General features: G+C 40.4%; 53 protein-coding genes, 2 pseudogenes and 4 riboswitches (2 of these 59 cut by a window edge). Of the genes and pseudogenes, 17 read left to right on the top strand and 38 right to left on the bottom strand.

Going from position 1 to position 57,671, the window contains the following annotated elements:
• From istA to AC04NP_RS19215, 16 genes and pseudogenes are all read right to left on the bottom strand, one after another.
• Window positions 1-462 carry the beginning of an IS21 family transposase gene (gene istA, locus AC04NP_RS19290; protein WP_482861567.1) on the bottom strand. The gene continues 1,104 nt to the left of window position 1, outside the view, so 462 of the gene's 1,566 nt are visible here — the first part of the coding sequence; it begins with the start codon at window positions 460-462; the stop codon falls past the left edge of the window.
• A 637-nt stretch (window positions 463-1,099) separates the two neighbouring features.
• Window positions 1,100-1,972 (bottom strand): annotated as a pseudogene (locus AC04NP_RS19285) (cysteine--tRNA ligase); the annotation flags it as partial.
• Window positions 1,973-2,045: 73 nt separating this feature from the next.
• Entirely contained in the window at window positions 2,046-3,269 is a 1,224-nt protein-coding gene (locus AC04NP_RS19280) for a GTP-binding protein (RefSeq protein WP_482861566.1), read from the bottom strand.
• 94 nt (window positions 3,270-3,363) lie between these two features.
• Window positions 3,364-3,786 carry a phosphoribosyl-AMP cyclohydrolase gene (locus tag AC04NP_RS19275; RefSeq protein ID WP_482861565.1) on the bottom strand — a complete coding sequence of 141 codons (423 nt, stop codon included), beginning with the start codon at window positions 3,784-3,786 and terminating at the stop codon, window positions 3,364-3,366.
• Window positions 3,770-3,862 (bottom strand): hypothetical protein, encoded by a 93-nt coding sequence (locus AC04NP_RS19270; protein ID WP_482861564.1) that lies wholly within the window; start codon window positions 3,860-3,862, stop codon window positions 3,770-3,772. Before AC04NP_RS19270 ends, AC04NP_RS19275 begins: the two co-directional genes overlap by 17 nt.
• A 76-nt stretch (window positions 3,863-3,938) precedes the next feature.
• Window positions 3,939-4,022: pseudogene (locus AC04NP_RS19265) on the bottom strand (hypothetical protein); the annotation flags it as partial.
• Window positions 4,019-4,396 (bottom strand): SaoD/DsrE family protein, encoded by a 378-nt coding sequence (locus AC04NP_RS19260; RefSeq protein WP_482861563.1) that lies wholly within the window; start codon window positions 4,394-4,396, stop codon window positions 4,019-4,021. The gene AC04NP_RS19260 and the pseudogene AC04NP_RS19265, both read right to left, overlap by 4 nt.
• Before the next feature lie 66 nt (window positions 4,397-4,462).
• On the bottom strand, window positions 4,463-4,840 hold the full coding sequence (locus AC04NP_RS19255; protein WP_482861562.1) for a MerC domain-containing protein: 378 nt from the start codon (window positions 4,838-4,840) through the stop codon (window positions 4,463-4,465).
• Window positions 4,841-5,715: 875 nt separating this feature from the next.
• On the bottom strand, window positions 5,716-7,110 hold the full coding sequence (locus AC04NP_RS19250; protein WP_482861561.1) for an aldehyde dehydrogenase: 1,395 nt from the start codon (window positions 7,108-7,110) through the stop codon (window positions 5,716-5,718).
• 32 nt (window positions 7,111-7,142) lie between these two features.
• Window positions 7,143-7,925: an SDR family NAD(P)-dependent oxidoreductase gene (locus AC04NP_RS19245; protein WP_482861560.1), complete on the bottom strand. Its 783-nt coding sequence runs from the start codon at window positions 7,923-7,925 to the stop codon at window positions 7,143-7,145.
• Window positions 7,926-7,990: 65 nt separating this feature from the next.
• A complete protein-coding gene (locus AC04NP_RS19240) occupies window positions 7,991-8,374 on the bottom strand; it encodes a hypothetical protein (protein WP_482861559.1) in 384 nt (127 codons plus the stop codon).
• A gap of 12 nt (window positions 8,375-8,386) precedes the next feature.
• The gene (locus tag AC04NP_RS19235; protein ID WP_482861558.1) at window positions 8,387-8,839 is read right to left on the bottom strand and encodes a hypothetical protein; all 453 of its coding nucleotides are present in this window, start codon (window positions 8,837-8,839) and stop codon (window positions 8,387-8,389) included.
• A gap of 94 nt (window positions 8,840-8,933) precedes the next feature.
• Complete coding sequence (locus tag AC04NP_RS19230; protein ID WP_482861557.1) at window positions 8,934-9,500, bottom strand: Crp/Fnr family transcriptional regulator; 567 nt, start codon at window positions 9,498-9,500, stop codon at window positions 8,934-8,936.
• 462 nt (window positions 9,501-9,962) lie between these two features.
• Window positions 9,963-10,982, bottom strand: a complete 1,020-nt coding sequence (locus AC04NP_RS19225) for an alpha-2-macroglobulin family protein (RefSeq protein WP_482861556.1) — start codon at window positions 10,980-10,982, stop codon at window positions 9,963-9,965.
• An 87-nt stretch (window positions 10,983-11,069) separates the two neighbouring features.
• The gene (locus AC04NP_RS19220) at window positions 11,070-15,854 is read right to left on the bottom strand and encodes a carboxypeptidase-like regulatory domain-containing protein (RefSeq protein ID WP_482861555.1); all 4,785 of its coding nucleotides are present in this window, start codon (window positions 15,852-15,854) and stop codon (window positions 11,070-11,072) included.
• A 656-nt stretch (window positions 15,855-16,510) separates the two neighbouring features.
• Window positions 16,511-18,409, bottom strand: coding sequence for a TonB-dependent receptor plug domain-containing protein (locus tag AC04NP_RS19215; protein ID WP_482861554.1), 1,899 nt, complete (start codon window positions 18,407-18,409; stop codon window positions 16,511-16,513).
• Between the two features lie 89 nt (window positions 18,410-18,498).
• A riboswitch (cobalamin riboswitch) is annotated at window positions 18,499-18,703 on the bottom strand.
• 117 nt (window positions 18,704-18,820) lie between these two features.
• Window positions 18,821-19,027: riboswitch (cobalamin riboswitch) on the top strand.
• Between the two features lie 110 nt (window positions 19,028-19,137).
• On the opposite strand from AC04NP_RS19215, the gene AC04NP_RS19210 reads away from it, so the two are divergent.
• From AC04NP_RS19210 to AC04NP_RS19200, 3 genes are read left to right on the top strand one after another with little or no spacing between them, the layout of a single operon-like run.
• Window positions 19,138-20,295 carry an ABC transporter substrate-binding protein gene (locus tag AC04NP_RS19210; RefSeq protein ID WP_482861553.1) on the top strand — a complete coding sequence of 386 codons (1,158 nt, stop codon included), beginning with the start codon at window positions 19,138-19,140 and terminating at the stop codon, window positions 20,293-20,295.
• Window positions 20,296-20,331: 36 nt separating this feature from the next.
• Window positions 20,332-21,360 (top strand): iron chelate uptake ABC transporter family permease subunit, encoded by a 1,029-nt coding sequence (locus AC04NP_RS19205; RefSeq protein ID WP_482861552.1) that lies wholly within the window; start codon window positions 20,332-20,334, stop codon window positions 21,358-21,360.
• A complete protein-coding gene (locus AC04NP_RS19200; RefSeq protein WP_482861551.1) occupies window positions 21,360-22,406 on the top strand; it encodes an ABC transporter ATP-binding protein in 1,047 nt (348 codons plus the stop codon). The genes AC04NP_RS19205 and AC04NP_RS19200 overlap by 1 nt, the downstream gene beginning before the upstream one ends.
• Window positions 22,407-22,421: 15 nt before the next feature.
• Here the strand turns inward: AC04NP_RS19200 and AC04NP_RS19195 are convergent, their stop codons facing one another.
• From AC04NP_RS19195 to AC04NP_RS19175, 5 genes are read right to left on the bottom strand one after another with little or no spacing between them, the layout of a single operon-like run.
• A complete protein-coding gene (locus tag AC04NP_RS19195; protein WP_482861550.1) occupies window positions 22,422-23,003 on the bottom strand; it encodes a cob(I)yrinic acid a,c-diamide adenosyltransferase in 582 nt (193 codons plus the stop codon).
• A 54-nt stretch (window positions 23,004-23,057) separates the two neighbouring features.
• Window positions 23,058-23,591 (bottom strand): AAA family ATPase, encoded by a 534-nt coding sequence (locus AC04NP_RS19190; RefSeq protein WP_482861549.1) that lies wholly within the window; start codon window positions 23,589-23,591, stop codon window positions 23,058-23,060.
• Window positions 23,575-24,519, bottom strand: coding sequence for an adenosylcobinamide-phosphate synthase CbiB (cbiB, locus tag AC04NP_RS19185; RefSeq protein WP_482861548.1), 945 nt, complete (start codon window positions 24,517-24,519; stop codon window positions 23,575-23,577). Before cbiB ends, AC04NP_RS19190 begins: the two co-directional genes overlap by 17 nt.
• Window positions 24,510-25,517 (bottom strand): pyridoxal phosphate-dependent aminotransferase, encoded by a 1,008-nt coding sequence (locus tag AC04NP_RS19180; RefSeq protein ID WP_482861547.1) that lies wholly within the window; start codon window positions 25,515-25,517, stop codon window positions 24,510-24,512. Before AC04NP_RS19180 ends, cbiB begins: the two co-directional genes overlap by 10 nt.
• Window positions 25,510-26,988: a cobyric acid synthase gene (locus AC04NP_RS19175; protein ID WP_482861546.1), complete on the bottom strand. Its 1,479-nt coding sequence runs from the start codon at window positions 26,986-26,988 to the stop codon at window positions 25,510-25,512. Before AC04NP_RS19175 ends, AC04NP_RS19180 begins: the two co-directional genes overlap by 8 nt.
• Window positions 26,989-27,050: 62 nt before the next feature.
• Window positions 27,051-27,263, top strand: a riboswitch (cobalamin riboswitch).
• A 132-nt stretch (window positions 27,264-27,395) separates the two neighbouring features.
• On the opposite strand from AC04NP_RS19175, the gene AC04NP_RS19170 reads away from it, so the two are divergent.
• From AC04NP_RS19170 to AC04NP_RS19150, 5 genes are all read left to right on the top strand, one after another.
• A complete protein-coding gene (locus tag AC04NP_RS19170) occupies window positions 27,396-27,998 on the top strand; it encodes a hypothetical protein (protein ID WP_482861545.1) in 603 nt (200 codons plus the stop codon).
• A 5-nt stretch (window positions 27,999-28,003) separates the two neighbouring features.
• Entirely contained in the window at window positions 28,004-28,582 is a 579-nt protein-coding gene (locus AC04NP_RS19165; RefSeq protein ID WP_482861544.1) for a MotA/TolQ/ExbB proton channel family protein, read from the top strand.
• Window positions 28,583-28,594: 12 nt separating this feature from the next.
• Window positions 28,595-28,936 carry a DUF2149 domain-containing protein gene (locus AC04NP_RS19160; RefSeq protein ID WP_482861543.1) on the top strand — a complete coding sequence of 114 codons (342 nt, stop codon included), beginning with the start codon at window positions 28,595-28,597 and terminating at the stop codon, window positions 28,934-28,936.
• 10 nt (window positions 28,937-28,946) lie between these two features.
• The gene (locus AC04NP_RS19155; RefSeq protein WP_482861542.1) at window positions 28,947-32,867 is read left to right on the top strand and encodes a cobaltochelatase subunit CobN; all 3,921 of its coding nucleotides are present in this window, start codon (window positions 28,947-28,949) and stop codon (window positions 32,865-32,867) included.
• 355 nt (window positions 32,868-33,222) lie between these two features.
• Window positions 33,223-33,591: a hypothetical protein gene (locus tag AC04NP_RS19150; RefSeq protein WP_482861541.1), complete on the top strand. Its 369-nt coding sequence runs from the start codon at window positions 33,223-33,225 to the stop codon at window positions 33,589-33,591.
• A gap of 142 nt (window positions 33,592-33,733) precedes the next feature.
• Here AC04NP_RS19150 and thiL read toward each other — a convergent pair whose 3' ends face one another.
• Complete coding sequence (thiL, locus tag AC04NP_RS19145) at window positions 33,734-34,768, bottom strand: thiamine-phosphate kinase (protein WP_482861540.1); 1,035 nt, start codon at window positions 34,766-34,768, stop codon at window positions 33,734-33,736.
• A gap of 342 nt (window positions 34,769-35,110) precedes the next feature.
• Window positions 35,111-35,515, bottom strand: a complete 405-nt coding sequence (gene mce, locus AC04NP_RS19140) for a methylmalonyl-CoA epimerase (protein ID WP_482861539.1) — start codon at window positions 35,513-35,515, stop codon at window positions 35,111-35,113.
• Window positions 35,516-35,651: 136 nt separating this feature from the next.
• On the opposite strand from mce, the gene AC04NP_RS19135 reads away from it, so the two are divergent.
• On the top strand, window positions 35,652-36,062 hold the full coding sequence (locus AC04NP_RS19135) for a hypothetical protein (protein WP_482861538.1): 411 nt from the start codon (window positions 35,652-35,654) through the stop codon (window positions 36,060-36,062).
• A gap of 14 nt (window positions 36,063-36,076) precedes the next feature.
• On the top strand, window positions 36,077-36,403 hold the full coding sequence (locus tag AC04NP_RS19130; RefSeq protein ID WP_482861537.1) for a HesB/IscA family protein: 327 nt from the start codon (window positions 36,077-36,079) through the stop codon (window positions 36,401-36,403).
• Window positions 36,404-36,481: 78 nt separating this feature from the next.
• Here AC04NP_RS19130 and AC04NP_RS19125 read toward each other — a convergent pair whose 3' ends face one another.
• Window positions 36,482-38,365, bottom strand: a complete 1,884-nt coding sequence (locus tag AC04NP_RS19125) for an amidophosphoribosyltransferase (protein ID WP_482861536.1) — start codon at window positions 38,363-38,365, stop codon at window positions 36,482-36,484.
• A 405-nt stretch (window positions 38,366-38,770) separates the two neighbouring features.
• On the opposite strand from AC04NP_RS19125, the gene AC04NP_RS19120 reads away from it, so the two are divergent.
• Window positions 38,771-39,010 (top strand): YodC family protein, encoded by a 240-nt coding sequence (locus tag AC04NP_RS19120; protein WP_482861535.1) that lies wholly within the window; start codon window positions 38,771-38,773, stop codon window positions 39,008-39,010.
• 14 nt (window positions 39,011-39,024) lie between these two features.
• Here the strand turns inward: AC04NP_RS19120 and AC04NP_RS19115 are convergent, their stop codons facing one another.
• The 7 genes from AC04NP_RS19115 to AC04NP_RS19085 all read right to left on the bottom strand — a co-directional run bounded on the left by AC04NP_RS19115 (window position 39,025) and on the right by AC04NP_RS19085 (window position 44,831).
• Window positions 39,025-39,579, bottom strand: a complete 555-nt coding sequence (locus AC04NP_RS19115) for a thioredoxin family protein (protein ID WP_482861534.1) — start codon at window positions 39,577-39,579, stop codon at window positions 39,025-39,027.
• A gap of 73 nt (window positions 39,580-39,652) precedes the next feature.
• A complete protein-coding gene (locus AC04NP_RS19110; protein WP_482861533.1) occupies window positions 39,653-40,510 on the bottom strand; it encodes a hypothetical protein in 858 nt (285 codons plus the stop codon).
• 139 nt (window positions 40,511-40,649) lie between these two features.
• Window positions 40,650-41,834 (bottom strand): DUF4407 domain-containing protein, encoded by a 1,185-nt coding sequence (locus AC04NP_RS19105; RefSeq protein WP_482861532.1) that lies wholly within the window; start codon window positions 41,832-41,834, stop codon window positions 40,650-40,652.
• Window positions 41,835-41,960: 126 nt separating this feature from the next.
• A complete protein-coding gene (locus AC04NP_RS19100; protein ID WP_482861531.1) occupies window positions 41,961-42,395 on the bottom strand; it encodes a hypothetical protein in 435 nt (144 codons plus the stop codon).
• A gap of 265 nt (window positions 42,396-42,660) precedes the next feature.
• The gene (gene lepB, locus AC04NP_RS19095; RefSeq protein ID WP_482861530.1) at window positions 42,661-43,794 is read right to left on the bottom strand and encodes a signal peptidase I; all 1,134 of its coding nucleotides are present in this window, start codon (window positions 43,792-43,794) and stop codon (window positions 42,661-42,663) included.
• Between the two features lie 18 nt (window positions 43,795-43,812).
• Window positions 43,813-44,493: a M23 family metallopeptidase gene (locus AC04NP_RS19090; protein ID WP_482861529.1), complete on the bottom strand. Its 681-nt coding sequence runs from the start codon at window positions 44,491-44,493 to the stop codon at window positions 43,813-43,815.
• A complete protein-coding gene (locus tag AC04NP_RS19085; protein ID WP_482861584.1) occupies window positions 44,490-44,831 on the bottom strand; it encodes a PadR family transcriptional regulator in 342 nt (113 codons plus the stop codon). The genes AC04NP_RS19090 and AC04NP_RS19085 overlap by 4 nt, the downstream gene beginning before the upstream one ends.
• A 125-nt stretch (window positions 44,832-44,956) precedes the next feature.
• On the opposite strand from AC04NP_RS19085, the gene sucD reads away from it, so the two are divergent.
• Entirely contained in the window at window positions 44,957-45,847 is an 891-nt protein-coding gene (gene sucD / locus AC04NP_RS19080) for a succinate--CoA ligase subunit alpha (protein ID WP_482861528.1), read from the top strand.
• Window positions 45,848-45,926: 79 nt separating this feature from the next.
• On the opposite strand, the gene rny is transcribed toward sucD, so the two are convergent.
• The 7 genes from rny to rpsT all read right to left on the bottom strand — a co-directional run bounded on the left by rny (window position 45,927) and on the right by rpsT (window position 52,482).
• Window positions 45,927-47,492 carry a ribonuclease Y gene (gene rny, locus AC04NP_RS19075; protein WP_482861527.1) on the bottom strand — a complete coding sequence of 522 codons (1,566 nt, stop codon included), beginning with the start codon at window positions 47,490-47,492 and terminating at the stop codon, window positions 45,927-45,929.
• Window positions 47,493-47,590: 98 nt separating this feature from the next.
• Window positions 47,591-47,875 carry a cell division protein ZapA gene (locus tag AC04NP_RS19070; RefSeq protein ID WP_482861526.1) on the bottom strand — a complete coding sequence of 95 codons (285 nt, stop codon included), beginning with the start codon at window positions 47,873-47,875 and terminating at the stop codon, window positions 47,591-47,593.
• 10 nt (window positions 47,876-47,885) lie between these two features.
• The gene (locus AC04NP_RS19065) at window positions 47,886-48,182 is read right to left on the bottom strand and encodes a hypothetical protein (RefSeq protein ID WP_482861525.1); all 297 of its coding nucleotides are present in this window, start codon (window positions 48,180-48,182) and stop codon (window positions 47,886-47,888) included.
• Window positions 48,183-50,597: a phenylalanine--tRNA ligase subunit beta gene (gene pheT / locus AC04NP_RS19060; RefSeq protein WP_482861524.1), complete on the bottom strand. Its 2,415-nt coding sequence runs from the start codon at window positions 50,595-50,597 to the stop codon at window positions 48,183-48,185.
• Between the two features lie 122 nt (window positions 50,598-50,719).
• A complete protein-coding gene (locus AC04NP_RS19055; RefSeq protein WP_482861523.1) occupies window positions 50,720-51,337 on the bottom strand; it encodes a DUF1684 domain-containing protein in 618 nt (205 codons plus the stop codon).
• A gap of 69 nt (window positions 51,338-51,406) precedes the next feature.
• Window positions 51,407-52,117: a RadC family protein gene (gene radC / locus AC04NP_RS19050; protein WP_482861522.1), complete on the bottom strand. Its 711-nt coding sequence runs from the start codon at window positions 52,115-52,117 to the stop codon at window positions 51,407-51,409.
• 113 nt (window positions 52,118-52,230) lie between these two features.
• Window positions 52,231-52,482: a 30S ribosomal protein S20 gene (rpsT, locus tag AC04NP_RS19045; protein ID WP_482861521.1), complete on the bottom strand. Its 252-nt coding sequence runs from the start codon at window positions 52,480-52,482 to the stop codon at window positions 52,231-52,233.
• Between the two features lie 313 nt (window positions 52,483-52,795).
• On the opposite strand from rpsT, the gene AC04NP_RS19040 reads away from it, so the two are divergent.
• From AC04NP_RS19040 to AC04NP_RS19020, 5 genes are all read left to right on the top strand, one after another.
• Window positions 52,796-53,644: a zinc dependent phospholipase C family protein gene (locus AC04NP_RS19040; RefSeq protein ID WP_482861520.1), complete on the top strand. Its 849-nt coding sequence runs from the start codon at window positions 52,796-52,798 to the stop codon at window positions 53,642-53,644.
• A complete protein-coding gene (locus AC04NP_RS19035; protein WP_482861519.1) occupies window positions 53,602-54,513 on the top strand; it encodes a pirin family protein in 912 nt (303 codons plus the stop codon). Before AC04NP_RS19040 ends, AC04NP_RS19035 begins: the two co-directional genes overlap by 43 nt.
• Before the next feature lie 99 nt (window positions 54,514-54,612).
• A riboswitch (SAM riboswitch) is annotated at window positions 54,613-54,730 on the top strand.
• Between the two features lie 257 nt (window positions 54,731-54,987).
• Window positions 54,988-55,335: a 4Fe-4S binding protein gene (locus AC04NP_RS19030; RefSeq protein WP_482861518.1), complete on the top strand. Its 348-nt coding sequence runs from the start codon at window positions 54,988-54,990 to the stop codon at window positions 55,333-55,335.
• Window positions 55,336-55,363: 28 nt separating this feature from the next.
• On the top strand, window positions 55,364-56,542 hold the full coding sequence (locus tag AC04NP_RS19025) for a trans-sulfuration enzyme family protein (RefSeq protein ID WP_482861517.1): 1,179 nt from the start codon (window positions 55,364-55,366) through the stop codon (window positions 56,540-56,542).
• Window positions 56,543-56,747: 205 nt separating this feature from the next.
• Window positions 56,748-57,671, top strand: the 5' portion of a protein-coding gene (locus tag AC04NP_RS19020) for a nitrite reductase (RefSeq protein WP_482861516.1). Its footprint extends 1,236 nt past the window's final position; only the first 924 of its 2,160 coding nucleotides appear in the window; its start codon is at window positions 56,748-56,750; the stop codon falls past the right edge of the window.

Here is a 57,671-nt window from a genome sequence, read left to right as displayed (position 1 = left end):
ACCGCCCGATGTAAGCCGCATGTTATATTGTCCAAAGTCTACCTGGGCCTGATGGCCAAACGGCAGCTCTTCTACAGGAAAATAGTCTCTCTGAGAAGGTACTACCGGCAGGTTATACTTGCCACGAACATACATGACAAAATTGTATACAGTGCGTGTGCTGACTTTTGGCAGGTCAGTATAGCGCTCTTTTAACCAGTCAAACATTTGAGCGGTTGAAGTATCTGTAAAGGCTTCCAATTTTGACTTTACAAAAGCTTCATAAGGGGAAAGCTTCTTAGCACGATCCTGACTACTTGACAGAAATCGCTCATATTCCTGTTCGTCCATGGCCAGTCTTTTTTCTACGGTTCTTCTATCGATCCCCAGATATCTGCCAATTCTGGCCGCTTTGAAGCCTAATCGTGATAGACGCTTGATTTCATAATACATCATCCAGTTATTTAAGTCCCTATTTGTCATTCCTGCAATATTTTAAATGTTAAAAATTGCAGAGATAATCAAAATTGAGGTTCAGGAAGTGGGCTTTGGCCCATGGGTCAAAGCCCACTTCCTGTCACTGGAAATGTACATTTGTATTTTCCGAAATCAATACATTACTAATTGCCGATTACTGTACAAAGTTATTTGCTGATGACACAAGGTTCAGAATCTTATCTGCTTGTCTCCCATTAAAAACAATCTTAGCATTTTTTTCCATTCATTTCCGATCTTTTAAAAAACTGGGAACCATTTCCCATCTTTTTCCTATTTGAAATGAGAAAAAACTGAGAAATGAACATGCTTTTGTCCGATCTTTGTCCACACAGGACAGTGAATAGTTAAAAAAAGGCCTATACAGGCTTAGGAGACAACTTTTTAAGCCAAAACAAACATATCATACAGAATGCTTGGTTCTCTTAGAATTGAAATCGGAATTTCGAGACAAAAAATAATAGGGATACTGATTTTGCCCTCACTTTTGTTATTAATATCGTATAATATAGACAGGTTGCCCTCGAACCACATGCCTTTCTCTCTTATATTTAATCAATAGCTCTCAAATTCTTATTGATATTTTAATAGTCCCTATGAACGCCTCAACCACTAATCAATCATCAGACTTTGCCATTTTTTGTCCTTCCAGGGTCATCATATTGTTGTGCATCCAATAATTGACCGGTGAGCAGCCGAAAGCGGCATAACTCTGGGCGATCTCTGCCTCATGATGTGGGAATTTAAGCTCCATACCACCTCCATGAATATCAAAAGGTAAGCCTAAATACTTGCTGCTCATGGCTGTACACTCTATATGCCAGCCGGGGAAACCCTTTCCCCAGGGTGATGGCCATTGCATGATATGTGTGGCTTCCGCTTTTTTCCACAAGGCAAAATCAGCCGGATGCTTTTTTTCTTTTTGTCCTTCCAGTGAACGGCTTCCAGCCAGCAACTCTTCCAACACCCTGCCGGATAGTTCACCATAATGGTATTTTTCAGCATATGATATGACATCAAGATAAACTGACCCTTCAGTTTCATAGGCCATACCATTTGAAATAATCTGTTTAATCACCTCTATCTGCTCCATAATGTGTCCGGAGGCTATTGGTTCTATGGAAGGTGATAATACGTTGAGCATGGCCATCATATCACGATATAAATTGGTGTATCGTTGGGCCACTTCCATGGGTTCAAGTTGCTCCAATCGGGCTTTCCTGGCAACCTTGTCTTCACCTTCTCCACTTAGTTCATCTTCAAGATGGCCCACATCGGTGATGTTTCGCACGTATCGTACTTTATATCCAAGGTACGTTAAGTACCGATATACTACATCAAAGGTAATTGCAGAACGGGCATGCCCCAGATGAGGTTCACCATAGACAGTAGGGCCACACAAATACATGCCTACCTTACCTTGTACAATAGGAGAGAATAGCTCTTTTTTGCCTGTAAGTGGAATTTTTACGACTATTAACTCTAAATTGGACCCCATTCATGTCTTGTAGTTAAAATAATTAATTCAATAAAATACGTGTAAACTTGAAGATTCAGATAATAGTAAGTATTTAGCTCACCTCAAAGAATCTTTGGACTGGCCAGTGGTCCTTATACCCATCCACCCAGAGATTAGTTGCCAACTCGTCTTCTGTACTTAGGCAACTATCCAAATCGGATTTAATCAATTCTTCATCCATATCCTGACCAATAAAGACGATTTCGTTTTTCCTATCCCCAAATTTTTTATCCCACCCAGATTCAATGAGTTGTCGATTTTCCATAAAGCCTGCATACCTTATGCGCTCCTCAAAAGGCATACCGCTCCACCATACACCCGCACTATCAGCCCTTAGTGATCCACCTGCTTGTCCCCAGACCAAAGCTTGTTCGGGTCGCGATGCAATCCAAAATAGCCCTTTACTTCGTATTACAGTGCTGGGAAATTTTTCTTGCACATAGCTCCAAAACCTTACCGGATCAAATGGCTTCCGACTTCTATAAACAAATGAATTTATTCCGTACTCTTCTGTCTCAGGAGTATGTTCTTCTTTATTTAACTCTTCTAGCCAACCTGCGCTCTGCTCCGCTTCTTCAAAATCAAAAAGGCCAGTATTCAAAATTTCTTTAGGATTCACTTTGCTAAATGAAGACTCAATAATTTTAGCAGCAGGGTTAAGCTTTTTTATGGTTGATCGAAGAACACCTATTGTTTCTTTGGTTACTATATCTGCCTTGTTCAGTATAATCACATTGGCAAACTCTACCTGATCGGTTAAAAGGTTCACGATTGTACGATCATCACCTTCCATATCTGTTAGTTCTCTGTCCATTAACCTCTCAGGACTTCCGAAATCTTTAAAAAAATTAAAAGCATCAACCACCGTTACCATGGTGTCGATGTAGCTGAATTTGGAAAGGTCAATTCCGTTTTCTTCATCTACAAAGCTGAATGTTTGTGCTACCGGCACAGGTTCACTTATTCCAGTACTTTCAATTAATAGGTAGTCGAACCTGTCTTCATTCGCTAACCGCTCTACTTCGACCATCAAGTCTTCCCTTAAAGTGCAGCATATACAACCGTTACTCATCTCCACTAGCTTTTCTTCTGTTCTGGAGAGCGTGTTTTCGCTTTTTACCAGGTCTGCATCTACATTTACTTCGCTCATGTCATTTACAATGACTGCTACTTTCAGCCCTTCTTTATTGTGTAGAACGTGATTTAAAAGAGTGGTCTTTCCAGCCCCTAGGAATCCACTAAGAACTGTTACAGGTAATTTTTTTGTCTTAAGCATTTTTGTTTTAAAAATTTATTCTGATACAATCAATTTGGAAACATCGTCAATATCTGTTTTGCATTTCCAATTCAATAGCGGACGCACACCTTTATTATTGCAAGCCTTTAATGAACTGAAGGTTGTTTTTTTCCAAATTTAGTTCTCGGTAAAAACAGGCCTTTCGGCGGTTACCTTGCTGGTCAAAAGTGTGGCAAACCCCATTACCTAGCAATGTTACTTGATACACAAGTGCATCTTGATCACAGTCTATCAATATGTTTTCTACCTTGAGAACATCTCCAGAAGTTTCTCCTTTTGTCCAAAGTTGATTGCGGGATGTGCTCCGGAAGGTAGCCAGACCAGTTTTTATGGTCTCATGCAGTGCTTCTTCATTTATGGAGGCCAGCATCAGAATTTGTCCAGTGTCTATTTCCTGTACCGCCACTGGCAGGAGCCCTCCGCGTTTATCAAACCGGGGCGTAAACTGAAGTCCTTCTTCAAGTTCTATGGCTGCATAATTATTTATCTTGTCCATTTTTTTCTTTTTTTGGAACAGGGTCGTATCCATGTGTACCCCAAAGGTGGCACTTGCAAAGGCGTATCAAGCCCATATACACCCCTGTGGCTACACCCACCCCATTCTTGGATGGCTTCCTCCATGTACCCGGAGCAACTGGGCACATGCCTACATGAAGGTGGAAGGTATGGGGAAATACATAGCTTATAGAAGCGTATGACAACAAAAACCGTATATTCAAATACTTTTTTCAAAGTGTAATTACCAAGTCTGGCATATTGCCACTTAATGCACTATACAACTGAGGAAAACAACCTACCTGCCCCACTTCAATCATGTTTTTAGGTTGTACACTTCCGGTACCGCATTGATCAAATTTCCCCTTAGCCAAATCGCGTCTTAGAGCACATTGGTCACAGGCCATGACCAGCATTCCACTTTCCTTGGCTATCTTGTTAAGTCGCTCTCCGGTTTCATTTCCCTGTCTCAGCACATGTGTGTTTTCGTCAAAAAAGAACATACCCACTACTTCCACTCCATGTATTTTTTGCTCCAATTGAGGCAGAATCATGGTTGCTAGCTGAAAAGTAGAAGCCATGTTAGTCTTAAAAATATAAGCTACTTTCATAATGGTATTAGTTTTGGTTCACTGCAATGCAATTTTTTCTTGATGCAATCATTAAGGAGTCCCTATCTACGATCCCTTTACTTGTTTCCAGTTGACCAAATGAGCGATTGCTATGATGGTGCCTCCACTAGAAGTTAGTAAAGCCTCCCTCCATTCGGGTTCTAATACCTGACCTAAACCAATCAGGACAAATCCTATTACAGCGATAGTTAATGCCAGCAGCTTATGATGATGCTTGCGATAGCCATGTATAAGTGCATTAGAGGCAATAAAAAAGCTTAGCAGGATAATGACATATTCTATCCATGGATTAGCTAGAAATTGAAGCCCTGCTAATGGTGCCATGCTAAGCAAAATAGGTAAGGCCGCACAATGCAAGGCGCAGAGCAGGGAGGTAATGAATCCAATAAAATCCAGGTGCAATCCTACAAATTGATTCTTCATACTAATAGATTTAATAAATGCAACATTGTTGCAAAAATAACACTAAAAAGAATAAATGCAATACTGTTGCATTTATAAAATGTGCTCTTAGTGACGTTAACTGTCATGACAGAACCCATGCTAACCACCATGCTCACTTTGTTTGTGAGGAATGTCATAAAACCTACTGTCTTGAAGAAATAGCAGTGCCAGAGGTAGAGATCTCTTATGAGTTCTCAGTTGTTAGTGTTGATTACACGCTTAGGGGTATTTGTAAGGAATGTAAAATTTGATTATTGATGTAGTTTCAAATACTTTAATGAAGTTCAATAATTACTCGATTTGTAAAACACCTCGAGTTTTAATAAACAATAGAATTACAATTCCCAACCTTTTTCCTAACTTCTTAAAAGTTGAGAAGCATTTCCCATCTTTTCCTCAACTCGGATAGGAAAAAACTGAGAAATGAACACGCTTTTGTCCGTTCTTTGTCCGAGCGAAAGCTTTAATCATCAAGAAAGCCCTATACATGCACTAAAGTACATTTTTAAGCCAAACAAACCTGTCACGCAGAATGCGTGGCATTGCTGGAGTTGAGAAATTAAATAAGAACCCAGTTGGGAAATTGATGAGAAAAAGTTGGGCAAATTCCTTGTAATGTAGCTTTTGATCTATTTTTCTTTCTCATCTCTTCGCACGCTTTCCAATCGTTCCTAGTCTTTCTTAACTAAAAAAACCGTTTCCCAACATATTTTTGTCTGAATACCATGAGACTGTGAATGATGGAAAGGTCCAGCTTTACAAACCCACGAAATCTATTCTGTCATTAAAATGAATTGAATATTCAGCCGCTCAACATCACATTAAGCGGCTGATACTACCATTTTTCATATTTCCTAGCTCAACTTTTTGATCAACTTCATTTGTCTGTCTGAATGACCATAATATTTGAGATCCGATTCGAAGAAATTCGACTTGTCAAGTACGGCCTTGAAGTGTGAAAAGCATTCAAAACTATACTTCCCGTGGTAACGTCCCATACCACTATTTCCAACACCACCAAAAGGAAGGTTTGAGTTGTTGTTTTGCATAACCGCATCATTGATTCCCCCACTACCAAAAGGGATTTCACTCAAAAATCTATCTTTAATTTTATTATTATTAGAGAATAAGTAAGCTGCAAGCGGCTTCTCAAAACTTTTGATGATTTCGAACGCTTCATCGATGGTCTCATACTCCACTACCGGAAGGATCGGACCAAAAATCTCATCTTGCATTACATCATCTCCGAGTGTCACATTGTTGAGTACTGTAGGCTCAATAGTTCGCTCTGCTCTGTTTGTCTTCCCTCCGAAGTGAATTTTTTCCGGATCGATCAATGAGACTACTCTATCAAAATTTCTTTCGTTGATGATTCTAACGAAGTTTTGATTTTCGACGGAATAGTTATGCTTTTTGATTTCATGCACAATTCTCTCAAGGACTTTGCTCTTTATGCTTTTATGAACCAAAACATAATCAGGAGCAAGGCATAATTGACCTGAATTCAGGAATTTTGCCCAGACCATTCGCTTCACACCAACATCAATTGAAGCATCTTTTGTAAATAAGGCAGGGTTCTTACCTCCCAGCTCCAATGTCACGCTTGTAAGGTTAGGAGCTGCTGCTTTGTTTACAATTTTACCAACCTGCGGACTTCCCGTGAAGAAAATCTTATCGAAGCGCTGATCTAACAGAGCGGTGGTCTCAGGAATTCCTCCTTCTACTACATGCAGGTAGCTGGCATCAAAATTCTCATTGATGAGCTTTGCCATTGCCCGACTGGTTACTGCTGATAACTCACTTGTTTTTAGGATAGTAGTATTTCCTGCCACCATAGAGCCTACCACTGGAATTAATGAAAGGTTGTAGGGGAAGTTCCATGCACCTATCACCAAAGACACACCCAAAGGCTCAGGTACCAAATAGCTCTTGGCAGGCTGATTCATCAGGTTAGTTTTGACTTTACGATGTTTTACCCATCTTCTAACATTTTTGATAGCGATATCCAATTCTTCATAAAGAGGAAAAATTTCCGTCAATTGGTTGTCGTATTTAGACTTCCCAAAGTCCTTGTAAATCGCTTCATGCAAGTCATCTTCATGTGCCTTGATCAGGTTCCTGAATTTCTTCAGTTGCTCAAGTCTAAACTCCACTGAGCGCGTGACATTACTATTGAAATACTTTCTTTGATCTTCAACTAATTGCTGAACTTCCTGCTCAGTAGTTGTCTTCTTTATCAATGTATTCATGATCTTTTGCTTTTAATATTTTTAAAGTGAGATTAGTCTTTAACCTCTTGTTCTTTTCGGATTTTTTTGATGAGTTTTTTCTTAGGCATCAATGGAGCGAAAGAAAGTTCCAGTCGCTGTGAAAAGGGGATTCCGGAAATGATCTCCAACTCACCTTTCATCATAGCGTTATAACCGTCTTTTGCAACATCTGCTGCGTTGGCCGGCTTTTTGTAAATGGCTGTTTTCGCCATGCCTGAGTGTGCCCCGAATCCTGTCTGTGTTGCACCAGGTAACAAAGCAGTTACAGTAACATTCGATTTATCGAGTTCACCGGAAAGCGCATTACTGAAAGAGGTAACGAATGCTTTTGTGGCAAAATATACTGCTTGCAATGGTCCGGGAACCAAGCTGACAGTTGATGAAACGTTTAGAATTTTACCAGCATTTCTTTCAACAAAGTCAGGCAAGAAGTGACGGGTTAAGGCCGTTAGTGCAATAATATTGACCTGAATCATCGCCAAATCCTGAGACCATTCCCTTTCGTGAAATTTTCCTACTCCACCAAAACCAGCGTTATTGATCAAATAGTCAATTTCGATGTCATGACGCTTTACCTCGTCATAGATCTCCTGAGTGGAAGACGCTTGAGCGAGGTTTTTGACGATAGTATAGACTTCCACGCCATACTTTTCCTCCAATGCTTGCTTCAGGGCTTTCAGGCCTTCTGCATTTAAATCGACAGCGACAATGTCGCCTCCTGTTTGAGCGTGAATATTGGCAAACTCCTTACCGATTCCACCTGCTGCTCCTGTGATTAAAGCTGTGTTTTTCATTTTTGTGTTTGTTAGAATGATTAATGATTTGATTTCTTACTCGCCATATACTTTACATCATTTAGTTAATCCATAAAGAGAGGTGCTGTTCTCTCCTCTCCCGGTGGTGGTAGGACTTCTCCACCTTCCCATACCCAGTTGGAATGGACTCCTAAGAATTGCCGCCCTATTTTAGTAGCCGGTTCTTGCAATGTGTTTGCCATGGCCATGATGAGTCCATGTTCCAGTCGATCAATAATTTCCTGGGTTCGGTTGCCTCCGGTTCTGATATTTCCCAAAAGCATCGCTTTTTTCCCTTGTTTCAAGCGATAGCCGGACAAGAACAGAACGGTGACAAAATTTGAAGGGGCACCTGTGGTAGCGCAGTGAGTATCGGTCACCTCCTTCACCAGTTTTTCTTTTTCTTCCTTTGAGAGTTTTGCTTTAGATAATATGAAATAAACAGGCATGAGTCGTTGATTTTAAAATGATGAATTGAAAGTGTAATACCCTTTGAGAGTTCGTGATGAGAGCAGGTCAGCGCCCAACCTTAGAAAGTATTTTACTTTTCCCGGAATGGTTAGATGTTTGCTATTCCTTTGGAGTAGCGTATTAAATACCGGGGTATCCAACACACTGATGATAAGCTGGTCTATCCTTTGTCCGGTTATTTGCAGCCAGTCTCTTGCACAGGCTTCAAACATTACCACCCTTTGGTGTTGCTCAACATTTTCATTGGATTCTATCGCCAGAATAGAAGGCTGCTCATTCTTATAATCATGGAAGATGTTTTCTGCCGGAACCTGATTCCAAATGATCAAAAGGGAATCTGCACTTATATGGGTCTTATAGTTTTGCCTGATTAGTGACTCCAGGCTCTTTGTTTGTCTTTTGGAGAATTGCCCCTTGCTAACGATAATTAATATTTTTTTCATGCTTCTTTGTTCTATTTTGCAGTGCTTGCTGCCTTGTTGAGAACAAAGTTGGGAGGATTTGAAGAGGAAAAATTTACCCTATGGTAAAAAACGATTAATGGACTAATTTTTTTCTGATCCTACTCAGGCTTTGCTGTGTGATGCCCAGGTAAGAGGAGATATGGGCAAGCTTGGCTTTTTGAAAAATAAGCGGGTGTTCTTCGAGAAGTTTCAGATAGCGGTATTCGGCAGATTCGGTGTGAATACTCATGACTCTCCGGCTTAATCTCATGGCAAATTCCACAAATAAACTTTGAAAGGCTTTGTTAGCCTGGTCTATTTGATCACTTAGCAGGTTTAATTGATCTTTAGTGATAAGAATAAGCTCAGTATCTTCAAGCGCCTGAAAATTCAAAATGTTCGTCTCCTCTTTAAAAAAGCTAAAAGGAGAGGTTATCATCATATTTTCTGCTGAAAACCAATGGGTCATCTCCTGTCCATCAAGATCCAGGTAGTAGAGTCTGATAAAACCTTTCGAAAAGTAATAGAAATAGTGACACCTCTGTTTATGCTTCAAAAACACTTCACCTTTTTTTGCACTTTGAGTTTTGAATTCAAAGCCTAATTTCTCACTCCATTTTTGCAAATGCTCTTTAGCTATGAATTGATCTGACCGGAACATATAAAATTAAGATAACCAATCTCTTGGGAAATTCCTTATTATAACCCCGTTAATGTGCGGCTATTCATTTTTTCTTAAACCAGTAGCTGATTTTCCATAATCTGATCATTATCTACTATACAAGCAGGCACTAAACCGGATTGGAGATAAATTCTCGTTTATGAATATTCAAAACAGGTTCATTTTGCTATTCTGTTGAGGTCATTTACCTCAGTGTTTCAATGTCAAATCATTTTTCTCATTTATTTCCTAACTTTTAAAAAGTTGGGGAAAATACTGTTAAAGTGCCTTTTTATCTATTTTTCTTTCTCACCCATTCCCAACTGAAGCACGCTATTTCTCATCATATTTTTGCCTGTTTTTTGTCCGTAGAAAAGAATGGACAAACATATCCATAGGACAAGTATTTCGAAAGTATTTTTCCCAAAGAACCACTGTCTCTCTTCAAACCAAATTTGAAAGCTATTCTATCCTGATCATTTTAATTCCTTCTCTTCCATACCTGGTAGGGAAATACATCAGCTCAGCCCTGGCAGGGTTTAATGAATACGCACCTGTGTAGCGAGGCATTAAGGGTATATTCGCTTTATATTCTCCCATCTTCAGCACTTCATAAAATACGGCAACTCTGTCTCTGTAATATTCCCTATGCACTTCCGGCCATCTCGCTTTAGGCTTATCTGTAAAACTGCAACCCGCTGGGATTGGAATTTCCACCATGACAAATTCAGCATCTTTTTTTACCGAAAAATCTACTGTAAGATTGACTTCTTTACCTTTTTGTAGTGTATTTTTTGCTGAACCCAAACTGCTGTTAACCACAAAATTACCTTCTACTTTTTTAGGGTTCTCATTAAAGCTTTTCTGATAAACAGTGAGGTAAACAGGACCGGGCCCCTCTTTTTTAAACTGAATTTCATTGGATAAAGTAGCTATAGATTCATATGGGAATTGATTAACCTCATCGCTATGGTCTCCAGTTATCTTTAATGATGCAGGCACATAATTTTCTTCCTTACTAAGTATGAGAGGCAGAATGGACTTAACAATTCTGGATGCTTCAAGGGTATTTCGCCAATAACCTTGTTTCCGTTCTCCAAGTAGATAATTTATGATAGCCTGTTTCTCAGTAGCATGGCCTTCTTCGTGTTTTAATATTTCCAATGCCAAAAGGGTGAGCAGATTAGAGTCCCTGTATACCCAAATACCATCAGATTTCCAGAATATACCTCCTAACATGGTTTCCTGTTGGTATGCCCAAAGACTGTCCAATGTGTAGTTTGTTAGCTCAAGTTTCTGTTTTAGGCGGATTAATTTGAATTGATCTTCCAGATCAAGGGATGTACTGTCCAATGGTTCAAGATGGGAAGGGTAATCGATTTTGGCATCCAGAAGGTAAAGTAGCTCAATAATGTCCAGTTTGTTTTGGCCTTGCATGCCTAGTTGAGCTACAAGCTCGTCGATGATAAAATCATATTTCAAAGGAACCTCAAAGCCTATCCGCTTTGCGTCAAGTAAAGCCTGAAGAACATGTCTGGTTATCCAGTTAACCGTATTACCTTTCGGCCACTAGCCCCATAACCCTTGTTTATTTGTGGAATTAACCAGACGTTTGATATGTCGTTTGATCTGGTCATCGTGTTTAAATGACTCTCCTAAAAATCCTTTGATCTCACGCTCACAGAGAAGTGCTTTGACCTTGGATGCTGTTTGCTCATTACAGGCGTGAGGGTAGTTCTTGATGGCTTCTATTTCTTCGAGTAAAACAGGCAGTTCATTTCCATCGGCTCGGATCGTGACTTCTCCTTTTATGGAATCTGTGCCCAATCGGTAACGTTGTGGTTTATCTATTACCTTGAATACACCCTTAGTTTCTATTACTCCTTTTCGATAAACCGGAAGCCTTCTAAGTTCTCCATCCTTGTAACCTTTTTCTGTCTGAATAAAATATTTCAGTTTAAGGCTATCCAAAGTTGAAGGGCTTATCATGGTTGAATCAAGATGAGCTTTCGGTACGGTTACTTGATTTTCAATGGCCTTTTCATTGATCTCGAAGGTTGTTGTTAGACTAAGTGTATCTGGTGAATAATTCAGGGCACGACCCAGGATTTGTGTTGAGTCACCAATGACGAGGAACCTTGGTAATGAAAGTGTTCCCATTACTGGTTCGAATGACCTAACTTCTATTTGAGTTTGTCCGGTTCTTTTGTTCCCTTGAGCCGCTAAAAAATACGTATTCCAAGAGGTGACATCATCAGGGAACGTCATTTTGAAAGTGGCAACTCCTTTCCTATTGGTTGTAAGTGAGGGTTGCCAAAAAGCATAGTCGGAAAAATTTCTTCTGATAGGATTTGCTTGGCTTATATCTGGAAAGCTTGTCAGATCAAAATATTGTAACTCAACCATCTTTTTTGCTTGAGAGTCGTCTTTAAGGTTTACTATGACAACACCATTTGCAGCTCTTGAACCATAAATCGCTGTAGCTTGATCGCCCATTAAGAATTCCAATCTTTCAATGTCATCAGGGGTCAAATCCAAATCGGCTCCATCATAAAGCACTCCGTCTATCAAGAAAAGTGGTGAATTATCAGCTCTGACACTTGACATTCCTCTTATTCTTATGCCTGCTGAGCTTCCTGGGGTTCCTGAAATTACCACACCAGCAATTTTTCCACTTAGTGCATCATGTGCTTCTACAGTCACGGTTGATGCCGTCAGAGGTTTCTTTGTATGCACCCCGTACCCAACAATAACGACTTCCTCTAATTGTTGAATACCCGGTGTAAGTCCTACATCTATATAAGAGCGAAACCCAACGTTAATCTCCTGAGTATTATAACCTACAAATGAATAAACTAATACCGCACTTCCCGGTACGGAAATCTGATACCTGCCCTCCAAATCAGTCACAGTTCCAATGGTGGTCCCCTTCACCAAAACACTTACTCCCGGTATCCCAAGCCCAGTCTCGTCGGTAATAATTCCAGACACGATGTCCCCAGATGGTATTGGCTGTCTTCTCGTCATATTATAGATTGACTTCAGCCTATTGAAATCTCGAAAGGCGGAATAATAGCCTTCGCCAACGGACTTGACATTCCTGCTAATAATGTCATTGAAATAAAGGCTTACGGAATCTGATTGCTGGATACACGCAACGTCCAGTTTAAGGTAAAGGGTAGTATTGGGCCGGGCTTCAACACTTCTCTTTTCTAGATAATCGTTATCATCAAGCAAAACGTAAGTGTCATAGATTCCTGGCTCCAAGTCATGAAAAACTGGTGTGCTGCCTCCATAGACACGAATGAACGAAGGGTCTGCGCTTTTGAAAATGACATAGTTCTTGGGCTTGAGCTTTCTAGGGTAGGGATTCCACAAGGCAAGCGTTCCTTTTCCGTCAGTCGTTTCCTTTGGATATTCAAGATATTTGTAGTTTGCCTGTTTGTTATTCTCTACTGATTGAATAAACTCATAGATATCCTTTTCTGTAAGAATATAATCATTTAAAGACGGAGTTCGTTCATTGGGATTTATATACAATCTCTGTAAATCTGAGGATTTCATTTTTACTAGTTTTTCAGAGAACTCATATTTAAATCCGGATTCGAATTTGAAATCAATCTCATAGGAATCCATGACCTTATAGGTAGCATCTGCATAAGGGTTGAGTGGTCCCACTTGTATAGTATACTTGTTTTGAGGACTCCAATATACCCGGTCATCCTGCTTTATATAAGACTTTAAACCAAGATGGTGTACTTGTGTCAAATACCTATTGGCAAGACGCTTTTCCTGGATCGTTAGTTGGGAAGGTTTCGCTACAGTTTCTATTTGATCAGCATCTAGAGAAACTACGTTCCTATGACCTTTTACGAAGTGCACTGAATCAAATTCAATTTCGAGATTGGCCGTTCTTATTTTGAGATGATGATAGCCCTCTTTAGATGCAAAAGAGTATTTTCGTTCATGCTCTGCCATACTGAAATAAATGGGCATTTCATCCAGATAAACTATGTGAACAGGAAGTATTGCTCCATCCTGAACGACATACGGAGCAAACTGAGTAATAGAGTCCGTAGCAGGAAAGGCTTGGTTGTAAATGCCATTTTCGGGGTAGATGAACTGGTAATAGCTAATCGAATCCAGAATCATTTTTGCATTCCATACCTGCCAGTTCAGATTTTTACGTTCAATGTCTTTATCCAGCGCAGTGTTTTTTAGATTAAAATTGTTGATAAGTTTTCTGTCAGCATAGGTCTTTTCAAATTTTAGTAGTTCAGGAGGGGTATATCCTTCAAATTGACTTTTTAATCCAAAAGCCGTTACGTCCACGCCTTCCATTGCTTTTCCTTTGGAATTGGTCACCGATACCCTGACTTCCTGATTCTTACCAGGATAAACAAGAGCTGGCATATTGGATTCAACTTCCAAATTGGACTTCTCTAGTGAGATTCTATAATTTCTATCATAGGCCTTTCCTGCCCACACGTAATTAACGGATATAAAATAGTCTTTTTGCGTAGTCGTTTTTAACTGAAGGTTCCAGTCTTTACCTAATCCCCTTTCGACTTCTCTATTTTTTCGATACAGGAAATACCTGACGTCAACCCCTCTGGGATTGGCTAAACGAATGCTCAAAGAATCTGTATCCCTTTTGGCGAATATGTCGACCTGACTTGATTCATTCCTTATCGAAATGGTATCAGTAAGTGATGTTGTTTTCACAATATATTCGGTTCTTAATGGATTGAGCTTAATATGACCGGGAAGGTTAAGCGTCTGGACATCAGTTGTGCTTTGCTTATTATCAAGTCCGGTTATTAAGGCCTTTTCAGGCATCAGCGAATCGCCCCGCCAAATGCTCAAATTCAATGTATCACCCAATAGTTCGTATTTTAATTCCTTCCTTTTAAGAACATACCGGAAGCTTTTAACTTCCTGATGTACTTCAAAATCCGCTGTAATGAACTTTGCAACCAACTTATATTCTATGTCTGCTTCGGGAAAAATGTTGGATGATAAGATAATGTCTGTTTCACCAGTTGCAGCCAGTTTTGTGGAAGTCTGCCAAATTGTGTTTTTAAGATAAAGTGAATCTGAGACCAGTTCATTCAGTACCACTGGATATACTGATATTTCAGCCGAGGCATCCAGAAGATTAAGACCGTTGGTATCCGTTCCTTTAAGAAATGCAGTTATGGAGTCTCCCTGTGAAATTTCATCTGATGAGAGCCTAAGTTCAAAATTTGCCTGATCTAATTCGTAGTCTTCATAAGATATCGACTCATTGAGTAAGCATTCTCCATTTCGTACTAAATGAATTCTTATTTCGGAATCCAGTTTCAACTTTAGGCTGTCATGAAGAATAAATTCCGTTTCATAGAAGCCAGGTCGGTAGGGCGAGAGCGTTTCGATTCTTTTGGAATTTTTTCTATTGAACCTCCAGCCCGATCCTATCCATACCTCCAGTTCCTTCTGTACCAGTTTATCCCGATGGGTGAGTAAATAGGTTTTGAGTCTTACGGTGTCTCCGGGTCTATATCTCGGTTTATTTAGTGCTATGAATCCTTTATGATCCTTGCCATTTTTACAGTGGTAGTCATCAAAAATACAGGCAATTGGACGGATAAAACCCTGTGGCTCTCCCCAACTAATAGATCTTACCACATCGGCAAATGGCTTATAGACGTAGTAGAAAAGTCCCTTTGGTCGTCGTGTTTTCAAACTTCGGTAAAGATCATAAGGTGACTTAATGATGAGTGTAACCGGAATCGTAATGAACTTCAGCGGAACACTATAGAAGATTGCATTAATGGTTCTTCTGAATTTAGAATAGTCGATTTCTCTATCCATGCCAAAATGTGAGGTGATACCATTGTAGTTGACAGTAATAATCCCCTTTGAATTGTTCTTCTTTATACGGTAGGAATTTGTTTTAGCATCATATTTCAGACGCTTTGAACCCAATCTAATGACGGCATCTTTAATCTCAACACCATCGGCATCAAAGACTAGTATATTAAGATCAGAACCATTATTTAGTATTTTGATTTCAACGTTTGAAATCGTTACCAAGTCAAGCTCAAGCTGGTTTTGGACGGCTCTTACCTTAAGGTAGTTTCCAAAGGGTAAATCGGCTTGTGGCAGACTATCTGTCGGATATTCGGTAGCCAAATTGGTAAAATAGCTTTCGTCGACCTCGTTGATACCCTTCTTTACGATTTGCTCAGTTTGAGAAGTAGAAATCTGATACAAGTATGTTAGATAACTCGATTGCCTACTATCCCCGGGTGAAACCTGTGCTTTGGAAATAAAACTTAACAGAAATAGAAAAAGAAAACCAACTCTTCTCATACCAATATTCAATAATTAAATGGGTATAAATTTTATTCAAAGGCTAAAATAGCAGCTTTAATTAAATGATGCCCGATCCCCGCATATTCCATAAATAGTTCGCAATTATGTTTTTTAAAAGAGAAAGGCCTAACGAGCTAAAATTGATTGCATTAATCTTTTCATGATAATTGAATTACGACAGTCTAAATCGAAATTTCTCATCTTTTTCCTGGTTTTTTAAAAGATGGGAAGGATTTCCCAACATTTTCCCAACTTATATGAGAAAAAACTGAGAAATGAACACGCTTTTGTCCGTATTTTGTCCGCGCAGGGCAAAGAACCTTTAAAAAATGGCCCATAAATGCAATAGGGGATGATTTCCAGCCAAACAAACTTATCATACCGAGGACATGGTTTTGCTGTAACTTAGCAAGTAGATGGAAAACCTGGTGAAAATTGTAAAAATCCGATATAAATAACTTCTAAGAAGATTTTTCTTATTTCTTCTCGACCTTTCTAATCTATCCTTATTCCCAGAGACATCAAAATGATCATAAATCAAGTCCTGGGAACAAAACAAGTACCAGGACCGACATCTTAACATAGAGCAACATTTGTTATCAAAAAAGCCTTCTCAAGATTGTGAGAAGGCTTTTTAAATAGATAGCTCTGAGTTAGAAGTTGTATCTGAATCCAATACTATAATTTCTTTCGGCTGTAGCCCATCCATAACGATCTACAAAGTCTTCATTAAAGATGTTATTGATGCTCCCTGAAATTGTTAATTTTTTAAATGTATAAGACACAAAACCATCAACAAGATTATAGGAGTCTAGAATTATGTCTTCGTTTTCAGGAGTTTCTCCAACATACAAATGGGTCAATTTTACAAGCATATGCTCTACCGGTATAGCAGATAATGTAAACCCAAATTTGTTCTCGGGTACTCTCCTCAAGATTATTCCATTTGTGAGTGATCTGGTGTAAGTATATTGCCCTGAAACAGTTAGCTGCGGTAAGAACGAATAGCTGGCATTAAGCTCCACGCCATCCGTCTCGGTTTCATCATCCAGATTTATGTAACCGCCATCCGTAGATGTATCGCCGTCCGTAGATGTATCATTGAAGACAAAATCTATCAAGCTCTTATCTTTTCTATAAAAATAGACAGCTCCCAGTTGAAATTTTCCATCTGAAATCAATTCGAGCCCACCTTCGGCAGATTCGGATTCTTGTGGCTCAAGGTCTGGATTTCCCGCATCAGAGGCTAGAAAGCCAAAGTCACCGGCATACAAATGATTCAGAGATGGGGTGAGGAAAGCAGTCGCGTAAGATCCAAGAACTTTAAGCTTACCAAAACCCAGATCGATGAGGTAGCTTGGATTGATGTTCCAAACAAAGTTAGATCCGTATTCACTATGTTGATTCAAGCGCCCTCCAAGTTGGATATTGAAATTCTTTGTATCATAAATTAGCGAAGCATACGGATCAATCATTGTAAAGCTCTTACTATCTGAATCTTCCGGCTTCCAGACAGGTCGCTGCAGATTGACTCCCCCGATCAATTTAACTTCATCTGTCAGGTTCTGATCCAATAATACATCTGCCTGAAAAGTATTTCCGTTAAACTCACTGACACTTCTAATACTTGGGTCACTGAAGCTGGGCGAATCGAAGATTCGTTCATTGGTATGATAGGAAAGATTACCTTTTATACTTCCACCTGTCCATTTATAGGCAGAAGAAAATCCGAACTTTAATAACTTAAGGTCTAATTCCGAGTCATTATCTCTGAATGCACCACGGTCAAAATCGCTTTCAACATCATCATAGGCTGCCATTAAGTCGATAGAAAATCGATCCGAAAATTGGTAGCCCAATTTCCCAAGAAAGTTCATACTTTTAATTCCGTCATTATCAAAACCTTCTGTCCCCAATGTATCATGGGCAGCCGAAAACCCTTTGGAACCCCTAAAAGAGCCACTGACCAAATAGCTAAGCTTATCATCAAATGTACCCGAAACATTTGCATTAGCGGTAAGTGTATTAAAACTACCATATTCGACATTTACAACGCCTGAAGCAGCTTCTTTTGATGCTTTTTTGAGCGTTATGTTAATTACCCCTGCGGCTGCTCCGGTACCATATAGGGAGCTAAGGCCTCCTTTCAGCACTTCTATGGATTCTACCTGATCCAGGTCCAACATTCGAAGATCAAAAGTTTGAGTGAGACCCGATGGATCATTAAAAGGTATTCCATCAATAAGTATCAATGTTTGTTCGCTTTGAGCTCCTCTAATTCGATAGCTGATATTAGTTCCCGGGGTGGCAAAGTTCCCATCAATTTGCACGCCGGGTATTTCATTGAGCAAATCGGTAACATCTTTACCTCTGTTGGCTTCTATTTGCTTTCTGTCAAGTTTATAGATTGTTTTACCGGATTTTTCAAGCGTTGTTTCTGTCTTGTTCCCTGTCACAACTACATCATCCAGTTGGACAATTCTTAGGGAGTCTTGCGCTTTTGCTGTTAAACCTAAGCAGACGCATACTGCTAATAAACAGGTTTTTTTCATTCTTTGTTTCATAGATTTAATAAAACGAGCTTAACTGCTGTGTGGAGCACGTGGTGGACTTCACTTCAACTTTCACCCGAAGTTTAGTTCGAAAATAATTTTCTTCGGCAGGTCTCCTGACTTGTTCAACTGAGGCTTCCTTCCCATCCCGACAGGTCGGGACAGTGGAATTCGATTTGGCCCAAGCTTACTGAACTTACAGTTGCGGGGACAGTTCTTGATTTTCACAAGATTCCCTTTTAATCCCATGTTTTAAAGGTTAAAAACATGGAAACCGAATTGGCCACAAATTTATACTTATTCACGAACTAAAAGAGAAAAGAGCATAATTAAGTTTTTTAATGGATGAAGTTGAAATTTCAAAAACGGATTTAATTAGGTTAATTAAAATAAAATCATGAGAGAAGCTTACCTTTACACCTGAAATAAGGTGCATAAGCATAAAAGGGAATCCGGTGATATCTTCAAATGGATAAATTCCGGAGCTGCCCCCGCAGCTGTAAGCCAAACTCAGACTTTCTGAGGGGTTTTAAAACTAAGGCCACTATCCCGACCTGTCGGGATGGGAAGGCATAAAACTTGGCAAGCCAGAAGACCTACCTATTTCAAAACCAACAATTCGACGCTTAGGGGATGAAGTTATCGAATGCAACAACATACAGGGACAACTACGTTCCATGCATTTATCGCCTTTTTGTGAATTGAAACAATGGATTAATGATGAATGAATGAAAACGTATCTAATAGGCACCACGCTACTCATTTTACTAGTTGCTTGCCAGCAAACTCAAAATCAATCAGCAAAAAGTGAAGCCTCCGACTCGGTTAAGGCGGTCACCTCATTTACACCTGAAATAACCTATGCCAAACACTTCACGATAGCGGTTCACGAAAATTTTAAGTCCGTTATTGTCAAAAACCCTTGGGTGGAAGATGATACGTTGGTTTCTTATGTTCTGTATTCAAAAGAGGCAGCAGCACCTTTCTCCGTCGACTGGGCAGAGTTTGTGATTCCGGTACCAATTGATGAGGTGGTTACCACATCCAGCCCCCACATTGGTTTGATTGGATTGCTGGACGAACTGGACAAAATCACAGGAGTATCGAATGACAGGTATGTGTATAACCCCCATATCTACAAAAAAATCAGCGAGGGTCAAATACGACAAGTAGGCTCTCTTAAGGAAAGCAACCTGGAAATTTTATTGGATTTATCCCCTGACTTAGTCATGAAAACAGGTGTTGATAATGTAAGAAATGAAGATGAACGTTTGACAGAGGCCGGTGTACCGATTTCTTATAACGTTGAATGGATGGAGAAGAATATGCTGGCGAGGGCAGAATGGATTAAGTTTGTCGGGGCTTTTTTCAATAAAGATGAAAAGGCAGATTCTATCTTCAGGCGTATCGAAAAGGAATACCTGAAAGCAAGAGCGATTACGGCAGACATTGATTTCCGGCCTGCTATTATGACGGGGAATAATTTTAAAGGAACCTGGTATATGCCAGGTTCAAATAGTTATCTAACCAAGCTTATCCAAGATGCGGGTGGAGATTATTATTATAAAAATGAGAAATCAACAGGTAGCCTCCCACTTAGTTTTGAAGTGGTTCTCGATAACTTAATTGAGTCCGATTTTTGGATTGGCCCGAGGGCTGAGTCGCTAAAAGAACTGGAAATGATGGATGAGAGATATACCCTTTTTAAAGCTTTCAGGGATGGGAACGTATATACCTTCAATAAAAGAATGAGTGAAAATGGGGGCAATGACTATTGGGAAAGTGGTATGGCCCGGCCCGACCTCATCTTAAAAGATGTCATTAAAATCTTCCACCCTGAGCTTCTACCCAATCATCAACTTTACTATTACAAAAAACTACAATAAAAGCGTTAGAAGTTGACCGCTGACAATGAACATATATTGAAACCCTGGCTGGTCGTACTCATTGGCATTGGGTTGATTATTAGTTTATTTTTGCTCGATCTTAGTTTGGGAAGTGTGAAGATATCCGTAAAAGATTTATTCCATATCATCTTTGGAGAGGCGCCTAAGAAATCATGGGAATATATTTTTTTTAACTTCAGGCTCCCTAAAGCCGTAACGGCTATCTTAACCGGAGCCGGTATTTCGGTAGCCGGCTTGCAGATGCAAACGCTCTTTAAAAACCCTCTGGCAGGCCCTTCGGTATTAGGTATCAGTCACGGCGCAAGCTTGGGTGTAGCTGTCTTTGTGCTTTCTTCTACAGCTATCTTCGGGATAAGTACCAATTTTCAGGAGACCTTGGGAAGTTGGGGGTTGGTGTTTTTCGCTATTGGGGGTTCGTTTTTAGTGCTTTTCAGCGTATTGTTTGCTTCTGCGCGATTATCGGACAATGTGACCGTGTTGATTGTTGGGATGATGTTTGGATTTATTACAGGAGCTGTGGTGAATATCCTGCAATACTTCAGTGATCCCGAATTGATCCAAAACTTTCTTGTATGGACATTCGGAAGCCTTTCCGGGGTTACCTGGTCGCAATTATATATGATGGGGCCAATTATTGTTCTTATGCTCTTGCTTTCCCTTATATATTCCAAGCAGATGAACGCATTACTGCTGGGAGAGAACTATGCTACCGGTGTTGGTGTCAACGTTTCTCGAACAAGGATGAAACTTATTTTGATTACCAGTGTGACGGCTGGAACGATTACTGCGTTTACCGGCCCCATCGCTTTTATTGGTGTGGCAGTGCCTCACTTAGCTCGTTTACTTTTCCGTACTTCAAATCATAAGGTGTTGATTCCAGCTACTATGATGTGTGGCACGATGATTATGCTCATTTGCGATATAGTTTCGCAATTGCCAGGTTTGCAAACTACACTTCCGCTCAATTCCATCACAGCATTGTTCGGTGCTCCTGTCATCTTAGCAATTATTATTAAAAACAAGAAAATGAAAGGCGCATTTTGATGGAAATTAAAGCGTTAACAAACAGAAATTCTGCGTACTTCACTGTCCCGATTCTATATACCAGTGGATTGACAATAGGCTACAAAACAAGGCGCAGTACACTCACCCTCGAAAAGAACCTGAATGTAAAAATTCACAATGGCGAGCTTGTCTGTCTGATTGGTCCCAATGGTTGTGGCAAGTCCACGCTTATGCGTACCATTGCCGGTCTTCAAAAGCCACTGAATGGAGAGGCGTACATTTCTGAAGTCGATGTAAAAAGAATTAAGCCACATCAATATGCCCGGCTATTGAGCTTAGTACTTACTGATAAAATAAACGTGGGAGCTATGACGGTGATGGATATTGTCTCTATTGGGCGGTATCCTTATACCAACTATTTTGCGAAGCTGGAAGCTAAAGATCACGTAATGATTCAGCGTGCGTTGGAAAATGTTCATTTAGGTGATTACAAATATCGGTTTTTTAATGAACTGAGTGATGGAGAAAAGCAACGTGTACTCATCGCCAAAGCACTGGCACAGGATACTCCATTAATCATGCTGGATGAACCAACGGCTCACCTGGACCTGCCAAACCGTGTGGAAATCATGAACATCCTCAAACGTTTGGTTAAAGAAACCAACAAAGCCATATTACTGTCTACACACGAGCTCGATCTTGCGCTTCAAACTGCGGATACAATCTGGCTGATGAATCAAGATGAGGATCTGAAAAGTGGGGCCCCGGAAGATTTGGTTTTATCCGGTATGTTTGAACGTGTGTTTAAAAGCAATGCTTTTCACTTTGATAAGCTTTCCGGCGCTTTTAAAGTAGTCCATCCTGCCAAAGGGAAAATATCGTTATCAGGAACCGATATTCAAAGCACATGGACCCGACGTGCGTTGGAAAGAGAAGGCTACCAGGTGGTAGCCGACCCAAACTCCTCTATTAAAGTGCATTACGAAAATGACCAGTGGCTGCTAAACATCCAAAATAGTACTTTCCGGTGTCAAAATATTGCTGAAATGCTTAAGGTATTGCGTCATGAACAGTACCCAGACTAGCCGTTAGGGCAATGGTCAGGCTTTCTTTTTCCGCTTGTATAGAAACAAGTTCCACTTTTCTTCCGCTACACCATGTTGGTCCATCTCGGCACGTGCAAGGGTGAAAAAGAGATCGGACAGGCGATTAATATAGGCAGATACATATTCTTCCACACAAGCCGGATCTTCATCAGCCAGGCTCACCAATGCCCGCTCACCACGTCTGATTTGTGTTCGGCAAACGTGGCACAAGGCAGAGATTTCATTCCCGCCCGGCAACAGAAAATAATCGGAAGGGCTGCTCAATGTATGCTCTACTTCGTCAATCCATTGTTCGCAGAAATCAGCCCCATCCACAGGTTTAGGGTTTTGATTTTCTTTGTTGGAAACGGAGGGGCGAGCGAGGTGCGACATCATGTCCATGAGGTCTTTTTGGATCCGGTGTAAATTACCCTGCCAATCGTGATCAGATCCCAGCTTAGCACGAAGCAAGCCTATCGTACTGTTCACTTCATCCAAAGTCCCCAGACATTCAATGCGGGGACCATTTTTAGGTTCCCGCTTTCCACCAAATACTCCCGTCATTCCTTTGTCTCCTTTTCTTGTATATATTTTCATAATTCTTTAGCTTATTAATTAAATTTAGTCGCAGTTTTTAATCGATTCAAATGCCTAAGTCTTTACAAAGGTATGGACAAAATTAACCCTAATTGAGACAGTATCCTTGGGGAGCTTAACAATATCAAATCTTTTTTCAGCATAAATTTTCAATAATGCTTGCTCCAACGCCAAACAGTAACCGAATTCCTGTAATCGTTGTTCATCCTTATGGTAAATATCTTCCCAGGTAGGGGTGAAAAATACCTTCTTACGGAATTTTTCTTTGTAAGGAAATCGGACAAGTTGTGATGGTATCGGTTTACCCTCTACTTCAAGGTAAGCGATTAAATCAAGTATGGAACGATCTGTAAAATAGGCATTCGGACTTAATTCAAGCGCTTGTAGCGAAGCTTCATAAACTAATGCTGCAAATCGATCCAGATCTCCCCAGGGCATTCCATTCCCTACTCCTTCCTGTTCGCAGATAATGACCTTTCGAGATACTTCATGCATACAAGGATATTCCTTTTCCAGGGCATTGATCAAAGTGGTTTTTCCCGTGCCTGGCGCTCCGGTAATGATATATTTCTTAATGTATGCCTCCATATACCCAATAAATGATGAAACCGTACAACATACAAAAGAGAATAGTACTGGCCCAATTCACGTAGATTGCTGTTGTTAAATCACTATGATTGATTGTTCGGGGATTACTGCCTATATAGGGTTTGTCCACCAATTTCCCATAATAAAAATTAGGACCGCCAAACTGACAATTCAAAATGTAGGCCAATGCCGCTTCAGGATATCCCGCATTCGGGCTTGCATGCTTCTTCCCTTCATGAAATACAAAGCGAAAGCCCTTGAACCTGAGGTTTGTTATCAAGATCAAAAATGCTGTGATCCTGGCAGGTATAAAATTGGCAATATCATCCAACTTGGCGGCAAACTTTCCAAATGATCTATACCGGTCAGATTTGTACCCGATCATAGAGTCGAAGGTATTGATCATCTTATACGCAACCGCACCTGGCACTCCAAACAGAAAGAAGTAAAACAAGGGCGCAATCACCCCATCACTTAAATTCTCGGAGAGCGTCTCCAGCGTAGCTGTTCGTATTTGCTGCTCATTGAGCTTTGAAGTATCCCTCCCTACAATCCATGAAAGGCGTTTTCTGCCGGCCACTACCCCTTTCTTTTTTAACGTATCGAATACAGCCTTCCCTTCCTTGATAAGCGTTCGGTTTGCCAGGCAGTAAAAGAGTAATATAATAGCTACGATATCGGCAATAAGCGGATTGATTTCATACAGCCAATCCAACAGAAGGGCCGGTAGCAAATAAGCAAGCACCACAAGGAGGATCACTAATAGCAACCCTTTCAAAAATCTGCCATTGCCTTTGTTGAGTCGTTGCTCACCTTTGGCAATAGCATTGCCGAAAAGCACGATCAGGTGCGGCATCCATCTTGGATCGCCAAAGGCCGAGTCAAGCAAAAACGCAAATAGAAGTATGTAAACCTTGTTTATTTCCACTGCTTTAATGCTTTTATCAGGTCGCTTTGTGCTTCATGGCTTTGAGTGGACAGGCGGATGTATTCACCATGAAGTTTTTTGAAATTAGTGGCATCACGTATCAGTATTCCATATTGTACCGCCAGGTAGTTCTTAAGTTCAGCGGCAGTACCTCTTTTTAATTTAACAAGGAAATAAGTAGTATGGCTGGGTATCACTTCCAGCCAGTCTATCTCCGAAAGCTTCTGTATAAACGCTTGTGCCTCGTTGAGCAGCTCTTCAACATTGAATAGCCAGCGATCATAATGTTTAAATAATTGTAATCCTGCGTGTATCGCCAACACATTGACACTCCAGGGCATTTTTTTGGTGAGAAGTTGCGTAATGATAGCTGATGAGGCGGTTACATAACCCAACCTGATGCCAGGGATGGAAAAGGTTTTGGTCAGGGAACGGACGACAATCAGGTTAGTGAAACGCTTTACCAAAGGGGCAAGGGATTCGAGTTGAACAGTAAATTCAATGTATGCCTCGTCTATCACAAAGGTTGTATCGGGAGCTTGCTCAATTAGCTTTATTAATTCTATAGTAGGGATAATGCTACCGTCCGGGTTATTAGGATTGCCAATAAAAACAAGGTCATAATTAATAGGTGTAAGTGCTGCCTTATCTACCAGTTCACAATTTAATCCATACATTTTACAGGCATCTTCATATTCGGAAAAGGTGGGTGCTACTATTGCGGCATATTTGTTTGAGAATGCGTGCGCAATGAGATAAAATGCCTCAGTGGCACCATTGGTAAACAGACATTGATCCATTGGCAAATCAAACTTGCCGGCAGCTACGCCACTTAGTTCTTCGGCAGCAGGAGAGGGATAGCTTTGTATGGCATGTGTATAAGACGACATCTCAGCAAGTAGCTCAGGTGGGCATCCCTTGTAATAAACGTTGGAACTAAAGTTGTGCTTTATAGTTCCCCCATATAGATGAATATCGTCCCCATGCCCATTAATCATTGTTTTTGCTGTTTTCTATGATAGTATCCATATCCAGGTGTTGGTCAATCCAGTCCGACAACTTTTCATACTGCGCTTCCTTAAAAGTCAAATAATCCATGGCCTGGGCTTCCTTGTATTTTAAATGCAACAATTCGTTTACAACAATTTGATTATCTAATATCCCGTGAAAGTACGTTCCCCAGCTTTTATCTCCATCAAAGTAGCCTTCCGGTGTTCCATTAACCATGTTTAGATGCTTGCCAGCAGGCACAGAAGTCTCCCCCATGTGGATCTCGTAACCAGTACAAGCGGTGTCATACTTCTTGAATGTAAAGTCTTGCTGGAGGGTGGTTTTTTCTTTGGTCAACGTAGTGGTAACATCAAACAAACCAAGGCCCTCTTCTTTGCCTCTATTGCTTTCTACTTCGTACGGGTCCTTAATCCATTGCCCCATCATTTGATACCCCCCGCAAATTCCAATAACAGGAATCTTACCATACATCGCTTTGATGGTTTCGGTTAGCCCGTCTTTCTTTAAAGCCACCAGATCTTCAATGGTGTTTTTCGTGCCTGGTATGATGAGCACATCTGCTTTTTTCAGTTCTTCATGATCTCGGGTATAATACAGATTGATCAACGGTTCTTGCTCTATGGCTTGAAAGTCCGTATAGTTTGACAGATAATGCAGTTGTACAATAGCTACATTAAGTTTATCCTTTTGGGCCGCGGTTTTCCTTTGTTTAAGTGCCACAGAGTCTTCTTCTTCCAATACAATGTCCGAAGCATAAGGCAACACCCCAAGCACGGGAGTAGCCGTCAACTCATCGAGCATTGTTTTTCCTTCTTCAAAAAGCGTCATATCACCTCGGAATTTATTGACAATTATCCCCTTAATCAATTTTCTTTCCCATTCTTCCAAAAGAGCGATTGTGCCATAAACACTTCCGAATATCCCGCCTTTATCGATATCAGCTACAAGGTACACACAGGCGTTAGCTACTTGCGCCATTCTCATGTTTGTGATGTCCCTGTGCTTCAGGTTCAACTCGCTGATGCTTCCTGCCCCTTCCATCACAACGGGACAATAAGTATCGTTTAGCGTATAAAATGCCTTTTTAGCCTCTTCAAATAGTTGGCTTTTGTTATTGGAGAAGTACTCCCTGGCGGTCTGGTTGCCTATCGGTTTTCCATAAAGTACAACCTGAGATTGGTTTGTGGATGAAGGCTTTAATAAAACAGGATTCATCTCTACCCTGGGTGCAAGCCGACAGGCCCCAGCCTGTACCGCCTGTGCCCTGCCAATTTCCAACCCGTCTGCCGTAGAAAAACTATTGAGTGACATGTTTTGAGCCTTGAAAGGCGCAGGGGCAAAACCATGTTTTTTTAGCCAGCGACAAATACCTGTAGTCACCCAGCTCTTCCCGACATCAGATCCGGTTCCCACAATCATGATTGGCCTCATCTTTTCCATTGATTCACTTCTGCTCAAATTTTGGATATATCTGTCTTAAACTATTTATCTAAATTAAATCTCAAATTTGCAAATAAATGCTAATTTTACATCGTTTTGGTGGATTTCCTTTTTATAAGGAAACCTTAATATGGGAATCCGGTGATTCAGTAGAAAAATCCGGAGCTGTACCCGCAACTGTTAGTCCCTCGAGGATGTTTCTGAAATTCATTGGCCACTGTCCCAGCATATTTGGATGGGAAGGCTTCGGAAACCGGACGAGCCAGGAGACCTGCCGGAACACGACTTTATCAAAGCTTTCGGGAATAAAGGCTAAATGATACTTTGTACCAATCTAGTAAATCGCATTATCCTTATCAGATAATGTTTGGGCGTTACAATGTGGCATCTATCTTATTTCGGAAAGCGAGTAACAGAAATAAGAAATGACTGCCGAATTAGTCCTTATAGGTCTTCAAATGCTTTTTCTGAGTCTCTACGGAGCATCTGGCACTGCGCAATTTCTTTCTGACAAAAGGAGAGGTTGGATGGCTTTCACCATTGTGTTTTTAATGGTTGCCTTTTCCTGTATATTCTTTGAAAGCCAGCTGAAAGGTAGTATTCAGCTAATACTGTTTTTACTGCTTGTTTTAGATTACCTGCTTCACTCAGTAAACCCTCCTTCAAAATGGAAGCGCGCACTCATCAGTAGTATGATAACCTTTATGAGCTGCTCCCTCATTTTTTTGCAATGGCAAAATGTAATGGTGGGGGTGGGGGTTATTCCTGTGGCTGGCCTTTTGTTTTGGTTGATTAAAAAATGGTCTGTTTGGTTGACAAAGGTCCGGGAGTATTTTCTAAAAGCAGGAACAATCATTACCTTATTTTTTGTGTTAGAGCCTGTACTCATAAGCATTCAGCAAAATCTGAAACCTATGGCTACCATTCCTATTTCTTCAATTGTTAATCAACAAAACTTTATACTTCTTGGCGTGCTGGTAATGCTCATGCTCGGAGGATTTGTTTTGAAAGAAAAATCAAGACTTTAAATCGTATGAATATTTTAGAATCATCATTATTAGCCATTGCTAATTTGCTTTACTACCCGGTTATTATTGGAATATTTTTGGTATTGGCGCATCAGGCCGTGGCAGCAGGTAAGTTTATGAGTGAGTTAAGGCAAAGACGAAGCAATAACTTTAAGAGAATCAATATGTTCAAAGCACAACATAAAGTTTACTTCGAATCTCCCTCCTCTACCTATAAAGCAATAGAATTCGATCTTTTACATCAACTCCGTAGTTGGCATCAAGCCTATATCAAATCCCTGAGCAATAATAGATTGGTAATAAAAGCAGGCCCGTCACTTGGCCTCATGGGAACACTTATCCCCATGGGAACAGCGCTTTCTTCATTGTCACAAGGTGATCTTATGATTATGTCGGCCAATATGGTAACGGCATTCACCACCACCGTAGTGGGTATGGCCTGCGGGCTGACAGCTTTTCTGATGAATTACAAGCAAACAGAATGGATGAGGCAGGATCTCCTTGAATGTGAAAGCATGTGTGAAAGAAGCCTGGTGGATTGGGAGCGTACAGAACACGGAAAAGAAAAGTTAATCAACGCATAAACACAAGAGAAGATGAGTATTTCAAGAAGACATTCCTTTATCGATGACGAGCTTTCTTCGGAAGCAGACCCCATAAGCAGTATGGCTAACCTTTTTGATGTTAGTATGGTGTTCATCGTTGCACTTTTTTTTGCGCTGTTTATGGCATACAGCACACTTGATCTGTTCAATCAGGATTCAGAATTAATTATTACCAAAACAATGCCTAATGGCGAATTACAGATCATTACTAAAAAGGGGAAAGAAATTAAAATAGAGAAGGTAACCGAAACCACAGAATCAGGCAAAGGGGTGAAATTGGGTACGGCCTATGAACTGGAGGACGGACGAATTATTTATATCCCTGAAAAATAACAATCCAAAAATGATGAAAAACCTTCTCTACACCGCCCTCTTTTTACTGCTTAGTAATACTAACAGTCAGGCCGATGATCACAAAGTAAGCATTGTTTTGCTATTGTCCGATTCCTATCACTTGCTGGGTGAAAGCACTGCTAAACATGTGAAAGAAGTACTTAAGGGTTATAAGGTAGTGGCCAATGTAAAATGCTATTACTACGCTGATCTGGACCAGCTTACTTATGACCAGTTGCGCGACAACCATCTGATTTTCATTGACATCATCAACCCTGCGAAAGTAGCAAGCGCTCTGCCGTTGTTAAATCAGTTGGCCAAAGCAGGAACCAAGGTGCTGGCGATAGGCTCGGACGAAGCTGCGGGGCTGGGTAGCCATACGCATATTGAACAGGATGCACTAACCCTCGAATTTTATGAACAGTCAGGGCGTGATAACCTGGTACGTATGGTGTTGGATCAATGTCAGCGCACACTCGGTTTGGACATTCCTAAGCAAACTCCGATCCCCATGCCTGAATTTGCGCTGTGCAACATTCAAACTAAAAAAATATATGCAGACTTTGAATCTTATCGCAGTAACTACCACGCCTATATGAGAGGCAACCCGTGGATTGCCATTAATATTTGGCGAAGTGATTTTTTATCGGAGCAACTAATTCACATTAAGGAATACGCAACGCAATTTGAAGATAATGGCTTCAATGTACTGTTCTACTACGGATTCCCAACCAAAGACGATGTCAGACCACTTTTTTACGACAAAAACGAGCATCTTATTCCGGAAGTAATATTGGCGCAATCGGCCTGGTTAGGTGCAAATCCACATGCCAACCGAGAAACGTTTGAAAAGCTGGGCATTCCGGTAATTAATATGATCCAGGTGAACCAAGGTGCTGAAGCGTGGATGCTGAGCGACCAGGGGATTAAAATTTATAAACGTACCAACTCCTTAAGCATACCGGAGCAAATGGGAATGGTACAGCCCATTGTAACCAGTAGCAGAGAAGTTTCGGATTCACTAATGCAGCGAAAAACAAAACATGCCATTGTGTTTCAGGTAAAGCGGCTGCTGAAAAAAGTGCAAAAAATACATGTCCTGCAAAATAAACCCAATAGCAAAAAGGAAATTGCGCTGATTTATTATAGCCATCCGCCTGGGAAGGAACTCTTAGGCGCAAGTTATCTTAACGTAGTACCTAATAGTATTCATTCCATACTCACACGTCTTAAAAGTGAGGGTTATCATGTCGGCCATCAATCACTCACGAAAGACAGCATTTTTTCAAATGTTTCGAAATATGGGCTCAACATCGGTAATTGGGCCCCAAAAGAGATAGATAAGCTTGTAGAAAAAGGAAATACTACCCTAATCCCCATGGAATTATACCTGAAGTGGTATGCAAGGCTGTCCAGCTCATTGAAAAATAAGATTGAGCAACAATGGGGAAAGCCTGAAGAAAATAATATCATGATCTGGACGGATAAAAACAACAAGAAATACTTCGTGATTCCATCCATTCGTTATGGCAATGTGCTGCTTACCCCTCAACCTGTACGCGGTTGGTCACAAGATTTAGATGTAATGCACCATGATATTTCCGTGCCTCCACATCATCAGTACATCGCTTTTTATCTCTATTTGCAATATGGCTACCGGGCAGATGCCGTCATCCACCTCGGTACGCATAGTACACTTGAGTGGCTCCCAGGAAAAGAAACAGGGTTAAATCAAAACGATGCTTCAGAAGCGCTTATTGGTGATTTAGTAAATGTCTACCCATATATTGTGGATGATGTTGGGGAAGGCCTGCAAGCAAAACGCCGTTCCGGGGCAGTCATTATTGACCACATGACACCTCCTTTTGACAGGGTCAATATCAATCCGGTGTTAAAAAAACTGGAACAGCTTATCTCTGAACACGAGATAGCAGAATCAAAAAGTACAGCCCTGGCACAGGCCAAGTTCAATGAAATACACAAGTATGCGAAGGAATATGGCATTCTGGCTGATTTGGACATGGATACCATTGCTGATGATGCGCAATTGCATTATTTAGAACATTATATTGAAGAAATACAAGAACAATATTCTCCTTTGGGGTTACATACGTTTGGACAACTGCCTCGACAGCGCTATATCGAGAAAAACGTACAAGCCATTGTTTCACAAAAACAAGGGCTAAGCGAGAAGGAACGCAAAGCATATGCAGAAGATATCAGGGAGCGTATTATGGCTAGTGCAGAATCTGAACTCAGCGCACTTGTAGCTGCTTTGGATGGAAAATACATTCCTGCATCTACAGGAAACGATCCTCTTCGTAATCCCAACTCTTTACCCACGGGTAAAAATTTCTATGCCTTCGATGCAGATTACGTCCCTTCAGCGGAGGTATACAAAGAAGGAGAACGCCTCGCCAATGATCTTATTCAAACCTACCGTAAGGAGCACAATGGCGAATTGCCTGACAAACTGGCTTTTAACCTGTGGTCTACCGAGTGCATCCGAAACGAGGGCATTATGGAATCACAAATCCTGAGCTTGCTGGGAGTAAAACCGGTTTATGATGGCTATGGTAAAGTAACTGATTTGAAAGTAATTCCCCGCCGTTTGTTGAAACGTCCACGCATAGATGTAGTACTGATCCCTTCCGGTCTTTATCGGGATATATTTCCTCAGTTGGTGTTATTGCTGGATAAGGCAGTCAAATTGGCCTCACAACAAGATGAAGTGGACAATTATGTCAGACGGAATACGCAGCATTATTACAAAACGATGATCGAAAGAGGTGTTGAACAACAAATGGCTGCGGCACTTTCGGAAGTTAGAATTTTTTCGACACCTGATGGCGCTTATGGTACAGGAACCAACACGGTGATCGATGCATCAGGAAGCTGGGAAGATGAAAAGGAAGTGGCCAATGTATTTATGAATCGTATGCACTTTCCTTACAGCAGTTCCTTCTGGGGAAACGAACCCGTCAGTGATTCTGTGCTGCTTACACTCTTCAAGCAAAGCCTTACGGGAACAAAGGCCGTGCTACACAGCCGTACATCGCACTTGTACGCCAGTCTCGATAACGATGACTTTTTTCAATACCTGGGAGGTACGGCGCTAGCTGTGCGTGCGATAGAAGGCACTTCTCCTGAAGTCATTGTTTCCAACTTGACCAATCAAGGGCAAATGAAACATGAGAAGCTGAAGTATTTTCTTAGTAAGGAAATGCAAACCCGTTACCTCAACCCAACCTGGATCAATACAATGCTCAATGAAGGTTATTCCGGGGGACGCTTTATCAGACAGGTAAGTTCAAACTTGTGGGGCTGGCAAGTGACCGTCCCCAATGCAGTAGACCAAAACAAATGGAAAAACTTCTTCGATGTTTATGTTGATGATAAGTACAATTTAGACATTGTCAACCGTTTCGAACAGTCTGGAAACCTGTTTGCCTATCAGGTAATGATCTCCCGTATGTATGAGGCCATACGGAAAGAATATTGGACACCGGAGGAAGAAGTAAAGCAAAAACTGTTATCAGAATTTCTGGTCACAGTCGATAAGGTAGGTTTATCCTGCAACCTGAATGTCTGCAACAACCCCTCATTGTCCAACTTTCTGGAAAAAGAATTTGAAGAAGTGGAAGGCATTTCATCTGAAAAAGTTGAAAATTATCGGAACCAACTGGATGAAATGAAACAACGTTTGATGGCTGATGGACTTCCTGGCAGCATGCAATTAGCCGCAGATGCCAATAATTCAAGCGAATACCTACCTAAGAAAAGTGTGAAAGGATATAAAATCGAAGCATTGAATGCAAAAGAAGAGCCTCGATCCCCGATCGATACTGCTAGCTGGAAATGGATTGTATTGACACTGGTGGTGCTGTATTCCATTTTCTACTTTTCACGAAAACCTATGAAGAAAAAGTGAAAGCCTTAACCCCAAATCTAAAAAAGAAAACTGCTTAGCTTTTTGATCTGTTTAGTTAATATTTATGCTAATTGGATGAGAAGTTTCTCATCTTTTTTCGCTGATTTTCAAAAGATGGGAAGGATCTCCCAACATTTTCCCAACTTATATAGGAAAAAACTGAGAAATGAACATGCTTTTGTCCGTTCTTTGTCCGAGCGAAAGCTTTCATCATCAAGAAAGCCCCATACACGCATTAAAGTACATTTTTAAACCAAACAAACATGTCACGTAGAAAATGTAATTTTACTGGGCCTGAAGTAAAAGTTTGTGCGGATCTGCTTACATTTGCCGCATAACTTTGAAGTCTCTCCCCATGCTGAATGATCCCGATTTAAACGGAAGATATCTTGGAACCATCTCTAAGGATTTCGCCCTGGTTTCGGAAACTTTAAAAGAAGCCTCTTATCAAATCCGTAAACGTGGTTTTTCCGATTATCCGATATTTCCCATTGCCAAAGTGGAAATCCCCATCGGACAGTTGCTAATCGCCAGAGGGGAAATGGCTTTGGAATGGAATTACTACGCCACCTATCTTGATGAATTTGTACAAAGGAAATTGATTGTACAGGAACTGGTTGAGGAGTTTACAGCCAGTTATAAAAATCCGGATGAATTTTGTTGTCTCTTTGTGGTCGACGAGGAGTTTACAAATTTTGTGTATATTCCCTACCCTGAAGATTAATTTTATTGATAAATATCGATAGGCTGGGGGTAGACTGCGAAGACGAGCAATTTGGATAAAAATTTCAATATATGCGATTGGTCATCGGGTATTCAATAGCAGGCAACCGGGCAGCCATGAATAGTTTTACCAGGTAAGACACTTAAAAATGATGCCACCCCTGGGCCGTAAGAGGAATCGCATCACTACCCTTTGTAACAAGATGGGCCTTTGTGCCTTTACCTGTTATATAACCAATCAACGTAACATCATTCAGGTATTTGATTTTCTCATAGTCACTTTGCCCAATAGTAAAAAGCAGTTCATAGTCCTCGCCCCCATTTAAAGCGCAGGTAAGTGGGTCCAGGTTAAATTCTTCAGCCGTTTTAAATGACAAATCGTCTATGGGAATCTTATCACTGTGAATATTGAGGCTATAACCTGATGCTTTCACAATATGCAGCAATTCCGATGCTAATCCATCAGAAACATCAATCATGGCGGTTGGTTTTACGCCGGCCTCCTTAAGCTCATGAATGATATCCATTCTGGCTTCGGGCCTGAGATGCCTTTTGACAAGGTAATCAAAGTGGTCCAGCTCCGGCTGCATGTCAGGGTTCGCCAGGTAAACGGCCTTCTCCCGTTTTAACACCTGAAGTCCCAGGTAAGAAGCACCCAGATCGCCGGTTACGCAGATGATGTCGTTTTCGCTGGCTCCGCTTCTGTAGGTAACATCCTCATTTGCCACCCCGCCAAGCGCTGTGATTGAAATAATCAACCCGGAAGTGGAGGAAGACATATCTCCACCTACCAAATCGACACCATAGTTTTCGCAGGCTAAAAAGATCCCCTTGTAAAACTCATCCACAGCCTCAACAGAAAATCTGTTGCTCAAAGCCAGATTAACAGTAATTTGCTTTGGAAGGGCATTCATGGCTGCGATATCTGAAATGTTTACTGCCGCTGATTTATACCCCAGATGTTTTAAGGGGGTGTATGATAAGTCAAAATGGATACCTTCCACAAGCATATCTGAGGTAACAGCCATCAGGCCGTTACCCGTTTCGATAATAGCAGCATCGTCGCCAATACCTTTCCTCGTTTCCGGGTTTTTTATTACTGTATGTTTGTTGATCCTTTCAATAAGGCCAAACTCACCTAATGTCCCTATTTCAGTCTTTTTTGCTTCTTTTTCCATTGATTCACATGATTATCACATATTATCCAAGTTTCCCGGGAAAATACAAATGTAATGTGAAGTTAAAGATTTTACTGTAATTTAAGACCACTGACGTTATCTTAGCATATTATCAGATGTCATTTTAAGATAAAATAACCAAAATTAATTAATCATGAAACGTTTTCCAGTTAAAAAGAGCAGCTTCGGAATTTTGGTTCTATTGATCAGCTTCTTGCTGTTATCTTGTGTCAAACCCCAGTATCAGACTGCAGAAGGCAAAAAGAAATATAAAAAATACAACTCCGTTCAATATCCAAAGCAACCGGGTACCATTAAAAACAAACGGAACTCCACTAAATTCTAATCCCTGATTTCCTGACATAGCTCTACCAGCACACCATTGGAACTTTTGGGATGCAAAAAACAGACAAGCTTATTGTCTGCACCCTTTTTGGGTGTTTCATTCAAAACCTTAAATCCCTGGTCCCTGAGCCGTGACATTTCTGCGTTGATATCAGCTACTTCAAAGGCAATGTGATGGATACCTTCTCCTTTTTTCTCAATGAATTTTGCAATAGGACTGTCCTCGCCGGTGGCTTCCAGAAGTTCAATTTTGGAATCCTTCAACGCAAAAAAAGAGGTCTTGACACCCTCAGACTCAACGCCCTCTACTTTGTAATGGGTTTTACCAAAAAGCTTGCTAAATAATTCATTGCTATGTTCAAGGGATTTCACAGCAATACCTATATGTTCAATTTTCAACATTTTTTAATTAAATTTGTATCAATAATTTGACTAATTTTGCAAAGATCCCGAAACTTTTTAATTGCCACCAAGGTTTAAACATATAATTTGACCTGGCAGATTAAAAAGGCTCGATAAATTAGACTTAACGAGAATTATGATGGAATCATCTGCGGAAGTACATGTAGAAAGTGCAAGAATACAAAAGGAGATTGAGAATTATCTGGGATTAGAAGGTGACAGCCTGGTGTTTGATTACAGTTACATTGACGGTAAAACCAAGCTGGATCTCATAACTGTTAACCCAAAACATCGTCAATCCTTTTTGTTCCACTCCGTTACTTCTTATGACAAAGTCGATGCGTTAAACAAAATGTTTGGCTACGTTAAAAGTTATAAGGAGCAGGAGAATTCTTACACTATTCAATGGATTGCCAGAGACGAAAAGGAACTTCAGACTTCCTATTTCAGGGCAAAAAATATCAATGATGCATTGGATAAACTATATTACGGCCGGGATATGAACACCATCACCGTTTTTAGTATCGTATTAAATCCGCAAACTTAACAAGGAATAATATTATGATAAGTGTCACAGACAAAGCGAAAGACAGAATTATAGGTTTAAGAAAACAAGAGGGACATTCACAAAACCACCATATCAGGGTTTCAGTACAAGGTGGGGGTTGTTCCGGGCTTATGTATGATCTATCCTTCGACAGCGAAACCAAGACCAACGATGAAATATTCGAAGATAAAGGAATTAAAATAATGGTAGATAAAAAAAGTCTGCTTTACCTGTTGGGAACTACCCTAGATTTTTCTGACGGACTTAATGGCAAGGGTTTTCAGTTTATTAACCCGAATGCTTCCAGAACATGCGGCTGTGGCGAAAGTTTTGCCGTTTAAAATACAAAATTAAATATTCTGAAGGAGGCAGGGGTTACATACCTGCCTTTTTTGCCGGGGCAATATCGTTAGGGTAGTTTAGTAAGCTCTTATCAGCTTTCCTTCCATATAATTAATAAATGCTTTGTTAACCACCCTGTTTCCGCCCTGTGTTGGGAAGTCACCCGTAAAATACCAGTCCCCAAGATGGTGTGGGCAAGCTTTATGGAGATTTTCAACGGTTTGATAAATAACTTTTACTTCGGAATTTATATCTTTTGGCGTGATAATTTCGGCTATTTTTTCCGATACCTGTTCATATTCAAATGGTGCATATAATTCCTTTACATAATTGGCTACCCGGATATCTCCCTGTGAAGCCACACATTTGTGATATACCTCCTCAAGCAAGTCTTCCATGTGGTTATCTTTCAGTAACGCGATCACTGCCCTGAAAGCGACAAAGTCTTTCATTCTCGACATATCTATGCCATAACAATCCGGAAATCTGATTTGTGGGGCGGAAGAAACGATAATGATCCTCCTTGGACCTATGCGGTCCAGCATTTTCAGGATACTTTTCTCCAGGGTTGTGCCCCGTACAATAGAATCATCGATAACCACCAGGTTGTCCTTGCCTTTATTAATAACACCATAGGTGGTATCATATACATGGGCCACTAATTCATCCCGGTGGTCATCATCGGTGATAAAAGTTCTGAGTTTGGCATCTTTTACGACAATCTTTTCCACACGGGGCTTAAAGGAAAGTATTTCTTCCAGCGAATCAGGGTGAGGTTTTTGATCAAGAATAATATCCTTTCTTTTGTTAACAAGATAATCTTCAAGGCCTTCGAGCATTCCAAGAAAGGCTGTTTCTGCGGTATTGGGTATATAACTAAAAACCGTGTTCTTAAGGTCAAAATTGATACTTCTCAGTATTCTGGGGATCAGTAGCTTGCCAAGTTTCTTCCGTTCGTAATAGATATCCGGATCGGTACCACGGGAAAAATAAATGCGTTCAAAGCTACAGGATTTCTTTTCTAATTTTTCTATAAACTGATGCTGGGCGTAGTTGCCATCTTTATTGATTATCAATGCATGCCCCGGTTCAATTTCCTTTATTTCACCATATTCGACATTGAAGGCGGTTTTTATGGCAGGCTTTTCTGAAGCCACCACGATTACCTCCTCATCCGAGTAATAATAGGCCGGCCGGATCCCCGCCGGATCCCGGGCTACAAACGCCGCTCCATGTCCTACCAGACCAGCCATAGCGTAACCACCATCAAAGTCCTTGCAAGACCTCTTTAGCACATTTTGTAAATCCAGTTCGTTCTCAATGGTATCAGTAATTTCCTGATTGCTTTTAGCTCCTTTGTACTTATTGAAAATTAACTGATTTTCTTCATCCAGAAAATGGCCGATCTTTTCCATGACCGTCACCGTATCAATTTTTTCCTTAGGGTGCTGCCCAAGGCTGATTAACTTTCGTATGAGTTCATCGACATTGGTCATATTAAAATTGCCAGCCACCACGAGGTTCCTGCTACGCCAGTTATTCTGACGCAGAATCGGATGGCAGTTTTCAACGGAGTTTTTCCCATGTGTCCCATATCTCAGATGGCCCAGCCACAATTCACCGGAAAAAGCACAGTTTTTTTTCATCCAATCTGCCTTGTAAAAATTATCCCCACCCTCTTTTTTGGCTTTTTTATACTTTCTGGCAATTCTGTCAAAAATGTCTGAAATCGGACTTCTATCAACTGATCTGTACCGGCTTATATACCTGTTTCCTGGCTTTAAACCAATCTTTATGTTAGCAACACCGGCCCCATCCTGTCCCCGGTTATGTTGCTTTTCCATTAAAAGATAGAGTTTATTCACAGCGTAGGAAGGCCCGTACTTCTCAAAATAGTAAGAAAGTGGCTTGCGCAATCTTAGTAAAGCAATACCACATTCGTGTTTGATAAAATCACTCATTAGTCTGCATTAGTATTGCAAAATTAACGATAAATCCCAATAAAAGATATAACAGGATATTGTTTTGTAATAGTTCAGATCACAGGAAATAAAAATATGCTAAACGGGGCTGTTTAAGAAAACAGCCCCCTGCAAGTAAAGATTAAGGATTTTATTTGAAAATGTTGTTACAACAAGTTTAATAAATTTTGATATGGATTAAAAATATTGAGGCCGTACTCAGGCCCAAATATGGATCGCTTTGCGGAAACTGCCGGTAATTATTAAGATTTATCTTGCCATTTACAATTAAGATTAGGAAATTAATAAATAATTACCTGAGAAATAATTGTTATGCAATCTTTTTAGGCAACTGAGCAAATAATAGGCTTGGAGAGTTTATTGTTTGTTTTTTAATTTTGATTGATGAGAAAAATAAAAGTAGGAGATGCCGTTCATGCCATCATGAACAAAAAGGTAATGGTGGTGACTGGTATTATGGGTAAAAGTACTGTTGAATGCGCATGGCTCGACGAACAAGAAAAATTGTGCCGTCGAACTTTCAAATCTCAATCTTTGTATCTGATAGATGACTACAGATTGAAACAGGAAATTCAACAATTAAAGAGTATTTTGGTCAGACAAAAGTTAATAAAGATTTATTGATTGTAAACCTGCGGTCATTTCCATTTGATATTACAACCCATACTTGGAAATTGTTGGTCACCCAACGGCTTCCCTTCTAAAATATTATCTAAAGCAGCCCTCAAATCCTTTCCGGTCAAAGGTTTATTATTTCCCGGGCTTGATTCATCCAACCTTCCCCTGTAGACCAGTGCTTTGTTCTTATCAAATACATAAAAATCAGGTGTACACGCCGCATCGTAAGCCCTGGCCACTGATTGTGATTCATCATAGAGGTATGGAAAAGAGAAGCCTGCTTTTTCCGCAAAAATTTTCATCTTTTCGGGAGAATCCGCAGGATAACGAGAGACATCATTCGAGCTTATAGCCGCAAACTTAACCCCTTTAGACTGATAATCCCTGGCAACCCTCACCAGTTCGCCACGCACGTGAACTACATATGGGCAATGATTGCATATAAACATAACCACAGTAGCTGCATCTGAACTTAAATCCGATAAGGATATGTCTTCTTCCGACACCACATCAGGTAAGGAAAAATCCGGTGCCCTGGTACCGAGCGCCAGCATGTTTGAGGGTGTTAAAGCCATTGTATTATTAGTTATATTTTATCGTAAATATAAGGAATATGTCAAAAGATTAATCGGCTTAAAGCATTTAAAACTATTTCAACCTGTGAAATGAAACTGCCGCCTTTTCTTTTAACGTCATAGCCCAATTGTAAAGCCAATAAAAAAAAGCATAAACTGCCACTAACTTCCATAAATGATGATAATCGGAGCTTACCGGTATTTTTTCCGAATATATCCGGTAAAGCACCCAACTTCCGGCAACAAGGAACCAATGAGCCATGTTGGCAACTGATCTCAGCTTGTTTTTATAGAACATCAACCCGAAGATAGCAAGGAAAACAAATAACAAAACAAAATGATCAAACCGGGTAAGCGGATTGATCAACGTTTGCAGACTGCATGCAAAACAAAACATAAGCATGCAATGTATTGACGGCAGATAAATAATAGTTTTCCCCCTTACCGAAGGGTTTTTCCCAAAGAGGGCAGGCCGGTAATAAATCAGCAGAGGAAACAATATAAAGCCAAACAATATCATCACATAAATCGTGGTATTCACTTGTTCGACAGTTACAATACCATGCAGACCAACAATACCCATTAAGCTGTCAGAATCAGAGGTATCATTGCTGCGTAAAAGCAACTTGCCCCACCTGACCTCCTGCATGGCGATAAGATAAAAACAAATGGCAATGATAGCAATGAAATGTCTCCTTGCCCGTGTAAATGCTTTTTCGTTTTGATTGTTGAATGAAATCAACATGGCAAAGGTAGAAATCATCAACAACAGAAAAAAGATACCTATTTCCAGAACACTGTTTTCACCCGTAATTTTGTCAATCCATTGTTGGAAACCTTGGAACCTTGTGGAAAATAGCAATAAAAAGCTTATAAGAAGCGTGATGAGGAGGTGGAAAACAAGAAAGATGTTATTGGTTTTCCTTAACATAATATATGCAAAGATGAGTCTGGCATGCCCTTCAGCGCTACCTAACCGTTAAACTTGCATAATACATTGAATCCGCAATGATCGTTTTGGCTGAATAATAAATAAACTACATTATTATGTCAAAATCAAGAACATTTTGTCATTTTGTGGCTTTTGGCTGGGTGATGGGGTCATGCTTATCTCTCTGCCCGTTTTTTAATCGCTCGATTTCTTCCCCTTTCCAATGGTTGATCGTTTCATTGGCCACTTCAGCCTCTGCTTTTAGCATTTTTTCCCGTAACTCATTTTTAACTGATACCTGATCGTCGATATGATTATCGCTTTCATTGTTAAAAAGCTGTGTATTTTCCTTAAGTTTTTGATTCAGGTTATTAATTTTTTCCTTGTTATGTACATGGTACACATGCTCGTGAGACTCCAGCCTGTCGTCATAGGGCCCACGGTCAGAAATGAGTTTAACAAAGATCGGCGCAGTTTCAATGGCTATAAATAGCAAGATGATGAACAGATTGGCCCAATAAGTGGCTTCACTTTTTTTTGTAAGATTGTTTAAGGCATCGATTCTGGCAGCCATACCGCTCAACCGCTGCCGGCCCATAGCATCAATTTCCATGGCGATGAGGGAGTCTGTTTCCATCAATTCCCGATAGTACTGATCTATCAAAGCCTGATTTTTTTGGGTAAGCGCCTGTAACTCCTGATTGGCTTTGTCTGCATCGGCCTTTTTGGCCCTGTAAATCGGTCCAAGGTTACGCCTCATTGATCCGCCTGTTCCATCTGCCTCCTGCTGCGCAATGATTACTAACTCATCTCTTTGATTTGATTTATCTACAATTTCCTGCTTTAATGCAGCGATTACCTGATTTAACTGAATTTTTGCAGAGTCAAATCTCTTTGCTACCAAATCTTCCTGCTCTTTAAATAGCTTCTGCTCCATCAATATTAACTCAGCTTCTATTTCTGTCTCAAAAATCTTGAGTTCCAGAGGTTTTGAGATAACTACTGCAATTAATATCGCCAGTATAAGTCTTGGAACAGCCATGAGGAATTCCCTCCATCGGCTGTTGCTCTTTTTCATACCGGAAACAATATATCTATCCAGGTTGAAGATCATAGCACCCCAGACCAATCCGAAAATGATTGATATTGCCAGGTTATCAAACACAGTGTTTAGTGCGTAGGCAGCAGAAATGGCCGCAAGTAATCCGGTAAAAAATATAGTGGCACCAATGCCAATGTATTTGTTAGCATCGGTAGGACATCTTTTAAGAATTTCAACACTGGAACCCGAACAGATCCAAAAGAATTGTTGTATCTTATTCATACCCGCAGTTTTAGGTTTAAAACGATCCGCTGGCAACTAACTGTATAATTCCGGTTTGGTTATTTGCAAACTTAATATAAAAAAGGCTCCAAAAAGATGGAGCCTACACTTACCCAAATTTGAAAATTACAGAAGAAACTTATGTAATTTTCGTGCTTTGTAAATTCTGCTTTGAAGTTCCGAGGAATCAAAATAGAAATCTTTTGCTCTTCCTACGTCAATGGCTTCCAGGTATTTTTCCATGGCCTTAACGGGTAATTTGTTTTTTAAATAATAATCTCCCTTTACCCGTAAATTGTAGGTGGTTTTCTTAATAGATAAGGAGTGATCCAGCCACTTTGAAGCCTCTTTCATGTTAATGTTCTTGGCGATACAAAGCTCTGCTGATTTGGCGTAAGTTTCCCAGTCATCGGGGCTTGCATTTTCAATAGCCGCTCTCGCCTTTGAGATGATTTTTTCATTGTTGGCCTGAGCCGAAAAAGCACTGCCCACAGTAAGGCTGGCTACCAATAATAGTGTAAAAACTGAGTTGTTGTTGTGTGATTTTTGTAGCAATTTCATAACCTACTATTTTGAATTGAAAAATAAATTATAAGGGATTTGAAATCCAATGGTATGCCAAAAAACACAAAATTCTGATATTCAGAAAGTTATAACCGATTGCTAAAAAGGACATCTTCGAAAATCGTCCGTTATCATAACAACTTTCGGACAATTATGAACACATTTGAGATCGACAAAGGAATAATCCCCTGATAACCTGACAATTACCGGTCAAAATTTATAACGAAAAACAGGGTAGATTACCAACCCGGATGACAGGCGGTTATTTTATGGCTTTAAAGATTTTATGCCAGCGAATTTTATCACCAATATGAAGCCATGTTTCATTTTTATCTACTGACCACCATGTGAAAATGGCCTTTCCGATAATATGGTCGGAAGGGACAAACCCCCAATACCTGGAGTCTAAAGAATTATGCCGGTTATCTCCCATCATAAAGTAATAATCCAGCTTAAAAGAGTATTCTGACACTTGCTGACCGTCAATATATAATTTACCCTCTTTAATTTCGGCATTTTCATTGCCGTCGTAATGAAGTATTACATCATCGTAAATAGACAGGGTTTCTTCGTTAATAGGAATTTTATCACCCCGGGCTGGTATGGGTACAGGCCCGAAGAAATCTCTGTTCCAGGGATATTTAGGCGATTGAGGAAACGCGCCGGGCTCATTGTAGCCAGAATCATACTTTTCTTCTGTAACCTTACTGATAAAACTCATTGATTGAAGCTTATCGGCTGTTTCATAGTTGGTTTGTATGAGGTAGCCGTTACGGGTTTTATTAAAATCCGTGATGTTGTTATTGTAAAAAACACGGTCTTTGATAGGACCATTGGTTTCAATCCGGAAACTTGTTTGCATATCAGGAGGTACGGGAAAAGGCTGGTCATTAATATAAATAACCTTGCCATCTATTTGTAAGGTATCGCCCGGTATGCCTATGCATCTTTTTATATATGGTGTTCTCTGATCAGAAGGAAACTGTAATTCGCCAGGATAGTGAAATACTACCACATCATTATTTTTAACTTCCGAAAAGCCAGGTAGCCGGTATACAGGCAACTGAATCCAGGTAAGGTAAGATGGAATTTTAGTACCCCATATATAATTGCTGGTGAGCGGCATTTGCAATGGGGTTTTAGGGGTTTTAGGACCGTAATGTAATTTGCTGACTATCAGAAAATCCCCAACCAATAAAGATCTTTCCATGGAAGAGGTAGGAATGGTGTATGGCGTAAATACCAACCAGCGGACAAAAGAGGCGGCTATAACAGCAAAGATCAACGCATCGAGCCATTCCCTGGCTATACTTTTCTTTTTTTTCGGTTGGTTTTTGCTAACTTGCTCTTGTTTAACGGCTTCTTTCTTCCTTTTTGTAAGTTTATCCAGAATCATAATTCAAAAATATAATTACTAATAATAGCTTTGGGCATCGACGGGCCTGCCTGAGTTTAGTATTTTATAGGCGAAAAAGGCCTTTCTATCGATCCCGGCAGAATAAATCCGTCCTAATGACTCCCCTTTTTCTACATGTGCTCCTTCACTTATATGAATGGTTTGCAGATTGGCATAAATAGTTTTATAACCATTTTTATGTTTAAGAATAATCGAATACTTCTTTTCATCCCTGCATGAAAAGGGGATAATTTTTTCTACCCTGCCTTTTGCAGTTGCATAAATATTCAATTTACCTGTAACATCATACAAAAATCCGTTGATATTCTTACTGAACGACTCATTTACAGCGATCAGGTTATCTTGAATAGGCCTGGTATCGGGACGGCCGCTGGCGTTAACTACGATGGCTGTAAACATCAGCGTACCGGCAATCGGCATTGAAAGCCAAAGTTGCCTGTTTCTCTTTTTCCTGACCAAAGCGTTGTTTTCCCGTTGAATAACACTTAATTCATCCTCTCCAAAACCGGCAATAACATCTGTTAAAGCCTTGGAAAAATTCCATCCCTCTTCCAGTTTATTTTCGACCGCACAGGATACATGGTCCACCATTTCTGAACGAACCTTTTTCCGGCTTAACCCTTTCTTTCTTACCAGAGCCTCGATTAGTTTAACCTGATTTTCACTCAATTGCCTCATGAGTTTGTCGACAGTTTTGGAGTAATAATGTGTTTCATTGTCTTAAAAAAGTCCGCCAATTCCTTTACTTTCAATTCTGCACTTGAAGTGCCTTTTTTAGTAAGTGAATAGTATTTACGCACACGTTTTCCAACCTGCACCCTTTCAGTTGTCAAAAGACCTTCGGCCTCCAGTTTATGTAAACTCGGATATAATGCGCCTTCCGTCAAAATAATTTTACCATCTGTGATCTCCCTGACATGCTGCGTTATTTCATAGCCATACATTTTTTCCTTTTCCGAGAGTAACTTCAAAATGATCGTTTGTAAAGTTCCCTTAATCAATTCTTTATTGTACATACCACAAATATACCTAAGAAACTTATGCATTCATAACATTATTGGAAAATAAACGATATGAAGGATGCAAGGTTTTGCTAAAGCCGGCAAATATCCTATTTTTGTGCAAATTTTAAACTGTCAAGATGAGTGTTTTAGTAAATAAAGATTCGAAAATAATTATACAAGGATTTACCGGCTCGGAGGGCACTTTTCACGCTGAGCAGATGATCGACTATGGTACCGACGTAGTTGGTGGCGTTACTCCCGGAAAGGGTGGACAAACTCACCTGGGAAAACCCGTATTTAATACTGTAAAGGAAGCTGTTGACAAAGTAGGGGCTGATGTTTCTGTCATTTTTGTGCCACCGGCATTTGCTGCGGATGCCATTATGGAAGCCGCTGATGCAGGAATCAAAGTCATTATCACGATTACCGAGGGTATACCTACCAAGGATATGATTATGGTGAAGCAATACCTCGATAACAGGGATGTGAGAATGGTAGGCCCTAATTGTCCCGGGGTAATTACACCTGACGAAGCCAAGGTTGGGATCATGCCGGGCTTTATTCACAGAAAAGGTACTATTGGTATCGTTTCGAGGTCAGGGACCCTGACTTATGAGGCAGTTGATCAAATTACCAAAGCCGGACTGGGACAGTCAACCTGTATCGGTATTGGTGGTGATCCGATCATTGGTACAACTACGCTCGAGGCAGTCAGGTTATTGATGGAAGATCCCGAAACCGAAGGAATCATCATGATTGGGGAAATTGGAGGAAGTATGGAATCTGAGGCTGCAAGGTGGGTAAAGGATAATGCCACTAAACCCGTAGTGGGCTTCATCGCCGGGCAAACTGCCCCTCCCGGTAGAAGAATGGGACACGCAGGCGCCATTATTGGGGGCGCAGATGATACCGCTGCCGCTAAAATGAAAATTATGAAGGAATGTGGCGTTCACGTGGTAGAATCTCCGGCAGATATAGGAGAAACCATGGCCAGGGTATTAGGCAAACAACAAGTAGAAACGAAGTAATAGAATTGACAGTTGACAATGTACAATTGATAGAAGTATTTAATTGTCAATTGTACATTGTCAACTGTCAATTAATAACTCACTTAGCAAAATTAACAGCCCTCATCTCCCTGATTACTGTAATTTTAATTTGCCCGGGATATTGCATATCTTTTTCTATTTTCTGCGAAATATCAAACGACAGCATACCGGCTTGTTCATCTGAAACGCTTTCGGCATCTACAAGTACCCGGAGCTCTCTGCCTGCCTGAATGGCATAACACTTATTAACACCGTCAAAATTGAGCGCCAGATCTTCCAATTCTTTCAACCTTTGTATATAAGAGTCCATAACTTCCCTACGTGCCCCGGGTCTGGATCCTGAGATGGCATCACAGGCCTGAATGACAGGTGAAATCAACGTAGTCATTTCGATCTCATCATGGTGAGCACCAATAGCGTTACAAACATCAGGATGTTCCTTGTACTTTTTCGCCAACTCCATACCCAGAATAGCATGAGGGAGTTCCTGTTCTTCCGGCCATACTTTACCGATATCATGCAAAAGACCCGCCCGCTTTGCCAGTTTTGCATTGAGGCCCAACTCGGATGACATGACCGCGCAAAGTTTTGCCACTTCTTTTGAATGTTGCAACAGGTTTTGGCCGTAGGAAGATCTGAAGCGCATTCTTCCCACCAGCTTAATCAGTTCCGGGTGCAATCCGTGGATACCCAGGTCAATGACTGTTCTTTCGCCCAATTCAACAATTTCCTCTTCAATATTTCGGGTAGTTTTAGCCACTACCTCCTCAATTCTTGCCGGGTGAATACGCCCATCAGTTACCAGCCTGTGTAAAGCCAGCCGGGCGATTTCCCTCCTTACCGGATCAAAACCCGATATAATGATGGCCTCCGGTGTATCATCCACGATAATTTCAACACCGGTCACAGACTCAAGCGCCCGTATATTTCTTCCTTCACGGCCAATAATCTTTCCTTTAATGTCGTCACTTTCGATGTTAAATATGGAAACACAATTTTCTATAGCATGCTCAGTGGCAGTTCTCTGAATGGTTTCAATAACAATTTTCTTTGCCTCCTTGGTCGCTGATAACCGGGCCTCCTCCATGATCTCCTTGATGAATGAGGAGGCTTTTGTTTGAGCTTCTTCTTTTAAGGTTTCTACGAGTTGATCACGTGCCTCATCAGCAGTTAGATTTGAGATTTTCTCAAGCATGCTAATTTGCTGCTTTTTCACCTTTTCCATTTCCTCTTTCCTTTTAGCAATGATCTCCAACTGGGCATTCAGGTTTTCAGTAGAACTTTCCAGTTCCGCCTCTCTCCGCTTCATCTTCTCAATCTGCTTGGAAAAATTTTGCTCTCTCTGCTTTAGCTTGTTCTCATTACTGATGATTTGATTTTTCTTTCGGTTGGCTTCTTCTTCAAACTCGGCTTTCAATTTCAGAAATTTTTCTTTTGCCTCTAAAATTTTGTTCTTTTTAAGGTTTTCTGAAGAAATCTCCGCCTCCTTTATCAGTAGTTCTGCTTTTTCCTTTGTTTTCAGTTCTTCCTGTTTATAGGCCTTTTTCAACACTATCCGCCCTGCAAATACACCGATTAACAAGGAAATTATTGCAATTATCGGGTAAATGATAGTCTCATCCATACGTTTCAATTTAGTTCATATTAGAAAACGGCAGGTAGGATGAGTTAAACCAAGTATTTCAAAATGGAAAGTTGAGGGAAAAGGATATAAAAAAGTAATTATAAAGTTCTGGAAATTAAATCATTCAAGCTTCTAATCCTATTTACTACATTCTCGTCAACGCCGTCATTGTTTTCCTCTAATTGTAATTTTTCTATCAAACAATCAAAAGCAACCATTGCCAGTAGATCTTGTTTATCATCTATTCCAAATTGATCTCTATAATTTCTGATTTTTTCGTTAATGACTTTTCCAGCCATTCTTATCCTCTCCTCATCATTTGGGTGTACCTTCATTGGGTACTCCCGGTCCCCAATTTTAATTCTAATTGAAAGCTCCGTCATAGGAGTAAATCTACTCACTCAAATGAGCGATGCATTTATCAATTTCTTTAATATAATTATTTATCAATTGTTTCAACTCAGCAGTATCCTCATGCTCTACTGCCATACTTCTTACAAGTTTACTAATTTTAATCTTATTTTGAAAATTATTTAAATGATCATCCTTAGTTCTGATAGAAACCTTGAGTTGGTTATTTTCGTCTTTAAGATATTGAATTTCTTCCTTTAGCGCCTTATGCTCATTCAACAAAAGTTTTAGCCTTCTTTCCAGCGCCTGAAACTCAGAATTTAGTATTTCGCGATCCATTTATTTTCTGATAATTGCTCCTAGTTCTTTTTCAAACGACTTCATTAACCTATCCATGGTTTTGTCAATCGTTTTATCGGTTAGGGTTTGGTGGTGATCCTGTAAAATGAATTTTATGGCGTAGGCCTTCTTCCCTGTACCTACACTTTCGCCTTCATATACATCAAATACACTGATGTCTCTCAATAACCTGCTTTCACTTTTTTCCGCAATCTGCCTGATTTTATCAAATCCAATTTTTTTATCCAAAACCAGGGATAAATCTCTTCGCACTTCCGGAAACTTGGAGATTTCCTCATAATTAACACGCTTGTCACTTTGCTTTAACAGATATTCCCAGTTGAAGATCGCATACCACACATCTTCCTGTATGTCTGCCTGACCGGTAACATCTTCAGAAAGCTTCCCAAAAGCTACTATTTCCCTGCCTCCTACAGAAATTTGTAGACCAAAGGCAAATAATCCGTCATAAATTGCTTTACTATCGGTATTTGTAACGCTAAATTTATTTAAAATTTTTGCAACCACGGACGAAAGATCATAAAATTCTAACTGACGTGCCTTATTAATCCAATTTTCATCCTCCACCGTTCCGGTCAGTAAAAGACTGAGACCAGTCTTTTCGCCATAGCCTTTTTCGCTTTTGAAATAAGATTTCCCGAATTCAAAAAACTTCAGATTCTTTTGTTTTCGGTTAATATTATAGGCCAGGGATTCCAAACCAGTGAATACCATATCCTGTCTCAGTACACCCAGGTCTTCACTTAATTTGTTTAAAATCTCGACATGTTTAGTTTCGTCAATAAAATCAGCATTAACCGCATAGCTGGGTTTGGTTAAAGAGTTGGTGATGATTTCATTGAAGCCCATGGACGCAAGCATTTCGGAAGTCCTGAATTGAACCTGTTCCCTGTCAATAACAGGAAATTCAGACAAGTAATCGGTGCCAATATGATCAGGTAATTCCACATTGTTAAAACCATAAATTCGCAATATCTCCTCCACAATGTCTGCTTCCCTTTTGACATCGACACGATACGGTGGTACCAGCGCAATAAAACTCTCATCTTCCCGGTTGTCAGTTTTTATATCCAGGTTTTCCAGAATCTTGAAAATTGTGGCCTGATCTATCTCTTTACCAATCAGTCTGTTGATATGGCTGAACTTCACCTTTATACTTGTGTCCTCAACCGGTTCGGGATAAACATCGACGATTTCCGAAGATATGTCACCGCCACAGATGTCTTTTATCAGCAAAGCTGCCCTTTTTACTGCATAGATAGTAATTCGAGGGTCGGTACCACGCTCAAATCGAAATGAAGCATCAGTTTTTAATCCATGGGTCACGGAGGTTTTTCTAATGTAATCAGGTGAAAAATAGGCCCCTTCAATGAAAATATTTGAGGTTGTGTCGGTTACTCCTGATTTGATGCCCCCAAATACTCCCGCAATACACATGCCTTCTTTTTCGTTACAAATCATGAGATCATCAGCGGCCAGTCTTCTCTCTTTTCCATCTAAGGTAACAAAACCTGTGCCTTCAGCCTGGGTTTTAACGATTATTTTATGGCCGGTAATCCTATCGGCATCAAAAGCATGTAAGGGTTGACCTATTTCATGGCACACAAAATTGGTTACATCCACCACGGCATTGATGGGCGTTAGGCCGATGGAACGCAACCGTACCTGTAGCCAATCCGGTGATGGTTTTACGCTGATATTCGACATGGTAACGCCGGAATATCTTGGGCAGGCCTCCCGATTTTCTACCTCAACACGAATTGAACGTGCAGTGTTGTCAATTTTAAATTGATCTACCGACGGCCATTTTATAGATTTGTCAAATACAGCTTTGAGATCCCTGGCTACGCCAATATGGGAAATAGCGTCACCTCGGTTGGGGGTCAATCCTATTTCGATAATGTAATCATTTTCAAGTTTAAAATATTCACTGGCAGGAGTTCCGGGTTTTAAATCTGTTTCCAAAACCATTATCCCGTCATGAGAATCTCCTAACCCGATCTCATCTTCAGCACAAATCATGCCCATAGACAATTCACCTCTTATTTTTGTTTTTTTAATCTTAAAGGGCTCACTAAATTTGGGATACAGTGTTGAACCTACCTTGGCCACTACCACCCGTTGGCCTGCCGCTATATTTGGAGCACCACATACAATCGGCAATGTTTCCTCTTCGCCTACATCGACGGTAGTTATCTTCAGCTTATCAGCGTTGGGGTGTTTTTCACAGGTCAATACATTCCCGATCACCATTCCTTCTAATCCACCTTCTACCGATTCATACTTTTCTATCCCTTCAACCTCAAGTCCGGTTTGCGTAAGAGTTTCGGACAATACCTCCGGTTTATCTTTGACCTCAATGTATTCTTTGAGCCATTTTAAAGAAATCTTCATATTAGTTTCAGTGCTAAATGGGTTTTTTGCCCGTATATAAAAAAACAAAAATGTTAAATTGAATCAATCTGATGGCAAAATAAACAGCAAAATTATAAATTTACCTGAATTATCACCAGACATTAGTTTTTCAAATAGTTTTTCTCGCCTGCTTTAATAGCAACGGACAAAAAGTTTTCCTTGGGAGGCAAGGGACAACTAAACTTATCACTATAAGCACAGTAAGGGTTGTAGGCCAGGTTAAAATCAATAATCAACTCATTATTGTCAGGTATTTCAAAGTCCAGGTACCTGCCTGCTCCATAGGTTTCCAGCGCACTGGTTCCATCAGCAAAAGGAAGAAACAACTGGTCATCTGGTTTTTGAACGGATTGATATAACACCAGTCGCAATGCTTCACCACCTAATTGAAATTTGGCGTAAGCATATTTTTTATATTGCTTTTCTTTACCGTCAGAGGTAGGCATAGTCACAATTTCTCTGGCAGTAAGCAGCGCTAAGGTAGCCTTGACTTTGTAGGTCTTATCGACAGGATAGTAGCTTAAACCCTCGAATTCTTTTTTATCTGCGACAGTTAAAGGGGAGTCTGCTGAATTACGAAGAAATTCATCCTTTTCATTTCTTTCCTGCTGAATTAACTCAGTATAGGAAATATCTTCACCTGTATCTGAAAATGTGTAAATTATACTGCCAATAACCACTAAGCAAGCCACAAACAACAGAATACGGGTGTTTTTCATGATCGTTATCTTTATCCTCCTGGCAAAAATAACGGAAATTACGGGCAAAATGCACCTTTGGATATAGTTTTATAATATGCCCTCATCGCTAAAGCTAAAGTAACTTTCATCTGTAAAAATCAAATGATCGAGTACCGGTATATCAAGCATTTTACCGGATGATTTTAACTGGCTGGTTAATCGGATGTCAGCCTCACTGGGTTTGAGGGTACCTGAGGGATGATTATGTACAAGGATGATAGAACTGGCCAGGTGGTTGAGGGCATGTTTGAATATAACCTTGGGATCTGCCAGGGTACCCGACACCCCTCCCATGCTCACGGCAAGTTTTTTCAGAACCTGATTGGCACGGTTTAAAAGTATGATCCAAAAATGCTCTGTTGGCTGATCCAGCAGGACTGGCCTCATTAATTTGTAGACATCTGATGATGAGGTTATTTTAAATTTACGGTTGGGAGCGATTTCATTTCTCCTTCGCCCCAGTTCAAAGGCACTGATAATGGCTATGGCCTTTGCCTCGCCTATGCCTTTGATCCTTTGTAATTCTTTGGCATCAAGCCTGGCGATTGTGTTGAGATCGTGATTAAACTCGTTTAACACACTTCTGGCTAAATCAATTGCACTCAATGACTTCGTGCCGGTAGCAATCAAAATTCCTAAAAGCTCTGCATCCGTAAGGAAAGATTTACCTTTATTTAAAAGCTTTTCCCGTGGTCTGTCTTGTTCAGCCCAATGGCGAATATGGAAGCCGTCGCCGACTCTGTAGGTGGTGTTTTTCATAATAAGTCTAAAAAATGTATTGCCCCTCTGGAGCCCCAAAAAAAAGTCTTCTAATATAAAAAAAGCCTCATGTTTTTTCAACACAAGGCCAAATTTTTTCTTCTGTATTTTTCTTACAAACTGTTTACGTAGCTTGTTAGTTTTGATTTATTATTGGCTGCTTTGTTTTTATGAATGATATTTCTCTTGGCCAACTTATCCAGCATACTGGAAACTTTTTTCAATAGTTCTACTGCCTCTGCTTTATCGGTAGTTTCCCTCAGTTTTTTGATATAGGTCCTGGTTGTTTTATGTTGATATCTGTTCCTTAGCCTTTTGGCATTGTTAGACCGTATCCTTTTTAACGCAGATTTATGATTCGCCATTTTATACCCTTCATTTTCTTTAAGAATGCAAATTTAATACTAATTCTATAAATTACAAAAACGCAAGATAATTTTTAAGTTTTGTTTTCTCCTGCAATAATTCCTGTTTATATTACTATAGAATTCCCCCCTTTTTTTAAAATGCCACCAGACCATGAACAGATCATGTATTTTTTTATTATCGTTGCTGCTATGCCATTTTAATGGTAACAATCCTGAATATTCAAACCGTATTGCAACAGAAAAACCTTTGTGGGGCTTTTATGCCCATAAGCTGATTAACCGTCTGGCGGTATTTTGTTTACCCCCAGAAATGATAGTTTTCTATAAACCTAACATCCGCTTTTTGGAAGACCACGCCGTAGATCCTGATAAAAGAAGATATGCCATAAAGGGAGAAGCGCCAAAACATTATATTGACCTGGACCATTTTCCGGCGGAAAGTTTGGATCAATCAGCTTTTTACTGGAAGGATGCTGTTGAAAAATTTTCAATCGATACCCTGATGAGCCGTGGAGTCGTGCCATGGCATATAGTGAAGGTAAAGCATCAGCTTACCAAGGCCTTTGAGAAAAAAGATTTCCATAAGATTTTAAAACTTTCAGCCGATCTTGGACATTATATAGGAGATGCCAACGTTCCACTGCATACTACGAGCAATTATAACGGACAATTAACCGGTCAATATGGCATTCACGGTTTCTGGGAATCCAGAATTCCTGAACTCTCTGCCGATAGTTACGATTTGTTTGTAGGCAAGGCTTCTTATTTATCCAACCCTCAAAGAATTGCCTGGCAGGCCATAAAAAATGCGCACAAAGCCGTTGACTCGGTTTTGTTGTTTGAAAAATTATTGAGCGAATCCTTTGCTGAAGACAAAAAATACAGCTTTGAAGAACGGAACGGACAAACTGTCAAGGTATATTCCAAACCTTTTAGTCAAGCTTACGAAAAAAAGCTTAATGGACAGGTTGAACGCCAGTTGAAGGCTTCAATCAAGATGGTGGCGGACTTTTGGTATACTGCCTGGGTTGACGCAGGCCAACCGGTACTGGTGGGCCTGAACAGTGAGAATAATATGAGCTTGCTGGAAAAACTACTAGAGGAAGAGAGTCTTTTATGGCAACAGAAAAAATTTCCTGCAAGACCTCACAAGAATTGAAGATGGAGGTCAATGTAGCCTTCCCACCCAGACTTACCCTGGTGTTGGCTAAAAGCTTAAATTACATGTTGCAACATTTAATGAGCGCCTCCGTTAATTCAATCATGGCAATAACTATCTATCCAAAAAAAGAACAGGCCAGCGGCCAGTTTGCAGCAGGAGCCATCAAAGAAAACAAGCCAATCGGTTTTCCGCACGAGGGAGGCGAGTTAAAGCCCTTTTCTTCCTTGTTTTACTGGGCCCATGCCTGGTCCGATCAAGGTGGGTTAATCGGGGAACATCCACATCAGGGTTTTGAAATCATGTCTTTTGTATTAAAAGGTGAAATTGAACACTATGACTCGCAGTTACAAAGTTGGAAAAGGCTCCGGGCTGGTGACATGCAGATTATCAGGTCAGGAAAGGGCATATCCCATGCCGAGAGATTTTTGCCCGGTGCGCACATCTTCCAGATTTGGGTCGACCCGGACTTGAGAAAAACCCTGAACAATCCCGCTACCTACAGCGATTACAGGGCAGACAGCTTTCCGGAGTCAAAAGAATCCGGTTGTGTAGTCAGAACTTTAAAAGGGCCTGGTTCACCTTTAACGATGAATGCCAATATTGAAAGTATCAGAGCGCTCCGGTTTTCCGAGGGACACCACAGAATAGAAATAAACAACAAAAACATGCTGGGAATATATGTGACCGAAGGATTCCTCTCGTTAAATGAAGAGGCCGTGGGGCAGGATGATTTTGTATTGATCAAGGAAGAAAAAGAGATTTCTATAAGCAATGAATCGGTTGCCGGACTGTTTATTATAGAAGTTCCTGATAATCCGGGGTATGAAACCTATGCCAATATGCAGGGTATTTCAGCTAAAATCTGATTTTGTTTAAATAAACTGAACTTAAGTAATTTGAATTCCGTTTGGAAACATAACAATTACCTTTTATATTTGGAACTTCAAGTCAATTATAAGGTAATTGATTTATAAAGAAGCGCGGAGAGACAGGCTCTGTGAAGCGCTAGCAACCATATCAGCAATTTATTAAATTGATAGAAGGTGCTAATTCCTGATCCCGAAAGACGGGAGAATATAAATTAATGAAACAATGAAAAATAACACAAATCTTTTAACAGCCGAAAAAGCCTCACTTTTGAGCCCCTCTATTATTCATAATGAGAATGATACTCTAGTGTTTGGGTGTTGTTGTTGCTAATCAATACATTTTATCTTTCATGAAGGATAATCTGGCCTGAGACAAACTTGTCTCAGCGCAATCAAATTACATCAAATCAATAATTTTCAGAAGAAACAGGCGAAGGAGTTAAATCCTGAACCGCTAAAACAAAGAGAAAAATGGCATTAATGATTACCGACGAATGTATCAACTGTGGAGCTTGTGAGCCGGAATGCCCAAATACAGCCATTTACGAAGGAGGAATAAATTGGAAATGGGGGGAAGGCAATGGATTAACAGAAGTTACCGATGCCCATGGAAATGTAATTGATGCACAAGAAGATCAGGAACCGATTTCGGAAGACTTTTATTTTATTGTCAGCGGCAAATGCACCGAGTGTGTGGGATTTCATGAGGAACCACAATGTGCCGCGGTATGTCCGGTTGATTGCTGTGTTGAAGATCCGGAACATGTAGAAAGTGAAGAAATGCTATTGACTAAAAAAGAAGGTTTACATTTAGTTTAAAAGGATAGATTGCGACAGCGCACTAAATATGAGTGAATTTAAACACATAGAAACGAAGGCCATCAGGACACAAAATGGCAAGGCATCATACAGGGAGCATTGTGCGCCGATTTACATGACTTCAAGCTTTACTTTCGAAGATGCTGAGCAGGCCAGAGCACTGTTTGCAGATGAAATCGAAGGTAACATTTATACAAGGTTTTCAAACCCCAATAATTCAGAATTTGTAGAAAAGCTTTGCTTGTTGGAGGAAACCGAAGATGGTATCGCGACTGCCTCAGGCATGGCAGCTATGTTTTCCAGTATGGCTGCGCTGCTTAATTCCGGAGATCATGTGCTGGCTTCCCGTTCGGTGTTTGGATCCACACATCAGATCTTTACCCAAATTTTTCCGAAATGGGGCATTGAACACACCTACGCAAATATCAACGACCCGTCAGATTGGGAGGGAAAGATCAGAAAAAATACAAAAATGATTTTCGCTGAAACACCTTCCAACCCGGGTTTGGATCTGATAGATATGGAGTGGCTGGGAGGACTTGCGGAAAAGCATGGACTTGTCTTGAACATTGACAATTGTTTCGCCACGCCCATACTGCAACAACCGTCAAAATATGGAGCGCAAATTGTGACTCACTCTGCCACCAAGTTTATGGATGGTCAAGGCAGAACCATTGGCGGGGCAATTCTTGGAAAACGTGATTTGATTGACAAAATAAGGTTTTTTACACGGCATACCGGACCTGCCCTGTCACCTTTTAATGGTTGGATACTGTCGAAAAGTCTGGAAACCCTGCCCTTGCGCATGGAAAGACACTGTGAAAATGCCATGAAAATTGCTGAATACCTTGAAGGACACGAGGAACTTGAGTCGGTTAAGTATCCATTCCTAAAGTCACACCCGCAGTACGATTTAGCCAAAAAACAGATGAGATATGGCGGGGGGCTAATCACATTTGTGGTTAATGGTGGTTTGGAAAGGGGCCAAAGGTTCTTGAATAGTCTGAAAATGTTGTCGTTTACAGCCAATCTCGGCGACGCCAGAACCATCGCCACACATCCGGCCTCAACGACACATTCAAAACTTTCGGAAGAAGACCGGAAAGTTGTGGGTATATCTCCGGGCCTGATCCGTATTTCTGTGGGTTTGGAAAATGTCAATGATATATTGGAAGACATCGTAAACGCATTAAATGCATCTAAATAGAACTATGAGAATAAAAATATACTATATCGCTCCCCTTTGCCTGGTTAACCTGTGTATGATGGCTTGTTTTTGTTGTTGTCGAAACTGTATCAGCAGGGAGCATCTGTAATTTTATGCAAGTTTAGTATAAGTTTTAGAGCCTTCCTGCTGACACAGGAAGGCTTTTTTTGTGAGTTGTAATCAAAGTATTAAACAATCTATAAAAATGACACCAGAATTAAATAACAAAATTTCAACCGAAGCGAAAGAAGATATTCGCGAGTTGGCAGAGAAAATCAGTCGTTTTCGTGATGGCAAGATAGACGAAGAGAAGTTTAAAGCGTACCGGCTTACAAGGGGCGTGTATGGACAAAGACAATTGGGTGTGCAGATGTTTCGCACCAAAATACCTTACGGCCGGCTTACCGCCGATCAATTGACACGGATAGCCGATATCTCGGAGAAATATACGAATGGTAACCTCCATACTACCACCAGGCAAAATATTCAATTGCATTATGTAAAGTTGGACGACAGTCCTGCCATTTGGACAGAATTAGAAGAGGTCGGGGTAACAGCCCGTGAAGCATGTGGTAATACTGTACGTAATGTAACCGGCTCTGCACTGGCAGGAATCGATCCCAATGAACCTTTTGATATAACCCCCTATGCTGAATCGGTTTTCAGATATTTTCTTAGAAATCCAATATGTCAGGATATGGGAAGAAAGGTAAAGATTGCTTTCTCTTCCAGTGACAAAGACTCGGCGTTCACCTATTTTCATGATTTTGGGTTTATTCCAGTTGTGAAAATTGAGGATGGCAAGGAAATCAGAGGCTTTAAAACTGTGGTAGGTGGCGGCCTGGGTGCACAGTCTTTTGTGGCCAGGACTGCCTACGAGTTTTTACCTGAAAACCAGATTATCCCTTTCACCGAGGCAGCGCTCAGGGTTTTTGACCGTTATGGGGAACGTGAAAAAAGGTTCAAAGCAAGACTGAAATTCTTAATAGATGAAAAAAGAGGATTGGGATTGGAAAAATTCCTTGAATTAGTGGAAAAAGAACGTAAGGCCATCCCCCACCAATCAATTGAAATTGACAGGACGCTGGTACCTGAGTTGGTGCTACCGGAAAAACAGGATTATTCTGAT

The organism is Agaribacillus sp. DX54 (assembly GCF_056858335.1).
The sequence above is the reverse complement of the archived record's forward strand: the minus strand, read 5'-3'. Positions and strand labels throughout refer to the sequence as shown.

Coding starts and splice junctions, on each gene's coding strand:
- AC04NP_RS19070 (WP_482861526.1), bottom strand. CDS start 47,875: ATGACGGAGCTTTCAATTAGAATTAAAATTGGGGACCGGGAGTACCCA.
- AC04NP_RS19110 (WP_482861533.1), bottom strand. CDS start 40,510: ATGTTAAGGAAAACCAATAACATCTTTCTTGTTTTCCACCTCCTCATC.
- AC04NP_RS19115 (WP_482861534.1), bottom strand. CDS start 39,579: ATGGCTTTAACACCCTCAAACATGCTGGCGCTCGGTACCAGGGCACCG.
- AC04NP_RS19100 (WP_482861531.1), bottom strand. CDS start 42,395: ATGAAATTGCTACAAAAATCACACAACAACAACTCAGTTTTTACACTA.
- AC04NP_RS19150 (WP_482861541.1), top strand. CDS start 33,223: ATGCTGAATGATCCCGATTTAAACGGAAGATATCTTGGAACCATCTCT.
- radC (WP_482861522.1), bottom strand. CDS start 52,117: ATGAAAAACACCACCTACAGAGTCGGCGACGGCTTCCATATTCGCCAT.
- AC04NP_RS19195 (WP_482861550.1), bottom strand. CDS start 23,003: ATGAAAATATATACAAGAAAAGGAGACAAAGGAATGACGGGAGTATTT.
- pheT (WP_482861524.1), bottom strand. CDS start 50,597: ATGAAGATTTCTTTAAAATGGCTCAAAGAATACATTGAGGTCAAAGAT.
- AC04NP_RS19165 (WP_482861544.1), top strand. CDS start 28,004: ATGAATATTTTAGAATCATCATTATTAGCCATTGCTAATTTGCTTTAC.
- AC04NP_RS19200 (WP_482861551.1), top strand. CDS start 21,360: ATGGAAATTAAAGCGTTAACAAACAGAAATTCTGCGTACTTCACTGTC.
- AC04NP_RS19180 (WP_482861547.1), bottom strand. CDS start 25,517: ATGATTAATGGGCATGGGGACGATATTCATCTATATGGGGGAACTATA.
- AC04NP_RS19065 (WP_482861525.1), bottom strand. CDS start 48,182: ATGGATCGCGAAATACTAAATTCTGAGTTTCAGGCGCTGGAAAGAAGG.
- AC04NP_RS19040 (WP_482861520.1), top strand. CDS start 52,796: ATGATAGTTTTCTATAAACCTAACATCCGCTTTTTGGAAGACCACGCC.
- thiL (WP_482861540.1), bottom strand. CDS start 34,768: ATGGAAAAAGAAGCAAAAAAGACTGAAATAGGGACATTAGGTGAGTTT.
- AC04NP_RS19155 (WP_482861542.1), top strand. CDS start 28,947: ATGATGAAAAACCTTCTCTACACCGCCCTCTTTTTACTGCTTAGTAAT.
- AC04NP_RS19220 (WP_482861555.1), bottom strand. CDS start 15,854: ATGAGAAGAGTTGGTTTTCTTTTTCTATTTCTGTTAAGTTTTATTTCC.
- AC04NP_RS19125 (WP_482861536.1), bottom strand. CDS start 38,365: ATGAGTGATTTTATCAAACACGAATGTGGTATTGCTTTACTAAGATTG.
- AC04NP_RS19105 (WP_482861532.1), bottom strand. CDS start 41,834: ATGAATAAGATACAACAATTCTTTTGGATCTGTTCGGGTTCCAGTGTT.
- AC04NP_RS19085 (WP_482861584.1), bottom strand. CDS start 44,831: ATGTACAATAAAGAATTGATTAAGGGAACTTTACAAACGATCATTTTG.
- AC04NP_RS19035 (WP_482861519.1), top strand. CDS start 53,602: ATGGCAACAGAAAAAATTTCCTGCAAGACCTCACAAGAATTGAAGATG.
- AC04NP_RS19210 (WP_482861553.1), top strand. CDS start 19,138: ATGAAAACGTATCTAATAGGCACCACGCTACTCATTTTACTAGTTGCT.
- AC04NP_RS19025 (WP_482861517.1), top strand. CDS start 55,364: ATGAGTGAATTTAAACACATAGAAACGAAGGCCATCAGGACACAAAAT.
- AC04NP_RS19230 (WP_482861557.1), bottom strand. CDS start 9,500: ATGTTCCGGTCAGATCAATTCATAGCTAAAGAGCATTTGCAAAAATGG.
- AC04NP_RS19120 (WP_482861535.1), top strand. CDS start 38,771: ATGAGAAAAATAAAAGTAGGAGATGCCGTTCATGCCATCATGAACAAA.
- AC04NP_RS19170 (WP_482861545.1), top strand. CDS start 27,396: ATGACTGCCGAATTAGTCCTTATAGGTCTTCAAATGCTTTTTCTGAGT.
- rpsT (WP_482861521.1), bottom strand. CDS start 52,482: ATGGCGAATCATAAATCTGCGTTAAAAAGGATACGGTCTAACAATGCC.
- sucD (WP_482861528.1), top strand. CDS start 44,957: ATGAGTGTTTTAGTAAATAAAGATTCGAAAATAATTATACAAGGATTT.
- AC04NP_RS19135 (WP_482861538.1), top strand. CDS start 35,652: ATGATGGAATCATCTGCGGAAGTACATGTAGAAAGTGCAAGAATACAA.
- AC04NP_RS19055 (WP_482861523.1), bottom strand. CDS start 51,337: ATGAAAAACACCCGTATTCTGTTGTTTGTGGCTTGCTTAGTGGTTATT.
- AC04NP_RS19130 (WP_482861537.1), top strand. CDS start 36,077: ATGATAAGTGTCACAGACAAAGCGAAAGACAGAATTATAGGTTTAAGA.
- rny (WP_482861527.1), bottom strand. CDS start 47,492: ATGGATGAGACTATCATTTACCCGATAATTGCAATAATTTCCTTGTTA.
- AC04NP_RS19270 (WP_482861564.1), bottom strand. CDS start 3,862: ATGGGCTTGATACGCCTTTGCAAGTGCCACCTTTGGGGTACACATGGA.
- AC04NP_RS19245 (WP_482861560.1), bottom strand. CDS start 7,925: ATGAAAAACACAGCTTTAATCACAGGAGCAGCAGGTGGAATCGGTAAG.
- mce (WP_482861539.1), bottom strand. CDS start 35,515: ATGTTGAAAATTGAACATATAGGTATTGCTGTGAAATCCCTTGAACAT.
- AC04NP_RS19275 (WP_482861565.1), bottom strand. CDS start 3,786: ATGGACAAGATAAATAATTATGCAGCCATAGAACTTGAAGAAGGACTT.
- AC04NP_RS19235 (WP_482861558.1), bottom strand. CDS start 8,839: ATGAAAAAAATATTAATTATCGTTAGCAAGGGGCAATTCTCCAAAAGA.
- lepB (WP_482861530.1), bottom strand. CDS start 43,794: ATGATTCTGGATAAACTTACAAAAAGGAAGAAAGAAGCCGTTAAACAA.
- AC04NP_RS19090 (WP_482861529.1), bottom strand. CDS start 44,493: ATGAGGCAATTGAGTGAAAATCAGGTTAAACTAATCGAGGCTCTGGTA.
- AC04NP_RS19190 (WP_482861549.1), bottom strand. CDS start 23,591: ATGGAGGCATACATTAAGAAATATATCATTACCGGAGCGCCAGGCACG.
- AC04NP_RS19215 (WP_482861554.1), bottom strand. CDS start 18,409: ATGAAAAAAACCTGTTTATTAGCAGTATGCGTCTGCTTAGGTTTAACA.
- AC04NP_RS19160 (WP_482861543.1), top strand. CDS start 28,595: ATGAGTATTTCAAGAAGACATTCCTTTATCGATGACGAGCTTTCTTCG.
- AC04NP_RS19250 (WP_482861561.1), bottom strand. CDS start 7,110: ATGAATACATTGATAAAGAAGACAACTACTGAGCAGGAAGTTCAGCAA.
- AC04NP_RS19255 (WP_482861562.1), bottom strand. CDS start 4,840: ATGAAGAATCAATTTGTAGGATTGCACCTGGATTTTATTGGATTCATT.
- AC04NP_RS19240 (WP_482861559.1), bottom strand. CDS start 8,374: ATGCCTGTTTATTTCATATTATCTAAAGCAAAACTCTCAAAGGAAGAA.
- AC04NP_RS19030 (WP_482861518.1), top strand. CDS start 54,988: ATGGCATTAATGATTACCGACGAATGTATCAACTGTGGAGCTTGTGAG.
- AC04NP_RS19280 (WP_482861566.1), bottom strand. CDS start 3,269: ATGCTTAAGACAAAAAAATTACCTGTAACAGTTCTTAGTGGATTCCTA.
- AC04NP_RS19260 (WP_482861563.1), bottom strand. CDS start 4,396: ATGAAAGTAGCTTATATTTTTAAGACTAACATGGCTTCTACTTTTCAG.